This is a genomic window from Anabaena sp. UHCC 0253, from assembly GCF_009712085.1.
GTDB lineage: Bacteria > Cyanobacteriota > Cyanobacteriia > Cyanobacteriales > Nostocaceae > Dolichospermum.
The window spans coordinates 507,533-554,726 of sequence record NZ_VILD01000003.1; the positions used below are offsets into that span (position 1 = coordinate 507,533).

The window sequence follows — 47,194 nt, forward strand, 5'->3', positions numbered from 1 at the left end:
GATAGTCAGGTGCTTAGGCTGAAAATGTAATTTGACCTTGAGAAACAAAGAAACGTAATTTCTTTAAAAGATTTGAATGCTTCAATTACAGACAACAAAGTTTGTTGTGCAGGTGTAGAAGGCATTGATTGAGCGACCATAGTTTTAGAAACTGAAGGTTCATAAGCTAAATCAAATTTACCTGTCAACAACTTTCCAGTTTTTAAAAAATGTTTGTCTAGCAAAATAAACACCACTGTTATAGAGCTTTCCCGACTGCTGGCAGAGATATTCTAATACTGCCTTTGTTTCATCATCGGGGGACAACAAAACTTGTTGTACTCCCATTGACTTTTTAACTTTAGACATTGTTTGAACTGCAATGCTGTGATAATATAATCATATCATATCAATATTAGATTGTCATCATGTCTAGAAAAAAAGGTACTATTATTTATTTGTCCGAAGAAGACAAAGCAAAGCTAGAGAAGATTGCCGTAAACTGGGGGGTATCTCAGTCATCGGCTACACAGAGACTAATTAGAGAATATAAACTAGATTAGAAATACTACAGCGGTTAAAACCGCTCGTGTCGCTTCCCTCTCAGGGCTAAAGCCACTGAGTTTCCCACTTACCGCGAGGTTTTATGAAAGTGATACCTTAATGTCTCTTGACTCTTTAGAAGATGCTATACCATACTATAGAGAAGACTAAACCTATTTTATTACCCGTAACCATTATCTCTAGAAATTGGTTAATTTTATTCAAAGCAAGATTGTATTGTTGAAAATCATATTCCTTTTTTGGCGTTGCTGAATTAGGGTATGAAATTCAAAAATCAATGATTTCAAACTCTTACTCTCTGTGACTGGAGCGCCTCTGCGTGAAACAAAATCATACTCTTCATCAGCAACGCCCCTTTTTTCTTTAAGACTTTATCCGGCATTGAGCCTATCCGAATTAATTGAAGAATAAAAATCTTCCAGTCGGCTTCAGCCGACTTTCGCTATTAGACTGGGAATTAATTCTCAGACTATTAACCCCCAGAACCTTCTACCACCTCTAATAAACTCCGCAACATCCAATAAGCAGAAGTACCACCGGGATCTTGATGTCCGATACTGCGATCGCCTAAATAACTCGCTCTCCCCTTTTTTGCTAACATGGGAATAGTATCTTTTAATCCCTGTTCTGCCGCTTGTACAGATGCCTGTAAGGATGCTACAATATTTAAATTATTTCTAATTGCTTGTTCAAAAGCTGTAACAGCAGGAGATAATACATCCACCATTGTTTTGTCTCCCAATTGTGCCTTACCACGCTCAATGACACCATCTAAACCAGATTTTAGTAATTCCAGCATATCCTCTTCTGCTAATGCTTCCTTGCCAGCGGTGGCTGCACTAGCTCTTAAAAACCACGTACCATACAAAGGACCACTTGCACCACCAATGCTAGAAATCAAGGTCATGCTTACAGTTTTGAAAATGCTGCTAATATCTTGATCAGCAAAATTGGGTAAAATATTAGTAATTTTTTTAAACCCACGATCCATATTACTACCGTGATCAGCATCACCTATGGCTGCATCTAATTCTGTCAACTTTTCTTTATGATGCTCAATCACATGAGCATATACTTGTAACCATTCAATAATTTGCACCTGAGTAACCATTTCAAACTCCCCAGCGTAAACTTGGCGTTTTGACTGGTGCATCCCAAAGACGAATCATCTCATCATCTAATTTTAGCAGTGTGATGGAGCAACCTTGCATATCTAATGATGTCATGTAGGGGCCAATTAGATTCCGCACGATTTGCAGTCCTTCCAATTCACAAATTTCTGCGAGTTTGCGATAGACAAGATAGAGTTCCGCAATGGGAGTCCCACCCATACTATTAACATAAGCGAGGAGGCGATCGCCTTTTTGCCAGGGTTTATTTAATAGTTCCAAATCTCTCCATTTACCAATTTGATGATCCCATTCTCGCACTATGCGCCGATAGTTTGTATCATTAATAATAGAGTTTGCTAAAATCTCTGTAATTTCATCACCTGATTTCATGGGAACTCTTTCTTTGCCAGGTTCTCCATGAATACCAATTCCTAATTCTATTTCATCTTTACTCAAGGTAAAAGTAGGTGTTCCTTTGGCGGGAACTGTACAAGAAGTCAACGCCATACCCATACTTCTACCGTGAACATTCACCTTTCTACACAAATCTACTAATTGGTGTAAATTATACCCTTGTTCTGCGGCTGCTCCACAGATTTTTTCTGCTAATACTGTTGTTCCTACACCCCGGCGGCCTTGGGTAAAAAGACTATCTTTGACGGCGATATCATCATCAATTAAAATGTTAACGGCGCAGATACCTTGACTATGAGCTAATTCTATAGCCATTTCAAAGTTCATCACATCACCGCTGTAATTTTTCACAATATACAAAATACCCGCACCACCATCTACCTGTGTTGCGGCTGCTAACATTTGGTCAGGGGTGGGTGAGGTGAAAATTTCTCCCGGACAAGCAGCATCCAGCATTCCTAAACCGACAAAACCGCTGTGCATTGGTTCATGACCACTACCACCACCGGAAATAATGGCGACCTTTCCCTGGACGGGTGCATCGGCTCTATAGACAAAGGTAGGCTCATAGTTAACTTTAATTAAATCGCTATGAGCTAACATCATCCCTTGGAGACTTTCCCTCACAAAGTTTTCTGGTTGATTAATCAGCTTTTTCATAGTGGAAGTCTGCTACCAATGACTAATTACCCAATTGTCGCTGTAATTGTTTGAGTTTTTGATATATTTCTGGTAAGCGGCTATAAACTGCTGATACTTTGAGGTAAAGTTTGTGGGGTATGGCTGGACTACCTGAGACAATTTCTCCTGGTGCTATATCGCTGTGAACACCACTTTGAGCCGAAGCGATCGCCCCATCTCCAATTTTGACTTGGTTGGCTATTCCCACTTGTCCTGCTAAAATTACCCGATTTCCAATCTTCACACCTCCAGCCATGCCTGCTTGACCTGCTATGGCGCAACCAGAACCAATTTGAGTGCCATGTCCTATCTGGACTAAATTATCAATTTTAGTATTTTTACCAATTCTCGTTTCTCCCACTGCGGGACGATCTATGGCTGTATTACAACCTACTTCTACCCCATCTTCTAAAACAGTGTAACCTGATTGTTCCATTTTCAACCAACCTGTCCGGGTAGGGACAAAGCCGAAGCCTTCTGCACCAATAACAGCACCGCTATGAATCATACAATCTGCACCGATTTGGCTGCGTTCGTGGATGGTACAGTTAGCGTGTAAGGTAGTGCGATCGCCTATTTTTACTTCTGGATAAACAACGACGTTGGGGTGAATAATTACACCATTGGCAATTTCTGCACCTTGAGAAATGACAACATGAGCGCCAATATAGACATCATTACCAATTTTGGCGGTGGGGTGAATAACTGCGGTGGGGTGAATTTCTGGAGTGGGTTGATATGGTTGATAAAAAAGAGCGATCGCCTTGGCAAATAATAAGCGTGGTTCTGGGGTTACTAACCAGGCTATACCCCTCTGGGTGGCTTGAACTTGTAATTTTTCATCTTGAGGTAAAATTAAAGCACTAGCGTCTGTAGAGGCTATTAAAGAGCCAAATCTTGTTCCTTCTACATAACTGATAGTGCCTGTAGTAGCTTCATCTATGGCTGCAACTCCCATAATGTCTAAATCTTGCTCTGGGTTAGCAGTGAGGCTGTGGGAAGTTATCGCGTCATTTAATTTGCTGATAATTATGCTGAATTTCATGATTTGATTCTGAGAATTTCAGGGTGATAAAACTCATCATGCCTTGATCCGGTCTTTTTTGTTCACTACTTCAGGATTCAAATAATATTCTTCAGCATGATAGAAATAATTGCTAGATTCATTTTGCTCAATTACGCCATTAACCAGTAAACCCAAAACATTATAGCTAGGAGATTTGAGCATTTCTTTCACAGTATTGGCACTAGTATAATCTACCACTCCAGGTCTAGCTACCAGCAATATACCATCCGTCATTTGACTTAGCGTCAGTGCATCAGCCCCAATCAATAGAGGAGGAGTATCAATAATTACGTAATCATATTCTTCTGAAAATTCTTCAATTAGTGTAGCCATACGTTTTGAATCGAGTAAAGCCAAAGGGTTAGGGGGTCTCATTCCGGCAGTTATCACATCTAGATTCGGCATAACTTGAAAACTAATAGCCTGAGATTTTTTCTGACTAACAAGTAACTCACTTAAACCTGTTAAGTTAGGTAGTTTCCAGAAAGAATCCTGAGAAGAAATTCGCATATCTGCATCCACAAGTAAAACTTTTTTCCCTAATTGAGCTAGTGCTGTTGCTAAATTAGCTGATACTGTAGACTTACCTTCGTTAGCAACTGAACTTGTGACGATAATTGTTTTGATTGTCTTATCTGAACTCAATAATCGGAGATTAGCTTGAATCATCCGGTACATTTCACTAGCTAAAGAGTAAGGCTGATCTCTGACAACAATCTCGTAGCTTGCTAATTTTTTAGCAACTTCACGAGAATTCAATTTTTTGCCTGATAAGGGAATCTTCCCCAATACAGTATATTTATAAATATCTGTAATTTCTTTCAGAGTTTTTAGAGAACTATCCCTCATCTCTAAAACTAGAATAGTGGTAGTAGACAAAAACAGTCCTAACATCATGCCGAGTGCCAAAACAATTTGTTTTTTCCCTGATATTGGCTTTTTGGGAACTTCAGCTTCAGCAATAATTCTGGCATTAGCTGTATTTTTATTTTCTGCTACCTTTAATTCTTGAACTTTTTTCAAAAAAGTTTGATAGCTAGATTGGGCAACTTCAACTTTTTGTTGTAGATTATTATGTTTTTGTTCTAAGTAAGGTAATATTCTCACCCGTTTTTCATAAGCAGTACGAGATTTAAATAGGGAAGCCAATTTTTTATTCAAGCCAAATTGTTGAACTTCTAATTGCAGAAAATCATTAATCAGGCTTTGTCTAAGTTCTCCAATTTGGAATAATCTTTGAGGAAATTGAATTTGGCTACCAATTGTTTTTTGAATTTCTTGTTCGAGAAGATTACTTAAATTAGCTTTTTTTGCTTCCAGATTAATAATTATGGGTGTGTCAGCTAAAAAACGGCTACGCTCAATTGCTAACTGCCGTTCTAGTTCTTGTAGTTGTTGTAGAATTCCCTGTACTGCTAGTGACTGACTTAAGGCACTTACGGCAATTGCCTCTTGGGAATTTTGTCCTAAGCTGTCACGCAGTGCATTACTTTGGGCTTTTAAATCTTCTAGTTGAGCCGTAATCGTATTAATCTGCTCGGTTAAATTGCTAATAATAGTAACGGCTGATTTTTTTTCTTCTGCTAAATCTACAATTTTATACTCCTGCCTAAATTTGCGTAGAGCGATTTCCGCAGCATAAACATCAGATTGACTTTCAGGAAGCTGCTTAGTGATAAATGCCAGAGTTACTTCTGCCTCAGAGCGATTTGTAAGAATACCATTTTCTAAATATAAATTCATTACTGTATTGACTACTGCTGCTGCTTTGTCAGGGTATTGACTGGTATAGGAAAGTCGTAAAACATCTGTACCACCAATAATTTTTAACTTCAAACCTTCTGCTAGGTCTTCAATTTCTAGGGGTTCACCTGTTTTGTTTTTGAGTTGTAGTTGGTCTATTGTCTGCTGCAAGATAGGAGGAGAATAAATCACTTCCATCTGAGTATTGATAGGGTTTTGAGTTGATACGAGAGATGTTAAATCGCCTGTTGATCCTTCATCCAATTTACTAGGTAAAAGATTAGATCCTAATACTTGAAAAGAGGGGGCTTTGAATAATAGTTTTCCTTCTGCTTCGTAAGATGGTTTGATAAAATTTATAGCTATGGCACTCAGAAAAAATGTAGCTAGAAAAACACTGGCAGCAGGGGTAAATTGCCTTTTTACAACTAATAAATAATGACTTGGATCTATATCAATGGCTTCTCTAGATTCCATAGAGCTTTGGGACATAATATAATATTCAAAAAGCTAGGTTTAAACAAAGTGTTCAACTAAATTTCTATTGCTTGAAAGTAGGATCAAATATTTGTTATTAATATCTATCAATAATCCTATTTGATAACATCATAGACTTTCTCTGTTAAAAAAGGTTCAAAATCCTCTCAGCGTTTGGGACAATTATCAAAAGCACGAGCGATCGCATTCCAGACTAATTTGCGCTGCATCTGTGCATCTAACGGTAGGGTACGGACTGGTTTGCGATCCGGTCTAGGTTGAAATTCACCAAGCCATGTATATTTATCGCTTAATCCCCAAGTAATTACACCAATGACAGCTTTTTCATCTAGAGCTGCTGAAAGATAATCTTCATAAGCTGCGGCCACAATGCGATCGCGGACTTTAATATCTATGGGCAGATTTTTATCTGTCACATCCAATTCTGTAATCATAATTTTTAAGCCCAAACTAGCCACATCTCGCAGAAATTGGCGTAGCTTTTCCGGGTTAAATTTTCTGTTACTACCTGGACTTAAATGTGCTTGAGTACCAAAAGCATGAATTGGAGTTCCTCTAGCCTTTAAACCTGTTAATAAATTCAAAACAGCAGTTCTTTTAGCGTCAGCTTCCGGCGTATCGTAGTCTAAACCAAATTCATTATAAACTAACAATGCTTTTGGGTCATACTCAGCCGTGAGACGAAAAGCTAAATCAATGTAATTCGTACCCAAAGAGTTTAACCAAGGAGTGATTCGCAAACCATCATCCCTACCATCTTTTGGTTCTATAGCTTCATTTACCACATCCCATGAATGAATTTTTCCAGTATAACGTTTAACAACGGTTTGGATATGGTTTTGTAATAACTGCTGTGCATTTTTATTATTAACTGTCTCCTTAAACCACTTGGGTAAGGACTCATGCCAAACTAAAGTATGCCCACGCAACAGGAGTTTATGAGTAGCAGCAAAATTAGCTATCCAATCAGCATCAGTAAAGTCAAACTGATCAAATCCAGGACGAAGCATTGCATCACCAGCAGTCCATTTAAATTCCCATTCTGGGACAAACATACTACAATTTTCAACTATAGCAGCTATATAGGCCGGATCTGATGCAAGATATTTTTTGGTACTAGCTGTCCCATAAATCAATCCTTTCTTAGCAGCACGTTGCTTTAAAGAAAGCTCCTGAGAAACTGTAAAATCTCTTTCAGGATCATCAAGTGTTTGTATTTGCTGATGATGAGAAAAACCTCGACTTGTTGCCACTGCACTGATAGCTGCTAAACTACCTAAGCCGAATAAAAGGCTGCGTCTGCGAGTTAATTTTAAGATATTACTCATTTTATTTTTGATGATTTTTCTGATTGATTTGCGATTAGCCCTTCATTAATTCGTTGTTTGAACACCCGATAAAGAAATAACGGATTGCCTACAACATAACGTTCCCAAAGACGAGTAGGTTCAGTGATTAAGCGGGTTAACCACTCAAAGCCATTATCAGTCAACCAGCGTGGACCACGATATACGGAGTCAGTATAAAAATCTAAACAAGCTCCTAATGGTAAAAACACGCGAGTTTCTATTTGATTACAGTTATCCAAAATCCATTTTTCCTGTAATGGCATCCCGAAACCAATATATAAAACGTCAGGTTTAAATTTATTAATTTTCTCAATTACTGCATCATTTTCACTACCATTTTTGTCAAAATAACCGTGATGTCCTTCTACAGATAAATTAGGTGCGATCACTTGTAATTTTTGAATTGCTTTATCCGTAACTCCAGGTTCACCAGCAAGCAAAAATAAAGAAACATTCTTTTGCTCACAAGCTAAGGCTAAATTTTCTATATAATCAGGACAAGTCATACGATGTCTGGATTCAATCTCATATCCTAGAATTTTTGCCCCCAGGATGACACCAGTTCCATCGCAAAATACTAAATCAGCATTATTCATGAAATCTCGATACCAAGGCAATTGACAAGCAAAGTTCATCCCTCGCACATTTACGTGTCCTATGATTGTTTTCTTATCAATCTTTCCAGCTTCTACAATGTATTTAATTAAATCTTGTACCGTTAATTTATGAAATCTTGTATTTAAGACATTGATTTCGGGAAAAGTTTGTATTGTCATAGTATTCGCCAAAATTAAATCAATTAGAAACAGTTTACAGTTATTTCAGTCTGTTAACTCAATACAGATTGATAAATATTAGATAAAGAGACAAAATAATTTTTGACATCAAAAGGCTTGGTACTATTTCTAGCATTTTCACCCAATCTCCTTTTTAATTCTTGATTAGCGAGTAATAATTGCATTGCTGTTGATAATTCTTGAATATTGCCTGGTTGCACTAACAACCCGTTTTTATGATCAATAACTAACTCAGGAATACCTCCCACTGGTGTAGTAATTACAGGCAATCCCCAACTCATAGCTTCAAGTAGTGCCATAGGTAAACCTTCGTTATATGAAGGCAATACAAAAACATCTGCTTTTGCCAAAAGTTCATCCCGTTGTCGTTCGTTTACCCAATCCAAAATAGTAATATATTCACTTAAATTCAGCTTTTTAACTATATCTCTAGCTTTTTCTCCTTCTCCATCTCCGGCCATAATCAATTGTGCATTTTGTTTTTGATCTGTAGGAATAGCAGCAAAAGCATCAATTAAATCAAATGCTCCTTTGCGTTCTCCAATCCTTCCCAAAAATAAAAAATTAACTTTTTGAGATTTAATCCGTTGGGGAATTTCTAAAGGAAATTTCACTGGATTAGGTAGAATAACTACTTGATCTACTTTCAAACCAAGATTTTCCATATAGAATTTTTTCCAACTTTCGGATAAAACAATAAAGCGAGTTGATTTGCAAAATATCCAACTTAATCCGACTTTAATAATTTGCGGCAAATTGGCGTAAAACACATGAAAATCAGCACTATGAGTATGAATAATTACTGGTTTTCTCAGTAGCCAAGCAATCGTGGTAGTAAATGCTTGACGAAAAGCACTACCTCGCTCGGAAACATGGATATGAACAATATCAGCTTCTGATTTTAAAAGTCGCCATGATAATAATAGTAAAGCTTGAATAAATACGAATATTTTACGTATTGTTGATCCATTTGGCAAAGTAGATATATGAATAATTTCGATTTCCGTAGGAGCTTGTTTCATGATTAATTTTTCGACAGAAACTATCCCTCCTTGTCTATCTAAACTTTCACCTAACATGAGAATTTTTAATTTCTGCATAATCCAACTGTATTTATTTTCTATTAAATGCTGAACATTTTATCCTATAGGACTGCGCTCTGCGCTTAAAAATAACCTACATATCTACCCCCCTTATTTCTTTATTGCCTGTTGTTTGTTGCCTATCAATAGCCTCAGAAATATATATGGATGAACTTATGTAGAGTATCCAAGTAAGACTATTTGTTTCAAGTAAATTTGTTTCAGTCAAGTTAGCAATAATTAAAAAAGATGTATGTAATAAAGGGTATAAATCTACAGATTGGCTAGTGATACGCACCCAATATAATGATTGTAATAAACTGCGCCTAAATCCTAATAGAAATATCCCTAAGCCTAAGAGACCTAAATCTAGCCAAAGAGCTAGGAAACCATTATGAGGGTGGGTTGGTGTCCATCCAGAGCCACGCCAAATGTAGGCAGATTCACCATCCCACCCCTGCCAAAAGCCACCGTAACCATAACCTATCCAAGGATGTTTCCAAATCATGTCCATTACCAATGGCCACAATTCTGTTCGTCCAGTTAGGGTTGCATCTTTACCGATTGAGGCAAAAACAACCGAGGCATTATTAATAAACCAAAAATATAAAATTTGTCCTAAAGTGAGGATCATAGTTAGCATTGGTAGCATCAATAAATAGGGTAGACGCAAATTCTGAAAAATAAAATATACTAATGCTAAAATTAATATGTTGAGAAGAGATGAACTTGATGCAGCCATTAGGATAAGCAGGATTGATAAGCTAAAACCTATCCACATCAGTAAACTATGCTTTTTACTCTGATAGGCAAGGATTAAAAAAACCATACAACTATATACCATCCTTGCTCCTAGACCATTTTTATGTAGAAATACTCCTCGCCACTTTCCTTGATGAATACCTCCCATGATCCCATATTTTGGTAATGCTACAGCAAAAATAAAACTCAATACGACGATAATCCCATATGTCCAACCCAATAAATTCAGTTGCTGCTTTAAGGTGTAACGGGAAGCAAAATAAAGTCCAAATAAGCTAGAACCAATCAGGGTAATACTATCTTTTAATGTTGTTCCTTTCTCAAAAGACCAAAGCATAGAAATAGCCGCAAGCACAACTAAAAGAAAAGCCAGCGGTCTTTACTCAGAAAATAAAGCGTACTTTTTCCAACGTAAACCCAATAGTAAGAAAGTAACTATATAGATTAAGAAATTAATAATCCTAATCAATGAACTATCAAACTCAACAAACTCATTCTCCTGCGCTCCTCCTGATAGAAGGAGAAGCAGAATTGCACCTGAATAAACTAACAGGACTGCTACTGTAAATCCCTTTTCAGCAAAAACTAGTAGCTTGTTCATAACTAAACCTCATGCAGGCTAAAACCATAAGCTTGGACAATATTGGCGGAAAAACTCAGATATAGATATCAAGAGAAATAGTAAATGCACTTAATTCCTGAATTTTGTTGGATTTAAACTGGCTTTTCACACTCTCCAGTTTTCATCAAGCTGGACATGGTTTCTACCAGAAATTATCAAAACTTGTACTCATAAGCCCCAATATCATAACCAGTACCAGAGGGACGAATACTTCCGGAAAAATCGGATGTTAAACCTGTCCGCACTAAACCCTTATTAATTGCTGGACTAGTTGACTGAAGTTTGAAGTCGTTTACAGAAGGATTCACAAACTTCGGATCAGCAACTATATCGTTAGTTCCTTTAACTGATATTAAGGTACTATTTGCGTATAAGTTATAGTTGACTGTTAGGTTTGTATTATTCCAGCTAAAATTCACATTCTTATTCGGAAAAGCATAAAGAATGTTACTAAGGATTTTGACATCAGATGTTGAATTAGCCGTTATTTGCCCTCCTTTAATAATTTCTGGACTTTGGTTATTCAAGTAATTTGTATTATGAACAATATCTATATGTTCACTTAGATAAGTAGTAATACCCGCTCCACCATTCTTGTATGTGAGATTGTTTTCAATTAAAGTACGCCCAGTATATGCACCCAAGGTAGAGTTATTTTGAGTATTTTTGGAATCATCAATAATGATGGCATGACCATCTGTAATCTTTCCAGTAGCAAACCAGGGAATGTATTGGCGATTGTTGTAGATTTTGTTTTTCCTGACAAACATTTTGTACCCTGTGTTGCTATCAAAACGCCAATTTTGCCATAAGGAAATGGCACTATTGCCATAGGGTGAGTACCAGGAATTATTGAATACTTCATTACCTTCAATTGTCACATAGTCTGTTCGAATGGCTGAAATGCCGCCACCGCCGCAGTCATGAACCTTATTATTAAGAATACGGATGTGATGTGGATGACCATTTTTGCGTCCATCAATACTGATGCAGTTTCCACTTGTGAGAGGATTGGAAGTATTGGTTTTCTGACTCAAGGCATAATTAAGAGTGATATTAGCATTGTTGCCGATCACTTCAAGACCGTTAATTTCAATATAAGATGCTCCATCTTGAATCAAAATTCCATGCCATGCGTTGTGTTGAATTTTCGGAAAATGTCCAGGAAATGCTTTATAAGTAATCCATGCACTTGCTGTTCCAGAACGTGTAATTTTTACTACTTGTCCTTGAGAAGGCGTATTTTTGTATATGCCATTCATAATGAGAACGGTGTCACCAGGGTTGGTGAGATTTGCTGCCTTTTGTATAGTATTAAAGGCAGAGGTGGTAGAGAGTCCAGTATTACTATCGCTGCCAGTAGCACTGACATAGTAGGTTTTGGGTGTAGTTTGGCTGTATAGTGTCGGTTTAGTCAATAACTGACTTGCTTTGTCCAAAACAGAGGTGTTTATTTTGTCTCCGCTTACTATTGTGCTAAGTAGACAAGGGAGCAAAAGGGATGCTGTCAAACTGAGTCCAGGTGTTGCCATAAATAAAGGAAAGGTAAATTTTCTACTTACGTAATACTACTATAGAGGATAACAAGAAATTTTACATTACTTTTTCCATTTTTATGGCTGTGTGATATGTTTCTATTGTTTTCTCAGCAATATTTGACCAGTTTAAATCTTGCTGAGAACGAGCTAATGCGGCAGTCTGCATCTGATGTTGTAAATTGCGATCGCTCAATAAATTAATAATCGCATCAGCCAAAGCTTGGACATCACCCGGTGGAACTAAAAATCCATCTTTTTGATGTTGAACTATCTCACTTAATCCTCCGATATCAGAGGCCACAATTGGTGTTCCCATACCATAAGATAATGCGGCTACACCACTTTGGGATGCTTCAATATAAGGTAAAACGGAAATGGTACTGCGTTGGAATAATCCCGCTACCTGTTCTAGAGGAATAAAATCATTTAATAGTTCGATGCGGGTACTGTCATAACCGCTGGGAAAGTATTGTTCAATATTTTCTCCTCTTCCAGCAATAATTAACTTAACTTCAGGAATTTTGGCAGCAATTAAAGGCATTGCTTCTATGAGGTATTTTAAACCTTTGTAAGGCCAAATCCGCCCAAAAAACAGCAATGTGTATGGCTCTCTGGCTACATTATTTTTCCCAGATCGGCGTTGATATAAACTACCAAGCTCTCCATGCGGTATAATATTAACTTGTTGCTGTGAGACTTGAAAATTTTTAGTCAAAGCATCTTTGAGAGACTGAGTATGGACAATTAGTTGTTGAGAACGCTTGAAAGCAATACGCTTGGTGTATTCTGAACCAAATACACTTTGGCGATCGCCTGGATGACGAAATACATCATGAATGGTTGTTACCAATGGTGGCATTTTGTTAAGAAATAATGTCAAGTCATACCAAGGATCGTTAGTCTCTTGGACGTGCAACACATCTGGTTTTAGTTCTTTAATAATCCGCATCATCGCTGCCATAGACAAGAGATTTCGCGGGTCTCTAATCCTGGGCTTAGGAAAGCTAATTGTGCGAATACGGCTATCAAGATTATTCCGGCATACAGCAGATACTGTTTCTGGGTGAATTAGTGTTAAATCAACATATTTAACTAGACTATTAGCTAATTCAATGGTGTAGTCTTCAAAGCAAAAATGTAGCAAGGCGATTTTGAGCATAGATAATCCTGAGTTATTAGTTTACATAAACCTATTTAAATATTTTCAAGACAGCAGGTTTGAGAACTTTTGAGTAAAACCGAAAAGCTACACCTTTGAAGATATTTCTATCTATTTCTTTGACAAACTCTTTAGATCGAAATTGAGCGCTCATTAGTTTAATACTATTAACTAAATCATAACGGTTTTGTTTTTCAAATAATTCGACTAAATCAAGATAGTAAGCTTCTTCGTCAAAATGCTGAACTTTTGATTTTGTTAATAAAAGATCTCCAGAAATATCATTATTTGGGAAAGTTTTTGCCTGTTCTAACATCCCTAAAGCAGCAAGTTGAGCCATTGTAGCCACGCATTTTGGGCATTCACCACAGTTTACATATCCAGTCGGCAAATTTAACTGGTCGCACACCCTGAGAGTTCGCATAGCTATATCCCATCCAATAACTAAGTTAGTTTTAGAGAATCGGGAAAGGGCAATATATTCATGGCGAATTGTTAAATCATAACTGCTATATTGGGGGTCAAGGAGGGGGTGTGTTCCCCAAGGTTGTAAGTAAGAAATTTCATCGCTGGAACTAATAGCAACGCTGGCTAGTCTGTTGCTGAAAGCATGACCAACAGAGGCTAGTGCTGCACTAGTATAATAGTCTTTCCAGAATTCTATACCACCTTGTTCTATATCTAAATCTTTAACGAAAGCATAAAGGTTTGTATAAACAGGAATGAGGGTAAGTCCAGCATCTTTTTTAATCTCATTAAAAGAGATGTATGCTTTTTCAAAGTTTTCTAGAGTTGTTTCCGAAAACCCATAGATAAATAATCCATCTTTGATTGATCCAGGATGTTCTAAGGGGTAGTTAATCCGGTTAAGTCGTAAAGTAGCTAATGTATCAATACCTCCTGTAAAAAATATACCTGCTCGCTTAGATGTGGCTGGTGTTGGTACGCTGCTGCTGATTTTGGCTTCGATCTTAACTCGTAAGCGATCGCGTTTGTACCAGGTTGTAACCAAAGCCATCGCTGTTTGTAAATTTTCTAGTAACTGTGGGCAAATTTCCTCATCTATAAAAATCCTTTCTTCTCCATAGTAGAAAGCCACCATTGTGCAAGCGATTAAAAAACTATGGGGATTGCATGATAGGTCTTGAGCATACTCTTGGGTAGTGGCAATATAAATTTCTTGGGGTGCGCGATCGCGATCTTCCCAGACTACAGTCGCCCTCACCTGAAATAAATCACCTTTTTGTTCACTCGTTAAATTAATAATTTTCATGATCTAAATTTATACTTTGTTGAACACTTTTTTCCATGTAGCATTGACACCGCCTAGAGCCTGAATCATCAAACCGCCAGCGAATAAACTATAGGCAATGGTAGAAATTATCACATTTAATATTAAGTTGAAATTGAACTTTTGCAATACAATAAATACTAATGCTATCCATAGAGTAATTATGAAGGGACGAAACATTATTTTCTCTACATTTAATCTTAAAATCCGACTATAAACCGCATAAATAAGTATAGTACAAGAAGCAATTGTTCCTACTACTTCCATTAATGCCGCACCCATTAACTTATATTGAGAAATTAGTATTACACCTGATACTCCTCCGATAAAAGTTGTAGAAATCGTTTCAATGAGATTAAATTTCTCCAATCCATAGGCTAAAAGTAGATAGTTAAATATTCTGACAACCGGATATAAAATTAGGGCTAATGAACTGATCTGTAGAGCTAAAGTTGCCTGATTAAAATTAGAGTCTTGATAAATGAACTTGAGTAAATCTCCTCCGATAAAGAAAATTCCTACCACAAATGGTAATACCATTCCCATGAGGACTTCAATAATGTTTTCAGTGACTTGCCGTTGATTTTCCTTGGGTTTGTCTACTGCCTTGGTCATGCTGGGAAAAACAGCCAGACTTAAACTATTCACAATCATCATCAAGGGCTGTTGTAGTTGTCCAATAGCACCATAAATACCAACCATAAGCTCACTGCCTAAAAGTGAGATAATGAGGATATCTAATCTACTAGAAACTATGCCGACTGCATCAATAGCTAAAAATGTGCGAGCAGATTTTAATAGTTGCCATATAAAATCTTGGTCAATATGCCATTTGGGTTTAACTGTTTGGATAATTAAAATCCACTGAATTACAAAAATAAAGGTTTCAGAAATTACAAATATTCCAGCTATATAATTGATTCCATACTTCAGAGACATACACCATATCATTACCAGCAAACGGAGAATATAAATAGGAATTGTAGAGATAGCAATTAAATTCATTCTCTCTTGTGCCTGAAAAATTGCCTCCGTGATGTTAGAAAGGGCAAAAGGAATAATTGTTAAGCCCAATATATAGCAAACCATCGAGGTGTCAGGATTATAGGGTAGTATAAACACCATAACTACCAGTGCGATATAACCGATAATACTTAACAGAAATTGTAGGAAAGTGCCACTAACTAGATAAACTGGCATTTCTTCAGGATTGCGAGATAATTCTCGTGTAAATAAGGTTTTAAGACCTTGTGAAACAATGCTGACAAAAATCAAGTAGTAGCTGAACGCCAAGAGATACTGCCCTAATGCATAAGCTCCTAAATTACGAGCTATCGCTGCTGTTAGTAAAAAAGTGCTAATACTTTGTACTAATCGGTTCAGCAACAATGCAAAAGTATTTTTTGCTAGTTTGTGTTTTCCCATTATGTTTGATTAATTCTTACTTTATTTAGATAATTTAGGCATGAAATTGACTATAGATTCTTACCTGATACTTTGGGGGTAACATTAGAAATTTCTCTTTGTTTTTTAGTTGAGTAGAAAATGTCATAGGCAGCTTTATTACCAAACAGGTAGAATTGGATACGACGATTGACAATACTGGGAATATTCAGACATAAATGGAGAAAGAAATAAGGGTTATAGAGCATTGTCTTGAAGGCTTTTAACCATTGCTTTTTCTTGAGCGGCTCTATAACCAGGTAGTAAGCTAAATGTCTTTTCAAGATTTGATAATTTGCCAATAAAGCATCTTTGAGATCAGGTGATTGACTCTGAATTTGCTCTTTTTCTATGAAAGTTAATGTTGCTTGGCAATTTTGAGCAAGACGGATTACTTTGTCTGTATAAACTAAAGAACCTAAGCGAGCCAGATAAAAATAATATGCTTCTGGAACTAGAAAAAACCGCGCTCCCCTGACTAAACAAGTTAAGGCTAACCAAAAATCTTCAGCCACTTTTATGGTTGCATCATATTGAATATCTTCTCGAATCAAAAACTCGCGTTTGAACAAAGGTTTCGATATACCTAAATGCAGTCCTTGTTTTCCATATACATCTGTTGCCACAAAATAGACTGGCTCGATTTGCTTAATTGTTGATATAGACTCTTCACTTTCTTTAATGAGGGTACTCCAAGGATGTTCTTCACCATCTTTAATCAGATATAAATCATCAGCAATCATATCTGCATTTTCTTGGTATGCTAATTGCACAAGTCTTTCTAGTCGTTGTGGTGCATACCAATCATCTGAATCTAAAACAGCAATCCAATTACCCTTAGCTTCCTTAATGGCTCGGTTGCGTGTACCACCAGCACCGAGATTTTTAGGGTTAACAAAAACTTTCAGGCGTTCATCTGTAAACCTTCTAACTACTTCTAATGTGTTATCTGTTGAGGCATCATCTACGACAATTACCTCAATATTTTTTAGAGTTTGTCCTAGTGCTGACTCTATTGAGCGAGAAATGTAGGCTGATGTATTATATGTAGGAATAATTACCGATACTTCTGGTTTCATGATGAACGTTTCTGTTATTTAATAAGTTGTTGCAATTGTTTTTTAACCCATCTAAGTTTTTGTTTTAAGTGATTAAATGGCACGGATCTATCAAGCCTATTTACTTCTTCATCTGATAGCTTGATTGTCAAAGCGTCCACTGATGCTTCAACGCTAGTAGGTTTACTAGCTCCGATTATAGGAACAATCATCACTGACTTGGTTCGTAACCATGCCAACATGAGGTTGTATATAGAAATTCCCTTTTCTTGGGCTACCTGGGTGAAAACCGTGAGATTTTCCAGAGTGCTGGTACGACGCACACCTTGAATACCACCAAAGGGACTCGATGCTAAAAAGGTTAATTTTTCTTGGTTAGAATAATTCAACACTCCATCAAACTCATGATGGCGATACCAAGGATTTAACTGGTGTTGAATAGCAACAACTTCAACTAAGTCACGAGCGCGTTTGATTTCTTCTACCGAGTAATTGGACAGGCCAACAAAACGAATAATTCCCTCTGCGACTGCTTCTTTGACTGGGGTAAGCGATTGTTCAATAGTGTAGTTTGGATCAGGTCTATGATGTTGCCAAATATCTATGGGTTTATCACCACCAAGAGCTTCAAAGCTTTCTCGAATTGTCTGCCGTAAATGCTCAGGACTGCCACTGAATACCCATTCTCCTTGTGGACGGATATAGCCCCCTTTTGTCGCTACTAAAACATGGCTAGTATCACCGTTGTACTGGTTAAAAGCTTTATGAATTAGGCGCTCATTGTGATGTTTGTCTGATTCATCTTTGCAGTAAGAGTCAGCGGTATCAATTATATTTATGCCTAAATCTAGGGCGCGATGGATAGTTTCAATTGCTTGTGCTTCAGGGGGTTTAGTAATTAAGGAAAGTCCCATTGCACCAAGGCAAAGTTCACTAATCTGAACATTAGTATTACCAAGTTGCTTCATTTCCATGACTTAATCTCACTTTTTGAATTTGACATATAGTGATCTCAAATTAGTATCAGGCTAAATTTGGGGGTTAGCAATGGTAATCTACAACAACTTCTTTACCATCGTCCAAGACAGCCTTTTTAGCATAGCCAAGGATAACTTTTTCTAAGCCATATTTATAGACTATGCTGCGAATTTTTTCAATTTGTTCATGTTGAAACTGGAAAAACTTATACGCAGTCAAGCGACATTGCCCTTCAACAAATAAAATAGCTCCTTCAGAAAAATACACTGGGTGGGTTCGACAAATAAATGGTTTGTGTCCATTACATAAGCCCATTTTGCTACAGTAAATAGTTTTTCTTCCTAGTAAATCTTCATTGTCCGTTAACCGAAAATCCCAGTCATTGATGGCATCCACAAACATCTTTTCTTCATTGGGCAACAAATGAAGTTGTGTGTTGGCTGAACAACAAGTGCAACCCTTTAAAACACCGCCATCATAATCAGGGGTATTTAAAGGGCGATAACAGGGATTTCCATCACCAACTTCACTATATAGTTGTTCAAACCATTGACGAGTAAAAGGCTGAACACTATTTTGAACTTCAAAATCTAGAGGAACCTGTAAATCAGATTTGCTAAAACTTTTTTTGAGTTTTAACCTTCTGAGGAGATAAACCGCAACTCTCTTCACTAAACCCAAACTTTTTAGAAGCTTTTCCATCTTAAATTCCTAATTTTCAATCGTCGATTTTCTGTGCATCCCTTTTTGCCTTAGTCATTCACTGGAACTTTTAAAAGTGACTTACCATCAAAATAATCGGGCGAAGTTGCACCCATTAGTTCCAAAATAGTTGGGGCTAAATCCACCGATTCACCATCTGGCAAACTAGAACCAGGAGTAAGCCCTGGACCCTTGGCCATAAAAAATCCTCGATTCCAGTGAGTACCAGCACGGAAGTGAGTGATAGGTCCAATGCGTCCAACATCAGGGCTATCTATAACATCTGTTATTTGTTCGTGCCACAAAACTATCAAATCTGAATCTGGATGTTTAGGATCGTTATCTGTAGCAGATTTTCTGGTGCGTGCGACTTGTTTGACTAAGGGTTTTCCAGTTCTCGCATCTTTGAGACGATAGAGCATCTGAGTTAGTTCATTACAGATATCTTCATACTCAGACGCTGAAACAATTCCATTTCCTTCTCTTCCCTCCAAGTTGATGCGAATATGTCCATTAGCAAAAGTTGGCAAAGCAAATGCTTTCATTTTAGGCCAAAGCGGTTTATACCAAGTAGCAGGCATCCAACCAAATGGAACAGATAGCATTGAGTAAGGGCTGGCTAAACCATTTTGATCAGAGTGTAAAAATTTACTAGGAATCCAAGGTCTCAAAAACCGCTTAATGGGATTAGGTTCATAGTTTTTCATCCACATCTCCCCTAACCAAGAGTTGCGAATCGGATTAGTTATCATTGGTGGTGGATGAATGTCTGGGTTTCCCGGTGCAATAGCAACTTTTCCTGGGAAGTTGTACCTATAAAGCACTTCTGCTAAAAAAACAGCACTTGGCAAATCACTATAATTTGGTCCGATACCATGCAATGAAAAACACAAGATATAAGCGTCTTCGGGTGCTTTCTCTAATATCTTTCCTATTCCTAGATCAATGTTTTCGTATGTTTCTAGCAATGGGTCAGGAATAGTACCATTTTTACTCAGGTGTGAGTACAGTGGGTGATCTGGTTGGCTGTAATTATATATATCGTGGCCTGCTGTATGTGGTTCTCCAAAAACTGTTAAGTACAGATCCCAAGATTCTTGTTTGAGTAAATCGCAACAAATATTTGTGCGAAAGCTAATACTCTCTTTGAGAGCTTGTTGCAGCCATTTAACATAATCTTTATCCCACCAAATGCCAGTGTCATTGTAGAGAACTGGATTTTTGCCATATTGGTTAATGATATTGGTGAGAAGTTCAGGAGGATGAGATTGACTAGGTGCAGAGGGGAAATGTCCTCCCCAACCTGAAACTTGGACACCATTTACTCCCTCAGAAATTCTTGTCCCGGGTACATCAAAGACTGCTACTTTGTATCTATCCCCTAATGCGTAAAATGGAAGATATTCTTGATAGTCATAACCACAAAGAGGCACATCGCAATCTATATCGTAGGTTTCTGGTTTATATGTTAGGGAATCCCAATAGCCAATTTTATCAGAACTACAACCTGTGGCAAATTGCGCCCACAATCCTTCTGTTACTGCATATTCTGTCTTTTGACCGCAGTATTTGACCGTATTACTAATATTAGCATAAGCCCCTTGCTGTCGCAATTTACTAATATTTTTCAGATATCCTTGGGAGATCCATTTTTCTATTAAAACTGGGTCTCCAGAATCTAGACCAATAGCAATTACAGGTTTTTTCATGTGATTATTTTACATTCCCTAAATACTTTAATTTCTACCGTACAAGTTTAATAAGCTCCTTCTTTGTTCAAAACTACCTGCACTGTTTTTGAGCTTTGATGCTGCTGTAGTTGGTTCTGGATCTACATTGGAGAGTATCAAGAAATGTGGTCGGTTATGTAACTTCATTTCCTGATTCATTTTTCCAAAAAAACTGTATCCGACGATTTAAAATCAAGGGAAGTTGTATGAAGAAATGTATAAAAAAATAGGGATTTTTTAGCATTTCCTTCAAAGCATTTAACCATTTCTTTTCTTTTAGGGGTTCTACAACACTGTAGTAAGATAAATACCTTTTAAACGCTGTATAATTTCTGCATAAAGCATTGTATAAACGTGGTTGTTTGGTAGCTATCTCCTCTTTTTCTACAAAATCAACAAACTTATGACAAGATTGTATAAGACGTTCTACTTTAGAACCATAAACTAAAGAACCTGAACGAGAAAGATAAAAATAGTATGGTTCTGGGACTAGAAAAAAACGCGCTCCCCTGACTAGACAAGTTAAAGATAACCAAAAATCCTGACCCATTCTTACACTTGGATCATATTGAATCTGATTTTGAATAAGAAAATCTTGTCTAAACATAGGTTTTGATATTCCTAGATGTAGACATCTTTTCCCATATACATCTGTTTCCACAAAATATACTGGATCTATTTGTTTGGTTGTGCAAATAGATTCTCTACTTTCTGTGATTAGTGTACTCCAGGGAGCATTTTCACATTGTCTAATTAGATATAAATCATCTGCAATCATATCTGCCTTTTCTGTGGATGCTATTTGCACAAGTTTTTCTAGTCTTTCAGGAGCATACCAATCATCTGAATCTAAAACAGCTATCCATTTTCCTGTTGCTTCGCTGATAGCCCGGTTGCGTGTTGCAGCAGCACCCAGATTTTCCGAATTAACCAACACTTTAACTCGTGGATCAGCAAAGCTACTGGCTATTGCTACTGTATCATCAGAAGAACTATCATCTACTACAATGAGTTCTAAGTTATTCAGGGTTTGTTGTAATACAGATTCAATAGCTTTAGCTATATATTTTTCTGTATTGTAGGCAGGAATTATGACTGATACTTCTGGATTCATATTGTTTTCCAAGGTGGATTATTTGTTTTATATTTATTATTTATTAATAAGCTCCTTCCTTATTCAAAACGACTTGCACTGTCTTCAATAGAATCTGGAAATCTAACCACAGTGACCAATTTTCAATGTATCTGAGGTCAAGTTTCATGATTTGTTCAAAGTCTAAAATATCGGAACGCCCAGAAACTTGCCACATTCCTGTTACTCCTGGTAAGACTTCTTGACGGATAAAATGACGTTCGGAAAATTTATCTACATCTCTAGTCGGTAAAGGACGAGGACCAACTAAACTCATTTCTCCTATGACAACATTAAATAGTTGGGGTAGTTCGTCTAGGCTATAACGACGGAGAAATTTACCTATACGAGTGATGCGAGGATCGTCTTTGATTTTAAAGATAATACCATCTTTGACTTCATTTAAGGCTTCTAATTCTTTTTGGAGTTTGTCCGCATCTGTTCTCATAGTCCGGAATTTCCAGACTTTAAATTGTTTTCCACGTAAGCCTATGCGGGTTTGTCTATAAAATACTGAACCTGGAGAGTCTAATTTTATGGCAATAGCGATCGCTAAATATACAGGAAAGGTAAGGATGAGAAATAAAGTCGCAAAGCAAACATCAAAAATCCGCTTAATCCAAAAATCTTGGCCAATGATTACTGGACACATAAAACTTAAACAAGTCATACCTCCGACATTGTGTATTTCTATATCTCGGTAAATTGCTTTTAGTTCTACAGGTAAAAGATGTAGTGTAATACCTGATGCTTGGAATAACCAACACAAAAACATCCTATTTTGAATCGCACTCCAAGAAATAAATACTTCTGTTACTCCAAGTTTATTGAGTGTTTCTAAAGTTTTTTGACGATTATTTCTATCTAGACAGTTAGTGTTATTACTCCCCGCTATGATGTAACGATTTTCTTTTTTAATAAAACTAAAAACTATTTCTTCGTCTTGGGAATCACAAATAATGAAAACTGGATTACAACCAATTTTTTTCTTTTTTCGCAAATGTTCAATACTGATGTTGATTACTAATCTACCAACACAAACTAAAGATGTACTCATTAACAAAAAAAATATTAATGTTGAACGTCTCATATCTTCAATTGGTTGATATAAAACACTGAACATTAAGATCACACAATGAGCAAAAAATAGTGTTTTGATAATATTCCCATAGTTCGCACGTTTTGTGCCTGGTTCATAATTACCTTGAAAGTATAGTGATGCTATTTGAATAAAAACCGCTATCAATATTGATGAATATTCGTACTGTCCAACCCAAGGTAAACGATATTCAGCTAATATCCAAGCAATTAATAGCAAAATAGTATCTACTAAAATTAGTGTCATTGATCTCAGCCACCATCCTCCTTTACGTACTTTAGCAAAGGTAGGTGCGCGCAAATCTAATTCCGCCTCACTGAGGTTACTACTAATTAAGTTTTGATTGTTCATGACTCTATCCCTGGTAACAAATTGGAAATTAAGGTTTATTCAGTATTTTTACTGTTTAAAATGGTTTCGTTATTAACCAAAACAATAGGCATTAGAAAAACTTATCCTTTGAACGCAATAAAGCGTTGGATAAGCAGTTTCTTAATTACTAAAGACAGCTTTTTAGTGGACTCATTAAAAATGATGAGTCAAAAAAATATTTTTTTAGTTCGACATCTTCCTACAGTATCATGTTTTTTTATACTGTAAATAAGTCAAAATGTTTCTTTATATTATCTTATTGCTATTTTCACATTAGATTTAGACAAACACTCTTTCCTTACTTAGGTGATGTTACTTAAACATATACCCAGCATTTATTTTTGTAGATTTAAATGGAATGAGTATAAAAATAAACGGTAATACTTTGTGTAACTATGGGGTAATTAGTTATTAAAGAATTAAATTGCATAACATACAGCATATTTCAAATTCATCAGGTACAAAAATACCCCACCCGCGATGTTACACATTTCTCCCTGATTAAGGGCAGAGTTGGGAAGGGGTGTACTTTATACACCTGAAATATGCTGTAGAATAAGAACCTTTGAGGTTGAGTATCGGAGCTTGACAGAGAGTGCCAATGTGCTATTGTTAGTCTTGAATTACCATTGCCTGTCCAGCTAAAGAGGCTGTTGTCCAAGCACTTTGGAAATTAAACCCCCCGGTGACACCATCAATATCTAAGATTTCACCAGCAAAATGTAAGCCGGGAACTATTTTACTTTCCATGGTTTTAAAGTTAACTTCTTTGAGGTTGACACCACCACAGGTGACAAATTCTTCTTTAAATGCGCCTTTACCTGTAATTAAGTATTCTCCCTGAGTAATTTCTTGGACTAGCTGATTTAAAGTTTTATTGGATATGGTTGCCCAACGGTCTTCTGTAGTAATATGGCTACGAGTGATAATGTATTGCCACAGACGATGAGGTAAATCTACTCCTCGATGTAAAGCGATCGCTTTTTTGCCCCATTCTTCTTTTACCACTAACAGCCTTTTTCTAACTTCTTCTTGTTGTAAGTTTGGCAACCAATTGATAATTAATTTGCCTTGATAGCGATTTTCATGAAGTATTCTTGCACCCCAAGCGGAAAGTTTGAGAACTGCTGGACCACTTATACCCCAATGGGTAATTAACAAGGGTCCAGTTTGTTGTAATGGGGTTTTACCTGTACCTGACAACCGTATATTTACTGAATTAACACTAATTCCTGCTAGTTCCCGGAGTTGGCTATCCGTAATATTAAAGGTGAAGAGAGAGGGAACTGGGGGTTGGATGTGATGACCTAATTCTCTAGCGATTTTATAACCTGCTAAACTGCTACCTGTAGCCAAAAGTAAACGGTCGCATTTTTTGATTTCTCCCGATTTGAGGAGAATTTCAAAACCCTCATTTTGTCGAGTTACAGCCGTGACAGGTGTACCAATCTGGAGTTCTATTTTGGACGTGAAAGCAGCTTTAATTAAACATTCTGCAATGGTTTCCGAACGATCTGTAATGGGGAACATTCGTCCATCAGCTTCTGTTTTTAAGTTTACCCCATGCGCCGCAAACCAAGCAATGGTATCTAGAGGTTGAAAACGGGTGAATGCACCCAACAAGGCTTTACCACCCCTGGGGTAATTCTGGACTAAACTCTTGGGTTCAAAACAAGCGTGAGTAACGTTACAACGTCCCCCACCGGAAATGAGAACTTTCGCCAAGGGTTGACGACTGGCTTCGATTAAAGTAACTTGGGCTTGGGGATTAGCTTCAGCACAAGCGATCGCACCAAAAAATCCCGCCGCCCCACCACCAATAACTACAATTTGCAAGGGTAACAACTTCAAAAATTTATTAATAGCATCTATTGACTAGATTAACTATTTATTTACACTTCATATAATTCAAAGTCAGCTTTTTCTGCACCACAAACTGGACAAACCCAATCATCTGGTATATCTTCAAAGGCTGTTCCTGGAAGTATATCACTATCTGGATCACCTATTTCTGGATCATAAATATAACCGCAAACGCTGCATATATACTTTTGCATATTTTTTTCCTCTGGCAAATGAGCAGGCTAGAGAAAGAAATTAAAAACGCCACCATCTTTTTTGAGCATAACTGAAAATTGCCAGAGCGATCGCCCCCAATAGTAAAAGAGCAATGATACCACCAGGTAGAAAAGTTATAATACCAAACCCTCTGAGTACAAACAGGGATATACCCATACCCAGCAAAACACCAAAAGTCTGGGTTAATTTGCGATTTAAAGAAGATTGATTCACTGAATTTTCCTCTCAACTTTAATTTACACTTGATCTAATCATATCAGGTAGATCATAGCCCCCTCCTCGCTTGTAGGAAGTAGTTTAGGAGTGGGGTTATTGTCACAGTCTTTTTGTTAGGACTAGTAGGGGCGCAGGGCCTGCGCCCAGTCAGGAATATAACTTGCGCCCAGTCAAGAATATAACTTGCGCCCAGTCAGGAATATGACTTGCGCCCAGTCAGGAATATGAACTTTAGACTAATTATCTACGAAAAATCTATAAATTAAACCGTAATTGAAATTGAGTGAGTTAAACTCAGTTAGATCATCTGATCAATCGGTTAAAAAAGTAACGAAAATCACTATATCTGTATTTTATATGGCAAACGCAAATCATAAGAGTATGGCTAACACCACCCTAGCGGTATCAGATATGCTTTGGAGTCAAGATAAGCAAAAATTGTTGATTCAAGGGGAAGTATTGCTGCAAACCCGATCTCATACCAATTGGGGAGGTGGTGTCACTGCCTGGATGTATGTCCCCCTGATTAGATCCCATGTCTGGCAGCAAATTACAGATTATCCCCGCTGGGTACAATATTTTCCTGATATTACCAAAAGCGAAGTTATATCTAAAGGTGATGTCAAACGTCTGTATCAAGCTGCACAAAAAGCTTTTTTATTTTTCACAGCCCAAGTAGAAATTTATCTTAATGTGGTGGAAGTTTTAGGACAACAAGTTCACTTCCGCATGGAGAAAGGTACATTTGAAGATTTTCAAGCCAGTTTAGAATTGAAAGATATGGGTAACGGAACTCTTTTAGCCTATACAGTTCAAGCAACACCAAATATTCCTATCCCTTCTATTTTTATTCAACAAGCAATGAACTTGGAGTTACCAGCAAACCTTTCAAAAATGCGACAGGTTCTCTGTAATAAATAACCCAAGTTGCTAGTTATCTAGTTAAGGTTGGTGATTGGTGATTGGTGACTTGCCCTGAGCGTAGCCGAAGGGTTGGTAATTGGTAATTGGTGATTGGTAAATTTCTGTTTTCATCCTGTACATCCTTAAATCCTGTACATCCTGATATGGCTTGCGCTACACTATCAGAAAATTAAATCCATTGCTTCCTGAATTACTTCATCCCGATTTACCAATTCCCCCAACTCATCTGCTGCATACCTACCTTCAAAAGCCTCTAAAGCAGATTTTCTTAAAGCTGAATCATAAGCATCTTGCAAAGCTTCCAATAACTCATCTTCCGTTAAATAATTACCCTTACCCTTGGGGCGTTGATTAGTACGTTGAATTTGTTTAACCGAATTAAAAATAGAAGTTTCCCAAAACCTAGTAGAGCGTTTTTCCGCCTTTTGTTTAATTAAATGCAATAAAACAATAATCCCATAACTAAAAATCTTATTTAATTTATCCGACTTACTCATTTCCTCCAACTCTTCCACCAATTCCAAAGCTTCAGGAATTTTACCATCATGTAATAATTCCTTTAAAGTTAATAATTCTTCCATCGTCTTTTATGACTCCTGTTTATACACAACCTCTCATACATCAACATTTACATTATAATCTAAAATTTTTCTTCCTTTGCGCCTTTGCGCCTTTGCGTGAGAAATTCAGATTTTATAACAAACCGCAAAATACACAAAAGAAGAAGAGTTTTTAGGTAGGTGAATCCTGTAAATCCTAATTCAGACAACTGCCGGATATTGTTCCAACACCTGCCGTAAATATTGTCCAGTATAAGAACGGGGATTTTTCGCCACATCTTCCGGTGTTCCGACTGCGATTATTTCTCCACCTTTATCTCCTCCTTCTGGTCCCAAATCTATCACCCAATCAGAACAACGAATTACATCTAAATTATGTTCAATGACTAAAATTGAATTTCCTTTATCCACCAATCTTTGTAAAACATCTAGCAATTTGTGGACATCATAAAAAGATAAACCTGTAGTTGGTTCATCTATTAAATAAAGTGTTTTTCCTGTCGCGCGTCGAGATAATTCTGTGGCTAATTTCACCCGTTGGGCTTCCCCACCAGATAAAGTTGTGGCTGGTTGTCCTAACTGTACATAACCTAAACCAACATCAACTAAAGTTTGTAATCTAGTTACTGCTTTGGGAATGTTTTGACAAAAATCTAAGGCTTCCTCAACCGTCATATTCAAAACATCAGAAATTGATTTATCCTTATATTTAACTTGGAGAGTTTCCCGGTTATATCTCGCACCTTTGCAAATTTCACACTGCACATAAACGTCAGGGAGAAAGTTCATTTCAATGACATTTACACCTTGTCCACTACAAGCTTCGCAACGTCCACCTTTGACATTAAAAGAAAATTGTCCGGGTTTATAACCTCTAGTTTTAGCTTCTACAGTTTGGGAAAAGACATCACGAATAATATCGAAAACTCCGGTGTAGGTTGCAGGGTTAGAACGGGGAGTTCTACCAATAGGTGATTGGTCAATGACAATGGCTTTATCAACGCAGTTTAAACCTTTGATTTCATCTATATCTTTGGGTGCGGGAGCTTTTTTGAGGAGATGATGTTGTAAAGCTGGATAAAGTAATTCATTAATTAAGGTAGATTTTCCTGAACCGGAAACACCTGTGACGGAAACAAGTTTCCCCAAGGGAATTTCTACATCTATATTTTGTAAGTTGTTACGATGGGCATTTCTAATAGTTAAAGCCCGTCCGTTTCCTTCTCTTCTTTTGGCTGGAGTATTGATGACTCTTCTGCCTGATAAATAAGCACCAGTTAAAGAATCTTCAGCATTGAGTAAATTCTCGAAACTGCCTTCGGAAATAATATTTCCGCCATGAATTCCTGCACCAGGTCCAATATCAACTATATAGTTAGCTGCGCGGATAGTTTCTTCGTCATGTTCGACGACTATTAAGGTATTTCCTAAGTCGCGTAATTTGGTTAATGTTTTGAGTAATCTGCCGTTATCTCTTTGATGTAAACCGATACTTGGTTCGTCTAAAACGTAAAGAACTCCTGTTAGTCCCGAACCGATTTGTGTCGCTAATCGAATCCGTTGGGCTTCTCCACCTGATAATGTCATGGCGGGACGATCTAAGGTGAGGTAATCTAAGCCAACATCTAATAAAAATTGCAATCTGGCTTTTACTTCTCTGAGAACTAAATCAGCTATTTGAGTTTGGCGATCGCTCAATTTTAATTTTTCTACTCTTTCCCGACATTCTCGAATGGAAACGCTGGTAAAATCTAAAATTCCATATTGTCCTAACTTTACTGCTAAGGCTTCTGGTTTTAATCTTTTCCCTCCACAAACTTCACAAGGTTGGTCAATTAAATATTCTTCCAATTTCTGTTTAACTAACTCTGTTCCCCCTTCATACTGTCTTTGTAAAATGGGAATTACACCTTTAAATGTCTGCTTTTTCTCTTCTGTGGTTTTTTTGTTTTCTTCTCCATACAAAACAACTTTTTGCTGTTCCGGTGTCAACTTACCCCATTGAGTTTGTAACTCAAAGCCATAATTCAAACCGACAGCATACAGCAACTCCAAATAATAGGAGTTTTCCTTTTCTGACCAAGGAGCGATCGCTGCATACATGGGCGAATCTGCATTAGGTACAACCAACTCTGGGGAAAATCTTCTCAAAGTCCCAATCCCGTGACAATTGGGACAAGCACCATAAGGGGAATTGAAAGAAAACAACCGGGGGGATAATTCTTCCATTACCGCACCATGTTCCGGACAAGCAAAGTTTTCAGAAAATACCATTTCTATCGGTAATTCTTGTTCAGAAATACCTTGATTTTCTGCCTCAGTTGTTATATACTTACTATCAGAGCGCTCCAGCGCTATTTTGGTAGATGTCTCATTTAATACCTCAATTATGGCAATACCGTGAGATTGCTTAAGACAAGTTGCTAGAGAATCTACCAAACGCTCTTGCATTCCATCTTTTTTAACTAATCTGTCAATAACCAGTTCTATAGTATGTGTATTATTTTTGTCTAACTCGATGGAATCTGATAGCTCGCGGACCTCTCCATTTACCCTCACGCGAACAAATCCTTGCGCGGCTAAACCAGAAATTAATTTGCGGTGAGTTCCCTTTTTACCCCGGACTACAGGGGCTAAAATTTGGAAGCGGGTACGGTCAGGAAGTTCCATGATGCGATCGCACATCTGGTCAATGGTCTGAGGGGCAATAGAGCGATCGCAGTGCGGACAATGGGGTTCACCAGCCCGACCATATAACAATCGCAAATAATCATAAATTTCCGTCACCGTTCCCACAGTTGAACGGGGATTATGGGAAGTTGATTTTTGGTCAATGGAAATTGCCGGACTTAAACCTTCGATTGCTTCGACATCAGGTTTATCCAACTGTCCCAAAAATTGTCGAGCGTAGGCGCTGAGGGATTCCACATAACGACGTTGACCTTCAGCGAAAATGGTATCGAACGCCAAGGACGATTTACCCGAACCAGAAACGCCAGTAAAGACAATCAGGCGATCGCGGGGCAATTCCAAATCAATATTTTTCAGATTATGCTGCCTAGCGCCCCGAATGCGGATAGTATTTTGGCTATTGTGAGCGGATGGAAGCACATCGTTTAAAGAAGCAGCGAGATTTTCTGACATATTGACAGGCTAAGGAAAGGTTGCACGGTGAAACAATCCTTAATAATACTATCTTTGCTCAGGTTATAGTAGAGTATCAGTTATCTTAATTTCCTACCCAGGACATAACCTCATGTTTTCGGTTCTTCAGTATCTATAGGAACATGACTTAAATTTTGAAAATATACTCAGATTTAAAGTCTTACTGAATAAGGCTTTTATTTTAGTTTTTCCACTTGCGATATGATTTTTTATATTTAAAGTAAGTTACTTGTAATTCAAAGTATTTAGTATGACAGAAGCAAAGAATTTAGAACAGAACCACATTAACTCAGAATATGAAGAAGATATAGATATTGAAGCGGAAGAAGAACCGGATGAAGAACCAACACTTTCTCAAGGATTTGATCCGACTTGCATTAGTATGGGAACTAATATCATGACCGTACAGCAAATTCTGGACAGATTAAATAATCATCGAATGATCGCACCTGAATTTCAACGAAAAGAAGGTATTTGGACTAGAACTGCAAAAAGTCGGTTAATTGAATCTCTTTTATTGCAAATTCCTTTACCTGCTTTTTATATTGATGCAACTAATGATGATCAATGGCTAGTCATAGATGGAATCCAAAGAATAACAACATTTAAGGAATTTGTCACTGATCAAAGTTTTAATCTGAATGGATTAGATTTTTTCACTGATTTACATGGTAAAAAATATCAGGAACTTACACCTCGTTGGAAAAGAAGAATTAAAGAAACAAAATTAACAGTATATTTAATTTTAAGAGGAACATCATCCGAAATTACTTTTAATATATTTAAACGTATTAATCAAGGAGGAACTGCACTTTCTGCTCAAGAAATGCGCTATGCTAAAAACTCTCCAAATAAAATCACAAATTTATTAAAAGAACTTTCTGAATCTCCAGAATTTAAAAAAACAACAGATAACGGAATTAAAGATAAAAGAATGATTGATCAAGAATGTATTTTAAAAGTTTTATCTTTAATGACAAGTAATATAGATAACCTAAATTTCAAAGATTATGATTATTTTTTAGATAAAAAAATGACCGAGATGAATCAAATGGATGATTCTGAAATAGAGAACATTAAACAAGAATTTTTGTTGATTATGAATCTTGCTTATGATTTATTTGATAGACAAGCATTTAGAAAACCAAAACTATCTACCATAAAGCAACAAAAAAGATATCCTATTAATAAAGCATTATTGGAAGCATGGTCAATCAATCTTGCTAAATTAGATGATCAGGAAATCAATATTATTAAACAAAGAAAAGAAGATTTACATCAAGTTTTATTAAAAGAGCAAGAAGATGGTAAGTTTGATAGTATCTTATATAAAAGTGCTGGAGATGCTAACAGCGTCAAAGAACGATTTAAACATATTCAAGGAATTATTCAAAGTATATTATCATGATTAAAAAATTACATTTAAAGAACTTCAAAGCATTTGCAGATGAAAATTTTGATTTTAAACCTCTTACCTTAATTTCTGGTTTAAATAGTACAGGTAAATCTTCTATAATTCAATCATTAATTTTATTGCGCTATGCTTATATAACAGACTATTTACCGAGTAATGGGCTAAAACTTGATAGTGAAATAGCTTATATAGGTACTGCTGAAGATGCTCTATATGAAAATGCGGAAGAAGAATTAATTAGCTTTGGAATTACTTGGGAAAATGATCAGCACACAATCTGGAATTTTGATTATGATTCTCCTAGTAGTAATGTGCTACCAATTGCATTAATAATTAATGATGCTCAAATTAATCAATTTAATTTATTTAATGATAATTTTCACTATTTAGGTGCAGAAAGAATTACACCAGAGGAATCTTATCCTTTATCTGAAAATGATGTGGTTAAACATAGACAATTAGGTAAAAAAGGAGAATATACCGCACATTTTTTATATGAATTTGGTAATCAAGATATTCCCCTTAGTGAATTAAGTCATCCTCGCAGTAAATCTCAAAGTTTGAAAGATCAAGTTGATGCTTGGATGGGAGAAATTAGTCCTAATATTAATATTAACATAAGACAAGTTGCCAATGCAATGACAATAAAATATTCTTTTGGAGTTAGTAAAGAATATTCTCCTTTTAATGTAGGTTTTGGTGTCACTTATTCTTTACCCATTCTAACAGCAGTTCTTTCCTCTAAACCAGGAACAATGATAATTATTGAAAATCCTGAATCTCATCTTCACCCTCAAGGACAATCACAACTAGGTCAATTATTAGCTTTAGCTGCAAATCATGGTATTCAAGTTATTATTGAAAGTCACAGTGATCATATTTTAAATGGTATAAGAATTGCTGTTCATGATGGTAAAATTAAGCCAGAAGATGTACAATTACACTTTTTTGAAATACAAAGTCAAATGAATGAAATTAAAATTATTTCTCCTAAATTAGACAAAAAAGGACGTATTAATACAATTCCTAAAAATTTCTTTGATGAATGGAATAAAAGTTCAAGAGCATTATTAGCACCAGTGGGAGATTAAATAATGGATATTCAACTGGTATTTAATGAATTATGTCTTTTGAATTTAGAAAATGACGAATATAAAGCTAGAGAATTAATGTCTAACTTTATTCAAACTTTAAGAGAAGCATTAGAACAAGGTTTACAACAACAATTACTCAGTAATGATAAGTTTTATAATATTAATCTTGCATCTGATTATCCTATAGGAAAATGGCTCAATGATCCAAGTGTTGATCAAGTTGAACAAGATTTTATTTTAAGTATGCAATTTTTTGAGGTTGATGAAATTTTTGATCAAGATCAAGAAACTGAATTATTATATGCTTGCACATATTGTAATAACGAACCGAAAGGACTTGTCTATGCTTATAGATTAAAAGCATTATCTGTTAGTTTAAAAACATCAGAATTATGGGAAAATAGTGTGATCTCTCTCCTAGAAGTTACAACTAATGAAGATGGAGAATTACTAGAAGAAAATATAGAAGTTAGACACGCAAGCAGTATAAATCATGTTATTGAACATCAAAAATGGATTAAGAATCGTCTTCAAGATAATATTGATAGTGGCTTAGATTTATGGAATAAAAGAAAAAAGATATTTCCTCATTTAGAATTTTGTGATTCTGTAGAAAAACAATTACAAAATATTAAAAACAGTCATCCTATATTTCAAGCAATTATTAAAAAATTAACAGAAGTTGAAAATGCTTCTAAAAATTGGACATCAGGTAATTTTGATCTCAATAGTTTACCTAGTAAAGCAACTCCCGAAAGTGAATCCAGATTACAAAAATTTGAAAAAGAGTTAACTTTTCAATGTCCTGACGGAAAAAAAAGATTATTTAGTTTGCATATTCGCATGACTCCAGGTGCATGGAGATTGTATTTTTATCCTTTAAAACCAACTGAAATTATGATTGGCTATATTGATATTAAAATTCAATAAATAGACTTATATCCATGATATCCAAGGTTTTATTCCACTATTTGCTAGGGTTACATGAGATTTATAGCCTAATTATTGAACTTCTACTTTTTAAGGACTCACTAATTATCAATTACCTGTCCTAACCAATCAATAATTTCACTATTCACAATATCTGGAACTTCATCATGGGGACAATGGCCAGCACCGGGAATAGGGACAATTTTAATACTTTGGCCATTTTCTCGCGCTGCTTCATAGATATTCGCTCCCGTGATTGGTGTCCAAGGATCTTCTGCACCCCAAATTACTAATAATGGGAATTCTAACTTAGGTAATAATTCCTCTGGACTAGGTCCTGGAGGTGCAGTCAGAATAGAAGCAAAAACTTCTTGCGCTCCTGGATCACAAGATGGGTTATAAAGTAAATCAACGAGTTCATCTGTTACTGCATTGCGATCGCGGTATACTTGATATAATGTCCGGCGAATTTGCGATTTTTGGCGAATGCGGTTAAAAACGAATTTCCCTGTAATGGGATTAGATACCAATTTATTAAAACTTGCCATTACAACTCGCAGCACAGGATTCAATTCATGGGGGCGGTGACTCAAACCACCAGCAGAGTTAATTAATACTCCTCCCGCCGCAATTTCTGGGTATTCTGTTAAAATGATTAAACTTAAAAGTGCGCCAATAGAATTACCAATAAATATGGCTGGTTTTTGAATATGTGCGTTCCAAAAATCTTTTAATAGTTCTGCCCATATTTCCATGCTATAATCTATGGTTGCTTTATCAGAACCGCCAAATCCCAACAAATCTAAAGCAAAGACTTGATAACCAGCATTAGCCAAAACTGGGATGTTTTTGCGCCAATGACCAATGGAAGCACCAAAGCCGTGAATTAGCACCAAAGGCTGACCTGTACCCATAACTGTATATTGAATTTTGTAATCTCGCCAAGTCCAAACCTGTTTTTCTAATGTCTGCAAATCTGGGGTGGTAACTGTCATTTGTTAAGTTTCCTAAAATATTATTTACTTATATAACAATATTAAATCATTCACAAATTAAGTGGTACTGCAAGACAGATCAAAATGTCAGGGTTTTGTGATATTTGGTATTTGTGGTTTATTTCGGCGTTGGATAATTGAAGTATGAATTAATCTCACGCAAAAGCGTAAAGATCAGAGTTTTAAGAATTCTTAAATCGAAAAATCTCAATTTTTCCATTTCTAAATATCTATAAGATCCAAGGTCAGGTATAATACAGTTTTTTATCATTATTTTTACTAGCATTAAATATTGCCTGTATTCAGGAACTTTTTGATCTAGAAAAGAATCTAGAAATACTGGACATCAGGTGTGAGATAAAATGAATATGAATTCTATGAACTTGAGTTATTGGCCGAAGCTTGTTGTGATTGCGGTTTTTGTAGTCTTGTTTTCGCCAGTATCCGCCACATTAGCAGCTACAAGTTTATCCAATAGTGCTGAATCTCAATTAAAGGATTCATCTACAAGGCAACTTTTGGCTGATAATGATGACGATGACGATGATGACGACGATGATGACGATGACGACGATGATGATAAAAAAACAGGACGTACTACCCATCAAAGAAATACTGTTAGAGAACGTAAGATCATAAATACGTCGAAAAGTAATTATCTGAAAGGGAAAAAATCAGAATTTACTTTAGTGGTTTTGCAACCAGGTGGTACACTATCGGAAGTAATTGCGCGGGTTTCTCTCAAAGGTAAACATGGGAAGAAATACCATAAAGAAAGATTTTTAGGTGATTACAAATATCAAATTAAGCAAAAAGCCAAATTTGCGAAAGGTTTCAAGAAAGGCGATCGCATAGTTGTAAGATTGTACGATACCCAAAATACCTTCATTGGTTATAGTGAATTTGAATGTCTACCAGGACACCAAACTGTTAACCTAGTTCTATCACCCCAACCTACACAAACTAAAATAGTTCGGACTGTTTATGGTGTAGATGCTAACGAAGATAACATTGTTGATAGCAACACTACCAGCTACAACTACTTCACCCAAGTCAAAGAGCAAAAAGTTATTTTCCTCAACAGTTCTCAAAATATTAACACCACTAAGTTTCAAGCCACAAACTTTACTAATGTTGCTAAAACTAGCATTTATCCGACATCATTCAAACAGGGTGAGCATTCCTTACTCAGTAAGTCTCTAAGTGTCTTTAGTTCGGACTTAGCACCAGCCCTCACAGCTATACCTGGTAGTTTAGTACAGTTAACACAAATTACTAACAATTCCAGTTTTAATCTGCAACAATTATTAACATCCTATCGTCAAATAGGTGTAGCCAAAAGCATTCTCACAGCATTTTCGGATATCTCTACAAACTACTGGGCTAACGACTTCGTTTCCGAACTAGCAGCAATGGAAATTGCTCAAGGTTTCCCCGACGGTTCTTTCCGTCCTGACGCACCCGTTACCCGTGCTGAATTTGCTACTCTCCTCCAAAAAGTTTTTAGTAACAATAAAGTTCGTCAAGCTACAAGTTTTAGAGATGTTTCCCGCAACTATTGGGCTTATAACTCTATCCGTGAAGCTTATCAAATGGGCTTTTTTAATACGGCTGGTAACAACTTCAATCCTACACAAAATCTCACCCGCTTAGAGGTTTTAGTCGCCTTAGCAAAGGCATTAAACTATAAAACCACCAATTCCAATACAAGCATTTTATCAGCCTACAGCGACATCTCCAGCATTAGTAGTGAATCTCGTAGCCTCATCGCTTCTTTAGCACAAAATGGCGTACTTGTCAACTATCCCAATACAAATTTACTCGATGCTAACAAAGTAGCTACCAGATCAGAGGTTTGTGCTTTACTATACAGAGCTTTAGTAAGCAAAGGTGAAGCAGTTGATATTGGTTCACAATACACAGTTAACTCTTCCTCACAAACAACAGAAATGGATAATGATGACGACGATGATGACGATGATGATAAAGGAAAAGTAAAACCTAACCGCAGCGACAACGACGATGATGATAAAGGAAAAGTAAAACCTAATCGCACTAACTGTAACCAAGGTATCGGTAATGGTGCGGAAGGTTGCGATCCTGGTAAATCTAGTCCTCGTGGTGGTAGCAATGATGAAGGAGGAAGAACTCCGGGTGGTAAAAAGTAATTTAGTTTAGAGTCATAGGTAATAGGTAAGAAATTTATCTTACCTCTTGCCTTTTGCCTCTTTGTCAAAATTAATATAAAATGCTCTGTGTTATCAGTAAGCTTCACTAGCATCGAAAATTTCTGATCTAGGGAAGATTAGTACACTGGCGAGAGTAAAATACAATGAATCCTATTAACTTAACTTATTGGAGTAAACTATTTGTTGCAGCCGTCTCTGTTGTCGCATTATCGCCAATATCTTCGGTATTAGCAGAATCAAAACTTAGTAATTCCCCACAAACGCAACTTTTAGCAAATCAATTTGACAGACAACCAGTTGATATTCCCATTATTAGGGATTTTTCCCCAGAAAAAAAATCAGAATTTACGCTTGCTATATGGCAACCTGGTGGTACAATTTCCGAAGTAATTGCCCGTGTTTCTATTAAGAGTAAATATGGCGAAAAGTATCATCAAGAAAGATTTTTAGGTGATTATAAATATAAGATTAAGCAAAAAGCTAAATTTACGAAAGGATTTAAATTAGGCGATCGCATCGTTGTGCGATTATATGATACTAGTGATCGCTTTATTGGCTACAGTGAATTTGCTTGTTTAACGGGAAATACTGCCGTCAATTTGATTTTATCAGCTAATCCTAGTGAATATCAAGTAGTTCGCACCCTTTATGGTGTTGATATGAATAATGATAGTGTTGTTGATAATAATACTACCACTTACGACTATTTCACAGAAGTAAATAATCAAAAAGTTACTTTCCTCAATAGTTCCGAAAATATTAATATTATCCAATATAAAGCCGCCGGATTTTCTCAAGTTGCCACAACTGGTGCTTATCCTATCTCCTTTACAGAGGGTGATTTTGCTTTAGTTGGTAAATCCATCAATGCTTTTAATTCTAACTTAGCAAAAGCCTTAACAGTTACTCCTGGTAGTTTAGTACCGTTAACTCAAATTAACCAAAATTCTAGTTTTGCACTCGGCCAGTTATTAAGTCAATACCGCCAAATAGGCGTAGCCAAAGGTATCCAAGTATCATTTTCTGATATTCCTAACAACTATTGGGCTAAAGAATATATTGCCGAATTAGCAGCAATGGAAGTAATTGGCGGATTTCCTAATGGTACATTTCGTCCGAATGCACCAGTAACTCGCGCCGAATTAGCAGCCTTATTGCAAAAAGTCTTTATCAAAAGTAAAGTCCGCAAAGCAGTTACTTTTAAAGATGTTCCTCGTCAATATTGGGCTTATGATGCTATTCGTGAAACTTATGAAATGGGCTTTTTTACCATTCTTGATAGTAAAAAATTTAACCCCACACAAAAGCTGAAACGGTTAGATATTTTGATCACTTTAGCTAAAGGATTGAATTATAAATTTACGGGTTCAGCAACAAATGTTCTTTCAGTTTATAGCGATGCTTCAAGTATTAGAAGCGAACATCGTAATTTCATTGCTGCACTCACAGAAAATGGTGTAATTATTAATCATCCCAATAAAAAACTGCTAAATACTAAAAAAGTTGCCACCAGAGCAGATGTATGTGCTTTACTGTACAGAGCAATGGTTAGTGCTGGTAAAGTAGCAGATTTGCCTTCAAAATAAACTGTCTAACCTATTCCTTTTCCCTTACCTACTTTTTCAACTTAGCTATCGAGGTGTAGATGTTGACTGTTACCAACTCAAGTTACTCTGAAAAGTGATTGACATAAGTTGATAACAAAATAAAACACAGAATATGGAAACAGAACATAGTCTAATTCTGGATTTAACAATCGTCTTAGTCGCTACAGCACTAGGAGGATTTTTGTCCCATCGGTTACATCAACCTGTGATACTTGGTTATTTAGTGAGTGGTTTTGCTATTGGACCCTTTGGTTTAAAGTTATTAAGCAACGTTGCTGATATTAAATCTTTAGCAGAAATTGGTGTCGCTTTTCTACTGTTTGCCCTGGGGGTAGAATTTTCTTTAGCAGAATTAAAACGAGTTAAAGATATTGCCATCAAAGGCAGTTTACTACAAATTGGTTTAACAATTGCTCTAGTTGCAATAGTAACTGTCTCCACAGGTTGGGCTTCTGGAATTACAAAAGGCATTTTCTTAGGTGCAGTTTTATCTCTTTCTTCCACAGCAATAGTATTAAAAACACTCACAGAAAAGGGTGAAACTAATACCGTGCATGGACAAATTATGCTGGCAATTTTAATTACCCAAGATTTAGCTTTGGGTGTAATGTTAGCAATACTTCCTGCTTTGCAACAACCCGAAAATATTGCTGTAGCACTGGGATTTGCTCTCCTCAAAATTGCCCTGTTTGCAATAACAGCAATTATATTAAGTGTGTGGATAGTTCCCCGTATTTTAAGTAATATTGCTGCCACAGAAAGTAATGAATTATTTCTGTTAGTTGTCATTGCTTTATGTTTAGGAGTTGCTTTAATAACTGCATATTTAGGTCTTTCCATTGCTATGGGAGCGTTTGTTGCTGGTTTAATGATATCGGAAATTGATTATGCTGATCAGGCATTAGCAAAAATTTTACCGTTGCGAGATACATTTGCTAGTCTGTTTTTTGCATCCATTGGAATGCTGATTGATCCAGCTATTCTGATCAACAATTTTGGACTAATATTAGGACTTGTAACTTTGGTATTGCTGGGTAAAGCCGCAATAATTTTAGGCATTGTTTTAAAGTTTGGCTATTCTCTCAAAAATGCTATTATAGTCAGTTTAGGAATTAACCAAATTGGTGAATTTTCTTTTGTATTAGCCTTGGCTGGTTTAAAATTAGAATTGCTATCTCCACAAACCTATTCTTTATTATTAGGAACAACAGCAATTACACTAATTCTTACACCTTTCTCAATCAAAATTGCACCTTTAATTGCCGATTATCTGAATCAAAACCCCTTCCTCACAAAGTTCTTACAACGCTTTTCTGCACCAAAAACAATATCTATGCCAGAAATAATTACTGGTCATGTAGTGGTAGCAGGTTATGGTAGAGTTGGGCAAGTAATTGTCAACATCTTACAAACAGAAGGATATCCAGTTTTAGTAATTGAAAATAGCGAAGCATCTGTACAAAGATTAAGAATGCGCCAAATTCCTTACATTTTCGGTGATGCAGATTCGGAATTAGTATTAGAAAAAGCACATTTAGAAACTGCCAAAGCTTTAGCGATCGCTCTTCCAGATCCTGCCAGTACCCGCTTACTTTTGAAAAATGCTTTGACTATTGCCCCTAATTTAGATGTAATTGCTCGTTCACACAGTAACAAAGAAATTGACATCTTGACTCAAATGGGTGCGAAAGAAGTCGTACAACCTGAATTTGAAGCCGCATTAGAGTTAGGAAATCATTTACTAAAAACCTTGGGTGCAGCAGAAAATTACATCCAAACTGTGATCAATACTATTCGCAAAGATAGATACTTAAGTGTTAGGCCAGACAAAGAATAAACGAAATATCAACGTTATATGAGGCGGCACAAAATAACAAACACCCGTATTTATCTGCGTTCATCTGCGTTCATCTGCGGTTAATTATTCTTGAAATCTTATTCTATTTGGTATAAGGACTCAAAAAAATTGTCAAATCAGGTGGGCATTGCCCACCCTACCTTAGCCTTTTACACACAGAACTTGTTTAAGTGTTGCGACTATTTCCACCAAATCGGCTTGATTTGCCATTACTTGCTCAATAGGTTTATAAGCAGCAGGAATTTCATCTAACACTCCCGTATCTTTACGACATTCTACACCTTCAGTTTGGGCAATTAAATCATCAAGAGTATAGACATTTTTAGCCTTACTTCTTGACATTAATCTCCCTGCACCATGACTGCAACTGCAAAAACTATGAGCATTACCTTTACCTTTGACAATGAAAGATTTTGCTCCCATTGAACCAGGAATAATCCCATAATCTTCTGTTTGAGCGCGAACTGCACCTTTACGAGTTACATACACATCTTCGCCAAAATGTACTTCTTTTTCGGCGTAATTGTGATGACAATTTACCTCTAATAAAGGTTTGGTAACTTTTCCTCCATTAATATGTTTTTCAACGATTTTCTTAAATCGGGACATCATCACATCACGGTTAGAAAGTGCGTAATTTTGCGCCCATTGTAAATCTTGCCAATAGGCTTTAAATTCTGGTGTTCCTAATACAAAGTGAGCTAAATCGGGATCTGGTAATTTATTATTTGCCATTTTCGCTAATTCTTTAGCAGTATTAATATGGCATTGTGCTAATTTATTACCAATATTGCGAGAACCAGAATGCAGCATTAACCAAACTTGATTTTCTGTGTCTAAACAAACTTCTATAAAATGATTTCCCCCACCAAGAGAACCCATTTGTTTCATCGCTTTACTTTCTAAATCTTGCACACCACGATGCAAGTTAGAAAAATCGCGCCACCGTTGCCAGTTAGTTACTGCTTTTTCTAAATCCTTGTTTTCATTAAATCCTGTGGGAATTGCTGCTTCAATATCCAAGCGAATTTTCTTTAGTTTGCCTTCTAATTGTTCACCTGTAAATTGTGTTTTGATAGCACTCATCCCGCAATTGTGAACAAATACTCCTGCTTTGAGAGCAAAGTTATGATACTCCGGTACTGTGAGACAATATACATTTTCCGTGTAGTTTAGGGGAATTATTGCAACAATTTTGTGATTATAATGAATGAGATCATCTATCAGTTCAATATTTTCTGGACGGTTATCCAATTCATTAATTTCACCTAATAAACCAGAACGAGCAATCATCCAATGTGCCTTTTGCCATCTTCCAGAATATGGTTGAGATATGAGTGTATAACCATCTTTATCAACTTGGGAATAAAAAGGCATTAAAGAAGTACCTATTTCCAGTAATTGTGCTTCTTTGTAACTGCCATCTCGAAGCATAAATTGATGATCTGGAGTACAGATTATCTCTTCACCATTATCTAAAATTACTTTAACAAGAGGCGCATTTGTTCTCGTTAATTTTGCAGTAGCTTTAGCAGCTACAATTTTTCCGGTTTGGGTGCAGGCATAAACTATAAATTCTTCATTTTTGTCAACTAATCCTTTGATAGGATAGGATTTTCCATCAACTAAAGGAATCAAAGTTTCTCCGATAAAGCAACCAAGGTCCACGCCCACAGCCGCAGGAATAATGGCATCTTTAGTTGCAATAACTGAACCAACTAATGCGCCTTTTCCTAAGTGAACATCGGGCATTAAAGCCACGTGCTTAAATACAAATGGCAATGAGGCTACATTCTTGGCCATTTTAGTTTCATCTGAGCCTAAAGAATGATTTGCCCAAGATAAAACCGGGTGTGGTGTAGTAATTCCTAATTGTTCGTAGGGCATAATTTTAATTAACAATTTTAGATGAATATGATGATCGGTTTGAGAAACTCTCTCTCTTGATAAGTGGAGAAACTCAATAAATATATCTTTTTAACAAGAACTTTTTAAACCCAATCATTGCATACTACATATATATTACATGAATTATAATTTTGTCAACCTATATTTACAAAAATAGGTTAATCTTGAATATATTCCGGTAATTCACTGTGGTCATCTTTCCCTGGATACCAAAATGAATAATAATAATCTGGAGGATTGTTTCCAGTTTGCACTATGAGTTTAAAGGCAGTTTTATTTGATTTTAATGGTGTCATCATTAAGGATGGACCAATTCATATCCAACTAATAGATGAGATTCTCGTTCAGGAAAATCTTCAACCCCAACGGGTGCAGGAACGTCAAGCTAGTTTGGGTAAAATTAGTACCTGCGGAGAGCAAAGCCATCGCGCTTATGTTCAGAACCTGCTGAAAAATCGTGGTAGGCTCGTGACGGAAGAATACATGATGCAGTTACTCACTCGCAAAGCTCAAGCTTATGTGCTGGAATTGGAGAAACTAGAAAAATTGCCTTTGTATTCTGGGATTGAAGATGTAATTTTTCAGATTCGTTCCCGTCATCTCAAGTTGGGATTGGTCAGTGATGCTTTATACCCAGAAATAGAAATAGTATTAACATCTGCTAAATTAGCTGAATACTTTTCCGTAATTGTGTCGGGGAATGATATCAGCACGAGTAAACCTAACCCAGAAGGTTATTTGTTGGCTGTTGACCGGCTAAATCAGGAGTATCCAGAATTAAACCTAAAACCTCATGAGTGTTTAGTGATTGAGGACACTCCCGTGGGTATCCAAGCCGCCAAACGCGCTCAAATGCAAGTAGTAGGAGTAGCAAATACTTACCCCTTCCATATGCTCCAACGTCAAGCTAACTGGACAATTGATTATCTGATTGATTTGGATTTACAGCGGGTACAGGAAGTTTTTTCGCAAAAAGATGTGGAAACTATTGTCCCTGAATGTTAAGATATGATATGTATGTCAGATTAATAAGGGGAATTAGCTCAGTTGGTAGAGTGCTGCGATCGCACCGCAGAGGCCAGGGGTTCGAGTCTCCTATTCTCCATTTTGTACATTTGTCATTTGCCAGATTATTTGACCACGTTGACAAATTGGTGTCCGTCTTGCCAAGTTATTGTCCGCGTCGCCAAATTAATTGTCACTTTGACTTATTTTTTTCTTTAATCCTTTTTTAGTCTTTTTACCTTTCGCTGGTTGAGTTTCAGCAGGATTTTGGGAAGCAAATTGAGCCAAAATTTCGGCAGATTTAGTCTGGAGTACATCCAAGGAGACTCCACTAGCTTCTACTAATTCAGTATCACTATTGAGCATTTCTAACCAGCGCAGTTTGCCGTCTAGTTGGGACTGAAACCGCTTCATTAAGGCAAACCAGGATTTATAAATATAGTTTACTGATGCTGTGGCACTGGTGTAAAACCTTGCAGATTGCCCCATGAAGCGCGGATCAGTTTTCAAGCGATCGCACAGTTCTTTGACCGGGAACGGGGTCTTATTACATTAACGCTCTCAATATCCTAAATTTTGTAACTTCTATAAATTCAATTTCTTAAATAGCACATTATTCCGCTTTTTGGCATCGTTAATCAGTTTAGTAAAAGATAGGATTTCTACATAAGTATTAAGCCTGGGATTATAACCAAAGTAACCTTGTAAATCTGGTGTTGGATAATAGGTAGCATCTTCAGCAAAACCTTTAATTTTCACAGTTATATCACAAATGATATAGGCATAAAAAGGAGTGTGTTCTGGTAGAGTAACTAACCTGCCTTCTTTATCAGAAAAAGTACCCGATTTAATTTTTCTAATATAGTCATAGACTTGAGTAATTGGGTTTTCATTATCTTTATATGTCCCACGCATAGGACGCTTAAATTCAACGATAACAACTGATGAGTAAGGTTGATCTTCTCCCTCAACAAAAGCAATTGGGTTATTAAAAATCAGTAAATCTGGTCTTTCACTACTATCAACTTCTAGATTTTCAATAGTATCTAAAGGTTGATCAGAAGCCAAATATTGATGATAAGTTAATTTTTCATCAATAATCCAGAGGTTTTGTCTTTCAAATGCTACATCCTCAGATGTACTTCTCAGAGGAAAAACTATTTCATGTACATCCCTTTCTAATTTATATTTGCCATCATCATCCTTTTTTAAATTCTTTTCAAAAATGTCCAAGATAATTTTCTTGTGAATAACATAGTCTGCTAGTTTAGATTTACCAAGGTCATTATATTGCTCAAGAAATTGATGAAACTTATAAGAGTATTCGGGATATTTTTTAAAATCCTCAACACTGTAGCTAAGTATTTCTCTTCCTTGCTCTTTTATTTCAAGCTCAAACTTTGATTGAAGTTTATGCAGTTCAATATCTAGTTTAGCCGTTGGTAGTCCAGGAGGAATTTGTTCTAAACTTTCAGTTGCATATTTTAACAAAGGACGATATTCGGGAGCGTCATTAAAAATATAATTTCTAATCTCTTGTTCTTTATGATCTCTAATAGTTTGTAAAAATGGAGATAATTCTTCCTTAATTATGCTCACAGAAGCATTTCTTATTTCAATCAAAGAAATATCACGTAATTCTTCTATTACAAAATCATCATGTTCTTCAGGTATATTAAAATTTATTCTTTCTGGATTTACACGATTATCAAGATATGAACTAGAAAGATAGCCTAAATAAGTAAATGGTTTATTATCTTCATCTCTAATTTTTCTATTTTTAGTTAAATCAACTATATATTTATCAAGGTTATCGGATTTTACTTCTCTGTGATTTGCACAGTAACATAGTTTATGTTCAGAAGTTTCACTACCATAAAATTTCAAGCTTTTGAGATAAAATTTTTGCCCGGATAATTCAAATTCATGTGTTTCTGAATTAGGTTGTAGATTATTGATAAAATAATTATTTATATTGATAGAATGTCCTCCATCAATTACTTCTATTAAAGGTGCTGTCCCTAGCAAAAAATATGAGATACAGTGATCAAGAATTTTTCTAGCAATAACACTAGCTTCCTGGGGACACTTTGTTCTATAAGGGTTTTGGAAATCCATTAATTTTATAGATGTTTCGCATTCAAAATTTGATGTATTCAAATCTTGAAGAAGATGTTCGTAAACCCCTCTTTCTGTATTGAAATTAAATTCACGTTTGCAATATTTGTCTGCGTCTTTATAAATGCTAACAATGGTAATACTATTAAAAGCTTTTAACCATAAAAACCTACCTATACCTTTTGATCCTCTCGCTATCTTCCAACTAGAATCAGAAGTAAGAAACGAGTTGTAGTTTTTCTCGTCAAACCCTATGCCATTATCTACTACAATAAAACCTTCTATTGGCGCAAGTCCATCTTCACCTATTAATCCAGTTTGGAAATGACCTCTTTGAATCAATATCTTGACAAAACCGTTGTTACTTTTAGCATCTTCAACGGCATGAATAGAATTGACTACCGCTTCAAATAGAGGTAGTAAAGCTTTAGAGTCGGGTAAGTGTGTATTTCTAATCCGTCCACTTAAATTAATTTGCATAAGAAACAATAAAACTCATTTATTATAAAATTTAGCATTCAGAGAAGCGATTTACACTATAAATTTAATTTCAGTTATACTTAACATTTAATTTACATAGACTTCTGAGACTTAACCATCTCCCCAAAAATTTTAAAACACCTTTGACACCAACCATCAACCCCCACAACCTTAGCCACAGCCTCCAATTGTGGCCGAGAAGGAGGGGGATTAAAACGAAACTTCTCCCATCTGGCGATCGCACCCCCAACCTCAGCAGCCTTACCTAAACCAGTAGTTGTTAAATCATTTGCCCGTCGAAAGCGTCCCAAAAAATGACTCAGACTTTCTCCCGGATATGGTTCTACCTGAAACAACCAAGGATTAATTTCCCCAACTTCCATTATTTATACTCCGCCGTTACTTCCTTGAGAGTTTCCAAATCAATCTTTGATAATCCCTTCTTTAAAGCCCGAATAGCCGACTCCCTGAGAATCATATCCAGCAACCCAATATAACCCCCCCTAGCCTCACCCAAAGTCTTCAACATTAATTAGGGTAAACAAATTCTTAGAACTACTTCGCTCACTGCCAGCCTTTTCAACCACAACCTGTTCTTCTTTTTGGCGTTCTTTTTGGTTTTCTTTTGCTGAAGAAAAGTTTCTCTGTCTCTTACCTCAGCCACAATCGAACGATTGCTAATTTCTTTACCTGCTTGTCGAATCCTGTGACTCATGGATTTAGCCTCATCCAGAGACAACTCTTCAGTCTCCAAATGAATTAGATTGAGTGTTGGGTTAGCCAAGCTTCTAAATCAGCCACACTAGAGAAGTCTAATAATGCCTCTCCTAAATTTTCTAACTGTTCAATTGATAATCCTGTAATTCGCTCGATTAATAACGCATCAACTTCACCAATCCGGCGATGTAGTAGACGCAGTATTAAGTCTTTTTCTCCCTCTTGTCTTCCTTCTTCTTTAGCTTGTTCTCTATTTCTTTGATAAAGTGGTTCTAGTCGCATAATTAACTCCCTATCATCTGTTTCTAGTTCTTGATTTACTCTCAAATTTTCGCGCAAGTTGTAAACTAATTCCAGAGTTGCTTTTTGGTAAGGGTGATCTAATGGTAACGCTTGCAACTCGATAACTGCTTGTGATTGTATGCTTCCCCTACCCAAAAGCCTCAACCATAAAGTCTCTGGTGTTTGTGGTAGTTGGTGTATCGCCACAATTGCTGTCCGTAAAGCATCTGCTAAAAAATGTACTCCCGATAACCAACTTTCTTTTTGGATAGTTCCAAAGCTAGATAAACGAGTTTCAGATATAGTGGGGGTTAAAATCCACAATTTAGGAATTTCTGACTCCTGAAGTTTGATTTTATTGGCTTTGGCTTCTCGTCGCAATGAAGCCTTTACTTCTAATAACTTGAGAATACAGTCGCAGATTTCATCGGTAGAGGCTGGATTGCGGTATGGTTCTATTATTGCAGGATTTTCGGCAAGTC

At 36.4% G+C, this 47,194-nt stretch carries 41 protein-coding genes, 1 tRNA gene and 2 pseudogenes; 10 read left to right on the forward strand and 34 right to left on the reverse strand.

The annotated features are described in order from the left end of the window. Positions 1–327, reverse strand: a pseudogene (locus tag FJR38_RS29310) (RNA-guided endonuclease TnpB family protein); the annotation flags it as partial. An 80-nt stretch (positions 328–407) separates the two neighbouring features. Between FJR38_RS29310 and FJR38_RS27720 the strand changes: the two are divergent. Beyond that, complete coding sequence (locus FJR38_RS27720; RefSeq protein WP_168498751.1) at positions 408–542, forward strand: ribbon-helix-helix protein, CopG family; 135 nt, start codon at positions 408–410, stop codon at positions 540–542. Between the two features lie 473 nt (positions 543–1,015). Here FJR38_RS27720 and dhaL read toward each other — a convergent pair whose 3' ends face one another. The 22 genes from dhaL to FJR38_RS10600 form a co-directional block, all read right to left on the reverse strand. Next, positions 1,016–1,654, reverse strand: a complete 639-nt coding sequence (gene dhaL / locus FJR38_RS10500) for a dihydroxyacetone kinase subunit DhaL (protein ID WP_168537232.1) — start codon at positions 1,652–1,654, stop codon at positions 1,016–1,018. Between the two features lies 1 nt (position 1,655). Next, on the reverse strand, positions 1,656–2,729 hold the full coding sequence (gene dhaK, locus FJR38_RS10505; protein WP_168495668.1) for a dihydroxyacetone kinase subunit DhaK: 1,074 nt from the start codon (positions 2,727–2,729) through the stop codon (positions 1,656–1,658). Positions 2,730–2,751: 22 nt separating this feature from the next. Beyond that, positions 2,752–3,795, reverse strand: a complete 1,044-nt coding sequence (gene lpxD / locus FJR38_RS10510) for a UDP-3-O-(3-hydroxymyristoyl)glucosamine N-acyltransferase (protein WP_168495670.1) — start codon at positions 3,793–3,795, stop codon at positions 2,752–2,754. Positions 3,796–3,831: 36 nt separating this feature from the next. Next, positions 3,832–6,051: a polysaccharide biosynthesis tyrosine autokinase gene (locus FJR38_RS10515; protein WP_168495672.1), complete on the reverse strand. Its 2,220-nt coding sequence runs from the start codon at positions 6,049–6,051 to the stop codon at positions 3,832–3,834. Positions 6,052–6,203: 152 nt separating this feature from the next. After that, on the reverse strand, positions 6,204–7,385 hold the full coding sequence (locus FJR38_RS10520) for an endo-1,4-beta-xylanase (RefSeq protein WP_168495674.1): 1,182 nt from the start codon (positions 7,383–7,385) through the stop codon (positions 6,204–6,206). After that, positions 7,382–8,182, reverse strand: coding sequence for a WecB/TagA/CpsF family glycosyltransferase (locus tag FJR38_RS10525; RefSeq protein ID WP_168495676.1), 801 nt, complete (start codon positions 8,180–8,182; stop codon positions 7,382–7,384). Before FJR38_RS10525 ends, FJR38_RS10520 begins: the two co-directional genes overlap by 4 nt. Positions 8,183–8,235: 53 nt before the next feature. Next, positions 8,236–9,303, reverse strand: coding sequence for a glycosyltransferase family 4 protein (locus tag FJR38_RS10530; protein WP_168495678.1), 1,068 nt, complete (start codon positions 9,301–9,303; stop codon positions 8,236–8,238). A gap of 76 nt (positions 9,304–9,379) precedes the next feature. Then, on the reverse strand, positions 9,380–10,384 hold the full coding sequence (locus tag FJR38_RS10535) for an O-antigen ligase (protein WP_217360001.1): 1,005 nt from the start codon (positions 10,382–10,384) through the stop codon (positions 9,380–9,382). Between the two features lie 42 nt (positions 10,385–10,426). Next, positions 10,427–10,648, reverse strand: coding sequence for a hypothetical protein (locus FJR38_RS27725; RefSeq protein WP_217360002.1), 222 nt, complete (start codon positions 10,646–10,648; stop codon positions 10,427–10,429). Between the two features lie 176 nt (positions 10,649–10,824). Further along, positions 10,825–12,108: a choice-of-anchor Q domain-containing protein gene (locus FJR38_RS10540; RefSeq protein WP_254445287.1), complete on the reverse strand. Its 1,284-nt coding sequence runs from the start codon at positions 12,106–12,108 to the stop codon at positions 10,825–10,827. 154 nt (positions 12,109–12,262) lie between these two features. Next, positions 12,263–13,366 carry a glycosyltransferase family 4 protein gene (locus FJR38_RS10545; RefSeq protein WP_168495684.1) on the reverse strand — a complete coding sequence of 368 codons (1,104 nt, stop codon included), beginning with the start codon at positions 13,364–13,366 and terminating at the stop codon, positions 12,263–12,265. A 31-nt stretch (positions 13,367–13,397) separates the two neighbouring features. Further along, a complete protein-coding gene (locus FJR38_RS10550) occupies positions 13,398–14,639 on the reverse strand; it encodes a hypothetical protein (protein WP_168495686.1) in 1,242 nt (413 codons plus the stop codon). Between the two features lie 9 nt (positions 14,640–14,648). Continuing rightward, positions 14,649–16,082 (reverse strand): oligosaccharide flippase family protein, encoded by a 1,434-nt coding sequence (locus tag FJR38_RS10555; protein WP_168495688.1) that lies wholly within the window; start codon positions 16,080–16,082, stop codon positions 14,649–14,651. Between the two features lie 50 nt (positions 16,083–16,132). Then, the gene (locus tag FJR38_RS10560; protein WP_168495690.1) at positions 16,133–17,179 is read right to left on the reverse strand and encodes a glycosyltransferase family 2 protein; all 1,047 of its coding nucleotides are present in this window, start codon (positions 17,177–17,179) and stop codon (positions 16,133–16,135) included. Positions 17,180–17,193: 14 nt separating this feature from the next. Further along, entirely contained in the window at positions 17,194–18,132 is a 939-nt protein-coding gene (locus tag FJR38_RS10565; protein ID WP_168495692.1) for an aldo/keto reductase, read from the reverse strand. 67 nt (positions 18,133–18,199) lie between these two features. Further along, a complete protein-coding gene (locus FJR38_RS10570; RefSeq protein ID WP_168495694.1) occupies positions 18,200–18,838 on the reverse strand; it encodes a hypothetical protein in 639 nt (212 codons plus the stop codon). A gap of 50 nt (positions 18,839–18,888) precedes the next feature. After that, the gene (locus tag FJR38_RS10575) at positions 18,889–20,547 is read right to left on the reverse strand and encodes an alkaline phosphatase family protein (protein WP_168495696.1); all 1,659 of its coding nucleotides are present in this window, start codon (positions 20,545–20,547) and stop codon (positions 18,889–18,891) included. 154 nt (positions 20,548–20,701) lie between these two features. Further along, positions 20,702–21,682 carry a glycosyltransferase family 2 protein gene (locus FJR38_RS10580; RefSeq protein WP_168536906.1) on the reverse strand — a complete coding sequence of 327 codons (981 nt, stop codon included), beginning with the start codon at positions 21,680–21,682 and terminating at the stop codon, positions 20,702–20,704. A gap of 43 nt (positions 21,683–21,725) precedes the next feature. Further along, positions 21,726–23,150, reverse strand: a complete 1,425-nt coding sequence (locus tag FJR38_RS10585) for a sugar transferase (protein ID WP_168536908.1) — start codon at positions 23,148–23,150, stop codon at positions 21,726–21,728. A gap of 633 nt (positions 23,151–23,783) precedes the next feature. Beyond that, positions 23,784–25,016 (reverse strand): NAD(P)/FAD-dependent oxidoreductase, encoded by a 1,233-nt coding sequence (locus FJR38_RS10590; RefSeq protein WP_168537234.1) that lies wholly within the window; start codon positions 25,014–25,016, stop codon positions 23,784–23,786. Between the two features lie 47 nt (positions 25,017–25,063). After that, positions 25,064–25,228: a rubredoxin gene (gene rd / locus FJR38_RS10595; RefSeq protein WP_168495702.1), complete on the reverse strand. Its 165-nt coding sequence runs from the start codon at positions 25,226–25,228 to the stop codon at positions 25,064–25,066. Positions 25,229–25,268: 40 nt separating this feature from the next. Then, positions 25,269–25,463 carry a hypothetical protein gene (locus FJR38_RS10600; RefSeq protein WP_168495704.1) on the reverse strand — a complete coding sequence of 65 codons (195 nt, stop codon included), beginning with the start codon at positions 25,461–25,463 and terminating at the stop codon, positions 25,269–25,271. A 360-nt stretch (positions 25,464–25,823) separates the two neighbouring features. Between FJR38_RS10600 and FJR38_RS10605 the strand changes: the two genes are divergently transcribed. Beyond that, entirely contained in the window at positions 25,824–26,387 is a 564-nt protein-coding gene (locus tag FJR38_RS10605; RefSeq protein ID WP_168495706.1) for an SRPBCC family protein, read from the forward strand. A 164-nt stretch (positions 26,388–26,551) separates the two neighbouring features. Here the strand turns inward: FJR38_RS10605 and FJR38_RS10610 are convergent, their stop codons facing one another. Beyond that, positions 26,552–26,971, reverse strand: coding sequence for a DUF29 family protein (locus tag FJR38_RS10610; protein WP_168536910.1), 420 nt, complete (start codon positions 26,969–26,971; stop codon positions 26,552–26,554). Between the two features lie 180 nt (positions 26,972–27,151). Continuing rightward, positions 27,152–30,094, reverse strand: a complete 2,943-nt coding sequence (uvrA, locus tag FJR38_RS10615) for an excinuclease ABC subunit UvrA (RefSeq protein WP_168536912.1) — start codon at positions 30,092–30,094, stop codon at positions 27,152–27,154. A gap of 271 nt (positions 30,095–30,365) precedes the next feature. On the opposite strand from uvrA, the gene FJR38_RS10620 reads away from it, so the two are divergent. Genes FJR38_RS10620 through FJR38_RS10630 form a run of 3 tightly spaced genes read left to right on the forward strand, consistent with a single transcriptional unit; the run spans position 30,366 to position 33,553 of the window. Continuing rightward, positions 30,366–31,523 carry a DUF262 domain-containing protein gene (locus FJR38_RS10620; RefSeq protein ID WP_168495712.1) on the forward strand — a complete coding sequence of 386 codons (1,158 nt, stop codon included), beginning with the start codon at positions 30,366–30,368 and terminating at the stop codon, positions 31,521–31,523. Then, entirely contained in the window at positions 31,520–32,620 is a 1,101-nt protein-coding gene (locus FJR38_RS10625) for a DUF3696 domain-containing protein (protein ID WP_168495714.1), read from the forward strand. The genes FJR38_RS10620 and FJR38_RS10625 overlap by 4 nt, the downstream gene beginning before the upstream one ends. Positions 32,621–32,623: 3 nt before the next feature. Continuing rightward, complete coding sequence (locus tag FJR38_RS10630; RefSeq protein ID WP_168495716.1) at positions 32,624–33,553, forward strand: hypothetical protein; 930 nt, start codon at positions 32,624–32,626, stop codon at positions 33,551–33,553. A gap of 101 nt (positions 33,554–33,654) precedes the next feature. Here the strand turns inward: FJR38_RS10630 and FJR38_RS10635 are convergent, their stop codons facing one another. Beyond that, complete coding sequence (locus FJR38_RS10635; protein WP_168536914.1) at positions 33,655–34,548, reverse strand: alpha/beta fold hydrolase; 894 nt, start codon at positions 34,546–34,548, stop codon at positions 33,655–33,657. Between the two features lie 362 nt (positions 34,549–34,910). Between FJR38_RS10635 and FJR38_RS10640 the strand changes: the two genes are divergently transcribed. From FJR38_RS10640 to FJR38_RS10650, 3 genes are all read left to right on the forward strand, one after another. Beyond that, positions 34,911–36,716: an S-layer homology domain-containing protein gene (locus tag FJR38_RS10640; RefSeq protein WP_371418174.1), complete on the forward strand. Its 1,806-nt coding sequence runs from the start codon at positions 34,911–34,913 to the stop codon at positions 36,714–36,716. A gap of 164 nt (positions 36,717–36,880) precedes the next feature. After that, the gene (locus FJR38_RS10645) at positions 36,881–38,323 is read left to right on the forward strand and encodes an S-layer homology domain-containing protein (RefSeq protein ID WP_168536916.1); all 1,443 of its coding nucleotides are present in this window, start codon (positions 36,881–36,883) and stop codon (positions 38,321–38,323) included. Positions 38,324–38,456: 133 nt separating this feature from the next. Further along, positions 38,457–40,181: a cation:proton antiporter gene (locus FJR38_RS10650; RefSeq protein ID WP_168536918.1), complete on the forward strand. Its 1,725-nt coding sequence runs from the start codon at positions 38,457–38,459 to the stop codon at positions 40,179–40,181. A 162-nt stretch (positions 40,182–40,343) separates the two neighbouring features. On the opposite strand, the gene FJR38_RS10655 is transcribed toward FJR38_RS10650, so the two are convergent. Both FJR38_RS10655 and FJR38_RS29315 read right to left on the reverse strand, forming a co-directional pair. Next, complete coding sequence (locus FJR38_RS10655) at positions 40,344–41,876, reverse strand: RtcB family protein (protein ID WP_371418186.1); 1,533 nt, start codon at positions 41,874–41,876, stop codon at positions 40,344–40,346. Then, positions 41,859–42,089: pseudogene (locus FJR38_RS29315) on the reverse strand (RtcB family protein); the annotation flags it as partial. The gene FJR38_RS10655 and the pseudogene FJR38_RS29315, both read right to left, overlap by 18 nt. A gap of 276 nt (positions 42,090–42,365) precedes the next feature. Between FJR38_RS29315 and FJR38_RS10660 the strand changes: the two are divergent. Beyond that, on the forward strand, positions 42,366–43,115 hold the full coding sequence (locus FJR38_RS10660; RefSeq protein WP_168536922.1) for an HAD family phosphatase: 750 nt from the start codon (positions 42,366–42,368) through the stop codon (positions 43,113–43,115). A 27-nt stretch (positions 43,116–43,142) separates the two neighbouring features. After that, positions 43,143–43,215: transfer RNA gene (locus FJR38_RS10665), tRNA-Ala, on the forward strand. An 86-nt stretch (positions 43,216–43,301) separates the two neighbouring features. Here FJR38_RS10665 and FJR38_RS10670 read toward each other — a convergent pair. From FJR38_RS10670 to FJR38_RS10695, 6 genes are all read right to left on the reverse strand, one after another. After that, positions 43,302–43,604, reverse strand: coding sequence for a hypothetical protein (locus tag FJR38_RS10670; RefSeq protein ID WP_254449417.1), 303 nt, complete (start codon positions 43,602–43,604; stop codon positions 43,302–43,304). Positions 43,605–43,700: 96 nt separating this feature from the next. After that, the gene (locus tag FJR38_RS10675; RefSeq protein ID WP_168536924.1) at positions 43,701–45,713 is read right to left on the reverse strand and encodes a hypothetical protein; all 2,013 of its coding nucleotides are present in this window, start codon (positions 45,711–45,713) and stop codon (positions 43,701–43,703) included. Positions 45,714–45,805: 92 nt separating this feature from the next. Beyond that, entirely contained in the window at positions 45,806–46,096 is a 291-nt protein-coding gene (locus FJR38_RS10680) for a helix-turn-helix transcriptional regulator (protein ID WP_168536926.1), read from the reverse strand. Next, positions 46,096–46,242, reverse strand: coding sequence for a hypothetical protein (locus FJR38_RS10685; protein ID WP_254449418.1), 147 nt, complete (start codon positions 46,240–46,242; stop codon positions 46,096–46,098). Before FJR38_RS10685 ends, FJR38_RS10680 begins: the two co-directional genes overlap by 1 nt. A gap of 3 nt (positions 46,243–46,245) precedes the next feature. Continuing rightward, complete coding sequence (locus tag FJR38_RS10690; RefSeq protein WP_254449419.1) at positions 46,246–46,428, reverse strand: hypothetical protein; 183 nt, start codon at positions 46,426–46,428, stop codon at positions 46,246–46,248. A 44-nt stretch (positions 46,429–46,472) separates the two neighbouring features. After that, positions 46,473–47,194, reverse strand: a 722-nt coding sequence (locus tag FJR38_RS10695) for a DUF4351 domain-containing protein (RefSeq protein ID WP_254449420.1), incomplete at its 5' end; no start/stop codon positions are given.

Excerpts from the sequence above, each read along its gene's own strand:
- FJR38_RS10530 (WP_168495678.1), bottom strand. The coding sequence starts at position 9,303 with ATGCAGAAATTAAAAATTCTCATGTTAGGTGAAAGTTTAGATAGACAA.
- FJR38_RS27720 (WP_168498751.1), top strand. The coding sequence starts at position 408 with ATGTCTAGAAAAAAAGGTACTATTATTTATTTGTCCGAAGAAGACAAA.
- lpxD (WP_168495670.1), bottom strand. The coding sequence starts at position 3,795 with ATGAAATTCAGCATAATTATCAGCAAATTAAATGACGCGATAACTTCC.
- rd (WP_168495702.1), bottom strand. The coding sequence starts at position 25,228 with ATGCAAAAGTATATATGCAGCGTTTGCGGTTATATTTATGATCCAGAA.
- FJR38_RS10660 (WP_168536922.1), top strand. The coding sequence starts at position 42,366 with ATGAGTTTAAAGGCAGTTTTATTTGATTTTAATGGTGTCATCATTAAG.
- FJR38_RS10640 (WP_371418174.1), top strand. The coding sequence starts at position 34,911 with ATGAATATGAATTCTATGAACTTGAGTTATTGGCCGAAGCTTGTTGTG.
- FJR38_RS10620 (WP_168495712.1), top strand. The coding sequence starts at position 30,366 with ATGACAGAAGCAAAGAATTTAGAACAGAACCACATTAACTCAGAATAT.
- FJR38_RS10580 (WP_168536906.1), bottom strand. The coding sequence starts at position 21,682 with ATGAATCCAGAAGTATCAGTCATAATTCCTGCCTACAATACAGAAAAA.
- FJR38_RS10635 (WP_168536914.1), bottom strand. The coding sequence starts at position 34,548 with ATGACAGTTACCACCCCAGATTTGCAGACATTAGAAAAACAGGTTTGG.
- FJR38_RS10525 (WP_168495676.1), bottom strand. The coding sequence starts at position 8,182 with ATGACAATACAAACTTTTCCCGAAATCAATGTCTTAAATACAAGATTT.
- uvrA (WP_168536912.1), bottom strand. The coding sequence starts at position 30,094 with ATGTCAGAAAATCTCGCTGCTTCTTTAAACGATGTGCTTCCATCCGCT.
- FJR38_RS10650 (WP_168536918.1), top strand. The coding sequence starts at position 38,457 with ATGGAAACAGAACATAGTCTAATTCTGGATTTAACAATCGTCTTAGTC.
- FJR38_RS10555 (WP_168495688.1), bottom strand. The coding sequence starts at position 16,082 with ATGGGAAAACACAAACTAGCAAAAAATACTTTTGCATTGTTGCTGAAC.
- FJR38_RS10685 (WP_254449418.1), bottom strand. The coding sequence starts at position 46,242 with ATGTTGAAGACTTTGGGTGAGGCTAGGGGGGGTTATATTGGGTTGCTG.
- FJR38_RS10605 (WP_168495706.1), top strand. The coding sequence starts at position 25,824 with ATGGCAAACGCAAATCATAAGAGTATGGCTAACACCACCCTAGCGGTA.
- FJR38_RS10585 (WP_168536908.1), bottom strand. The coding sequence starts at position 23,150 with ATGAACAATCAAAACTTAATTAGTAGTAACCTCAGTGAGGCGGAATTA.
- FJR38_RS10560 (WP_168495690.1), bottom strand. The coding sequence starts at position 17,179 with ATGAAACCAGAAGTATCGGTAATTATTCCTACATATAATACATCAGCC.
- FJR38_RS10570 (WP_168495694.1), bottom strand. The coding sequence starts at position 18,838 with ATGGAAAAGCTTCTAAAAAGTTTGGGTTTAGTGAAGAGAGTTGCGGTT.
- FJR38_RS10575 (WP_168495696.1), bottom strand. The coding sequence starts at position 20,547 with ATGAAAAAACCTGTAATTGCTATTGGTCTAGATTCTGGAGACCCAGTT.
- FJR38_RS10690 (WP_254449419.1), bottom strand. The coding sequence starts at position 46,428 with ATGAGTCACAGGATTCGACAAGCAGGTAAAGAAATTAGCAATCGTTCG.
- FJR38_RS10545 (WP_168495684.1), bottom strand. The coding sequence starts at position 13,366 with ATGCTCAAAATCGCCTTGCTACATTTTTGCTTTGAAGACTACACCATT.
- FJR38_RS27725 (WP_217360002.1), bottom strand. The coding sequence starts at position 10,648 with ATGAACAAGCTACTAGTTTTTGCTGAAAAGGGATTTACAGTAGCAGTC.
- FJR38_RS10670 (WP_254449417.1), bottom strand. The coding sequence starts at position 43,604 with ATGGGGCAATCTGCAAGGTTTTACACCAGTGCCACAGCATCAGTAAAC.
- dhaL (WP_168537232.1), bottom strand. The coding sequence starts at position 1,654 with ATGGTTACTCAGGTGCAAATTATTGAATGGTTACAAGTATATGCTCAT.
- dhaK (WP_168495668.1), bottom strand. The coding sequence starts at position 2,729 with ATGAAAAAGCTGATTAATCAACCAGAAAACTTTGTGAGGGAAAGTCTC.
- FJR38_RS10645 (WP_168536916.1), top strand. The coding sequence starts at position 36,881 with ATGAATCCTATTAACTTAACTTATTGGAGTAAACTATTTGTTGCAGCC.
- FJR38_RS10515 (WP_168495672.1), bottom strand. The coding sequence starts at position 6,051 with ATGTCCCAAAGCTCTATGGAATCTAGAGAAGCCATTGATATAGATCCA.
- FJR38_RS10565 (WP_168495692.1), bottom strand. The coding sequence starts at position 18,132 with ATGGAAATGAAGCAACTTGGTAATACTAATGTTCAGATTAGTGAACTT.
- FJR38_RS10625 (WP_168495714.1), top strand. The coding sequence starts at position 31,520 with ATGATTAAAAAATTACATTTAAAGAACTTCAAAGCATTTGCAGATGAA.
- FJR38_RS10630 (WP_168495716.1), top strand. The coding sequence starts at position 32,624 with ATGGATATTCAACTGGTATTTAATGAATTATGTCTTTTGAATTTAGAA.
- FJR38_RS10680 (WP_168536926.1), bottom strand. The coding sequence starts at position 46,096 with ATGGAAGTTGGGGAAATTAATCCTTGGTTGTTTCAGGTAGAACCATAT.
- FJR38_RS10535 (WP_217360001.1), bottom strand. The coding sequence starts at position 10,384 with ATGCTTTGGTCTTTTGAGAAAGGAACAACATTAAAAGATAGTATTACC.
- FJR38_RS10610 (WP_168536910.1), bottom strand. The coding sequence starts at position 26,971 with ATGGAAGAATTATTAACTTTAAAGGAATTATTACATGATGGTAAAATT.
- FJR38_RS10550 (WP_168495686.1), bottom strand. The coding sequence starts at position 14,639 with ATGAAAATTATTAATTTAACGAGTGAACAAAAAGGTGATTTATTTCAG.
- FJR38_RS10520 (WP_168495674.1), bottom strand. The coding sequence starts at position 7,385 with ATGAGTAATATCTTAAAATTAACTCGCAGACGCAGCCTTTTATTCGGC.
- FJR38_RS10675 (WP_168536924.1), bottom strand. The coding sequence starts at position 45,713 with ATGCAAATTAATTTAAGTGGACGGATTAGAAATACACACTTACCCGAC.